At 36.8% G+C, this 57,671-nt stretch carries 51 protein-coding genes and 3 pseudogenes (1 of these 54 only partly in view); 48 read left to right on the forward strand and 6 right to left on the reverse strand.

Annotation, left to right across the window (positions count from 1 at the left end):
* From IPU53_RS06105 to IPU53_RS06145, 9 genes and pseudogenes are all read left to right on the forward strand, one after another.
* Positions 1 to 998: the 3' portion of an ATP-binding protein gene (locus tag IPU53_RS06105; RefSeq protein ID WP_242698098.1), read on the forward strand. 694 nt of this gene lie to the left of the window's left edge; only the last 998 of its 1,692 coding nucleotides appear in the window; the start codon falls outside the window, past its left edge; its stop codon occupies positions 996 to 998.
* 11 nt (positions 999 to 1,009) lie between these two features.
* Positions 1,010 to 2,872: a TnsD family Tn7-like transposition protein gene (locus tag IPU53_RS06110; protein WP_207448925.1), complete on the forward strand. Its 1,863-nt coding sequence runs from the start codon at positions 1,010 to 1,012 to the stop codon at positions 2,870 to 2,872.
* Positions 2,853 to 4,385, forward strand: a complete 1,533-nt coding sequence (locus tag IPU53_RS06115) for a Tn7-like element transposition protein TnsE (RefSeq protein ID WP_207448927.1) — start codon at positions 2,853 to 2,855, stop codon at positions 4,383 to 4,385. Before IPU53_RS06110 ends, IPU53_RS06115 begins: the two co-directional genes overlap by 20 nt.
* A gap of 144 nt (positions 4,386 to 4,529) precedes the next feature.
* A pseudogene (locus IPU53_RS06120) lies at positions 4,530 to 5,181 on the forward strand (class I SAM-dependent methyltransferase).
* Between the two features lie 290 nt (positions 5,182 to 5,471).
* Positions 5,472 to 7,250 carry an ATP-dependent nuclease gene (locus tag IPU53_RS06125; RefSeq protein WP_207448929.1) on the forward strand — a complete coding sequence of 593 codons (1,779 nt, stop codon included), beginning with the start codon at positions 5,472 to 5,474 and terminating at the stop codon, positions 7,248 to 7,250.
* A complete protein-coding gene (locus IPU53_RS06130) occupies positions 7,234 to 8,853 on the forward strand; it encodes a UvrD-helicase domain-containing protein (protein WP_207448931.1) in 1,620 nt (539 codons plus the stop codon). Before IPU53_RS06125 ends, IPU53_RS06130 begins: the two co-directional genes overlap by 17 nt.
* Before the next feature lie 999 nt (positions 8,854 to 9,852).
* A complete protein-coding gene (locus IPU53_RS06135) occupies positions 9,853 to 10,305 on the forward strand; it encodes a DinB family protein (protein ID WP_207448933.1) in 453 nt (150 codons plus the stop codon).
* A 217-nt stretch (positions 10,306 to 10,522) separates the two neighbouring features.
* Positions 10,523 to 10,912, forward strand: coding sequence for a GNAT family N-acetyltransferase (locus tag IPU53_RS06140; RefSeq protein ID WP_396019910.1), 390 nt, complete (start codon positions 10,523 to 10,525; stop codon positions 10,910 to 10,912).
* 170 nt (positions 10,913 to 11,082) lie between these two features.
* A pseudogene (locus IPU53_RS06145) lies at positions 11,083 to 11,208 on the forward strand (RCC1-like domain-containing protein); the annotation flags it as partial.
* 140 nt (positions 11,209 to 11,348) lie between these two features.
* Here the strand turns inward: IPU53_RS06145 and IPU53_RS25570 are convergent.
* Both IPU53_RS25570 and vanR read right to left on the reverse strand, forming a co-directional pair.
* A complete protein-coding gene (locus IPU53_RS25570; RefSeq protein ID WP_396019911.1) occupies positions 11,349 to 12,452 on the reverse strand; it encodes a sensor histidine kinase in 1,104 nt (367 codons plus the stop codon).
* Positions 12,445 to 13,152, reverse strand: coding sequence for a VanR-ABDEGLN family response regulator transcription factor (vanR, locus tag IPU53_RS06155; protein ID WP_207448937.1), 708 nt, complete (start codon positions 13,150 to 13,152; stop codon positions 12,445 to 12,447). Before vanR ends, IPU53_RS25570 begins: the two co-directional genes overlap by 8 nt.
* A 465-nt stretch (positions 13,153 to 13,617) precedes the next feature.
* Between vanR and IPU53_RS06160 the strand changes: the two genes are divergently transcribed.
* The 33 genes from IPU53_RS06160 to IPU53_RS24820 all read left to right on the forward strand — a co-directional run bounded on the left by IPU53_RS06160 (position 13,618) and on the right by IPU53_RS24820 (position 51,290).
* Positions 13,618 to 14,520: a D-alanyl-D-alanine carboxypeptidase family protein gene (locus tag IPU53_RS06160; RefSeq protein WP_207448939.1), complete on the forward strand. Its 903-nt coding sequence runs from the start codon at positions 13,618 to 13,620 to the stop codon at positions 14,518 to 14,520.
* Between the two features lie 45 nt (positions 14,521 to 14,565).
* Complete coding sequence (locus IPU53_RS06165; protein WP_207448941.1) at positions 14,566 to 15,231, forward strand: N-acetylmuramoyl-L-alanine amidase family protein; 666 nt, start codon at positions 14,566 to 14,568, stop codon at positions 15,229 to 15,231.
* 446 nt (positions 15,232 to 15,677) lie between these two features.
* Complete coding sequence (locus IPU53_RS06170; RefSeq protein ID WP_207448943.1) at positions 15,678 to 16,193, forward strand: DinB family protein; 516 nt, start codon at positions 15,678 to 15,680, stop codon at positions 16,191 to 16,193.
* A gap of 309 nt (positions 16,194 to 16,502) precedes the next feature.
* Complete coding sequence (locus IPU53_RS25575; protein WP_207449158.1) at positions 16,503 to 16,562, forward strand: erythromycin resistance leader peptide; 60 nt, start codon at positions 16,503 to 16,505, stop codon at positions 16,560 to 16,562.
* A gap of 57 nt (positions 16,563 to 16,619) precedes the next feature.
* Positions 16,620 to 17,351, forward strand: coding sequence for a 23S rRNA (adenine(2058)-N(6))-methyltransferase Erm(A) (gene erm(A), locus IPU53_RS06180; RefSeq protein WP_207448945.1), 732 nt, complete (start codon positions 16,620 to 16,622; stop codon positions 17,349 to 17,351).
* A 232-nt stretch (positions 17,352 to 17,583) separates the two neighbouring features.
* Entirely contained in the window at positions 17,584 to 17,859 is a 276-nt protein-coding gene (locus IPU53_RS06185) for a hypothetical protein (protein ID WP_207448947.1), read from the forward strand.
* A gap of 127 nt (positions 17,860 to 17,986) precedes the next feature.
* Entirely contained in the window at positions 17,987 to 18,253 is a 267-nt protein-coding gene (locus IPU53_RS06190) for a hypothetical protein (RefSeq protein ID WP_207448949.1), read from the forward strand.
* Between the two features lie 217 nt (positions 18,254 to 18,470).
* Complete coding sequence (locus tag IPU53_RS06195) at positions 18,471 to 18,920, forward strand: DUF1569 domain-containing protein (protein WP_207448951.1); 450 nt, start codon at positions 18,471 to 18,473, stop codon at positions 18,918 to 18,920.
* 415 nt (positions 18,921 to 19,335) lie between these two features.
* The gene (locus IPU53_RS06200) at positions 19,336 to 19,800 is read left to right on the forward strand and encodes a DinB family protein (RefSeq protein WP_207448953.1); all 465 of its coding nucleotides are present in this window, start codon (positions 19,336 to 19,338) and stop codon (positions 19,798 to 19,800) included.
* A 239-nt stretch (positions 19,801 to 20,039) separates the two neighbouring features.
* Entirely contained in the window at positions 20,040 to 21,002 is a 963-nt protein-coding gene (locus IPU53_RS06205) for a helix-turn-helix transcriptional regulator (protein ID WP_207448955.1), read from the forward strand.
* 187 nt (positions 21,003 to 21,189) lie between these two features.
* Positions 21,190 to 21,678 (forward strand): NUDIX domain-containing protein, encoded by a 489-nt coding sequence (locus IPU53_RS06210; RefSeq protein WP_207448957.1) that lies wholly within the window; start codon positions 21,190 to 21,192, stop codon positions 21,676 to 21,678.
* A gap of 354 nt (positions 21,679 to 22,032) precedes the next feature.
* A complete protein-coding gene (locus IPU53_RS06215) occupies positions 22,033 to 22,359 on the forward strand; it encodes a PadR family transcriptional regulator (protein WP_207448959.1) in 327 nt (108 codons plus the stop codon).
* A 2-nt stretch (positions 22,360 to 22,361) separates the two neighbouring features.
* Entirely contained in the window at positions 22,362 to 23,033 is a 672-nt protein-coding gene (locus IPU53_RS06220) for a DUF1129 family protein (protein WP_207448960.1), read from the forward strand.
* Positions 23,034 to 23,307: 274 nt separating this feature from the next.
* Positions 23,308 to 23,982 (forward strand): GNAT family N-acetyltransferase, encoded by a 675-nt coding sequence (locus tag IPU53_RS06225; protein ID WP_207448962.1) that lies wholly within the window; start codon positions 23,308 to 23,310, stop codon positions 23,980 to 23,982.
* A gap of 597 nt (positions 23,983 to 24,579) precedes the next feature.
* The gene (locus IPU53_RS06230; RefSeq protein ID WP_207448964.1) at positions 24,580 to 25,578 is read left to right on the forward strand and encodes a response regulator; all 999 of its coding nucleotides are present in this window, start codon (positions 24,580 to 24,582) and stop codon (positions 25,576 to 25,578) included.
* Between the two features lie 28 nt (positions 25,579 to 25,606).
* On the forward strand, positions 25,607 to 28,645 hold the full coding sequence (locus tag IPU53_RS25430; RefSeq protein WP_207448966.1) for an ATP-binding response regulator: 3,039 nt from the start codon (positions 25,607 to 25,609) through the stop codon (positions 28,643 to 28,645).
* Positions 28,646 to 29,088: 443 nt separating this feature from the next.
* Positions 29,089 to 37,812, forward strand: a complete 8,724-nt coding sequence (locus IPU53_RS06240) for a Cna B-type domain-containing protein (protein ID WP_207448968.1) — start codon at positions 29,089 to 29,091, stop codon at positions 37,810 to 37,812.
* Positions 37,813 to 38,249: 437 nt separating this feature from the next.
* On the forward strand, positions 38,250 to 39,197 hold the full coding sequence (locus tag IPU53_RS06245; RefSeq protein ID WP_207448971.1) for a ring-cleaving dioxygenase: 948 nt from the start codon (positions 38,250 to 38,252) through the stop codon (positions 39,195 to 39,197).
* Positions 39,198 to 39,583: 386 nt separating this feature from the next.
* Positions 39,584 to 40,555, forward strand: a complete 972-nt coding sequence (locus IPU53_RS06250; RefSeq protein WP_207448973.1) for a tRNA dihydrouridine synthase — start codon at positions 39,584 to 39,586, stop codon at positions 40,553 to 40,555.
* A gap of 258 nt (positions 40,556 to 40,813) precedes the next feature.
* On the forward strand, positions 40,814 to 41,437 hold the full coding sequence (locus IPU53_RS06255; protein WP_207448975.1) for a TetR/AcrR family transcriptional regulator: 624 nt from the start codon (positions 40,814 to 40,816) through the stop codon (positions 41,435 to 41,437).
* Positions 41,438 to 41,544: 107 nt separating this feature from the next.
* Entirely contained in the window at positions 41,545 to 42,147 is a 603-nt protein-coding gene (locus IPU53_RS06260; protein WP_207448977.1) for a class I SAM-dependent methyltransferase, read from the forward strand.
* A gap of 155 nt (positions 42,148 to 42,302) precedes the next feature.
* Positions 42,303 to 43,052 (forward strand): alpha/beta fold hydrolase, encoded by a 750-nt coding sequence (locus IPU53_RS06265; protein WP_207448979.1) that lies wholly within the window; start codon positions 42,303 to 42,305, stop codon positions 43,050 to 43,052.
* Positions 43,053 to 43,060: 8 nt separating this feature from the next.
* On the forward strand, positions 43,061 to 43,645 hold the full coding sequence (locus tag IPU53_RS06270; protein ID WP_207449160.1) for a TetR/AcrR family transcriptional regulator: 585 nt from the start codon (positions 43,061 to 43,063) through the stop codon (positions 43,643 to 43,645).
* Between the two features lie 515 nt (positions 43,646 to 44,160).
* The gene (locus IPU53_RS06275; RefSeq protein ID WP_242698110.1) at positions 44,161 to 44,439 is read left to right on the forward strand and encodes a PadR family transcriptional regulator; all 279 of its coding nucleotides are present in this window, start codon (positions 44,161 to 44,163) and stop codon (positions 44,437 to 44,439) included.
* Between the two features lie 15 nt (positions 44,440 to 44,454).
* Positions 44,455 to 45,177, forward strand: coding sequence for a pentapeptide repeat-containing protein (locus IPU53_RS06280; RefSeq protein WP_207448981.1), 723 nt, complete (start codon positions 44,455 to 44,457; stop codon positions 45,175 to 45,177).
* 662 nt (positions 45,178 to 45,839) lie between these two features.
* Positions 45,840 to 46,085: a hypothetical protein gene (locus tag IPU53_RS24815; protein ID WP_242698099.1), complete on the forward strand. Its 246-nt coding sequence runs from the start codon at positions 45,840 to 45,842 to the stop codon at positions 46,083 to 46,085.
* A gap of 232 nt (positions 46,086 to 46,317) precedes the next feature.
* The gene (locus IPU53_RS06290; protein ID WP_207448983.1) at positions 46,318 to 47,217 is read left to right on the forward strand and encodes an ABC transporter ATP-binding protein; all 900 of its coding nucleotides are present in this window, start codon (positions 46,318 to 46,320) and stop codon (positions 47,215 to 47,217) included.
* A 16-nt stretch (positions 47,218 to 47,233) separates the two neighbouring features.
* A complete protein-coding gene (locus IPU53_RS06295) occupies positions 47,234 to 47,980 on the forward strand; it encodes an ABC transporter permease (RefSeq protein WP_207448985.1) in 747 nt (248 codons plus the stop codon).
* Between the two features lie 31 nt (positions 47,981 to 48,011).
* Positions 48,012 to 48,461: a LytTR family DNA-binding domain-containing protein gene (locus IPU53_RS06300; protein ID WP_207448987.1), complete on the forward strand. Its 450-nt coding sequence runs from the start codon at positions 48,012 to 48,014 to the stop codon at positions 48,459 to 48,461.
* Between the two features lies 1 nt (position 48,462).
* Entirely contained in the window at positions 48,463 to 48,873 is a 411-nt protein-coding gene (locus IPU53_RS06305) for a DUF3021 family protein (protein ID WP_207448989.1), read from the forward strand.
* 133 nt (positions 48,874 to 49,006) lie between these two features.
* Positions 49,007 to 49,438 carry a hypothetical protein gene (locus IPU53_RS06310; RefSeq protein WP_207448991.1) on the forward strand — a complete coding sequence of 144 codons (432 nt, stop codon included), beginning with the start codon at positions 49,007 to 49,009 and terminating at the stop codon, positions 49,436 to 49,438.
* A gap of 21 nt (positions 49,439 to 49,459) precedes the next feature.
* Complete coding sequence (locus IPU53_RS06315) at positions 49,460 to 50,014, forward strand: phage holin (protein ID WP_207448993.1); 555 nt, start codon at positions 49,460 to 49,462, stop codon at positions 50,012 to 50,014.
* Between the two features lie 199 nt (positions 50,015 to 50,213).
* Entirely contained in the window at positions 50,214 to 51,290 is a 1,077-nt protein-coding gene (locus tag IPU53_RS24820; RefSeq protein ID WP_242698100.1) for an N-acetylmuramoyl-L-alanine amidase, read from the forward strand.
* Positions 51,291 to 51,725: 435 nt separating this feature from the next.
* Here the strand turns inward: IPU53_RS24820 and IPU53_RS24825 are convergent, their stop codons facing one another.
* Positions 51,726 to 51,935, reverse strand: coding sequence for a hypothetical protein (locus IPU53_RS24825; protein ID WP_242698111.1), 210 nt, complete (start codon positions 51,933 to 51,935; stop codon positions 51,726 to 51,728).
* A gap of 142 nt (positions 51,936 to 52,077) precedes the next feature.
* Between IPU53_RS24825 and IPU53_RS06335 the strand changes: the two genes are divergently transcribed.
* Entirely contained in the window at positions 52,078 to 52,407 is a 330-nt protein-coding gene (locus IPU53_RS06335; RefSeq protein ID WP_207448995.1) for a winged helix-turn-helix transcriptional regulator, read from the forward strand.
* Between the two features lie 478 nt (positions 52,408 to 52,885).
* Here the strand turns inward: IPU53_RS06335 and IPU53_RS25585 are convergent, their stop codons facing one another.
* Positions 52,886 to 52,978 (reverse strand): hypothetical protein, encoded by a 93-nt coding sequence (locus IPU53_RS25585; RefSeq protein ID WP_396019912.1) that lies wholly within the window; start codon positions 52,976 to 52,978, stop codon positions 52,886 to 52,888.
* Between the two features lie 127 nt (positions 52,979 to 53,105).
* Between IPU53_RS25585 and IPU53_RS06345 the strand changes: the two genes are divergently transcribed.
* Positions 53,106 to 53,468 (forward strand): VOC family protein, encoded by a 363-nt coding sequence (locus IPU53_RS06345; protein WP_207448997.1) that lies wholly within the window; start codon positions 53,106 to 53,108, stop codon positions 53,466 to 53,468.
* The gene (locus tag IPU53_RS06350; RefSeq protein WP_207448999.1) at positions 53,468 to 54,031 is read left to right on the forward strand and encodes a winged helix-turn-helix transcriptional regulator; all 564 of its coding nucleotides are present in this window, start codon (positions 53,468 to 53,470) and stop codon (positions 54,029 to 54,031) included. Before IPU53_RS06345 ends, IPU53_RS06350 begins: the two co-directional genes overlap by 1 nt.
* Positions 54,032 to 54,226: 195 nt before the next feature.
* Here IPU53_RS06350 and IPU53_RS06355 read toward each other — a convergent pair whose 3' ends face one another.
* Positions 54,227 to 54,961 carry a MerR family transcriptional regulator gene (locus IPU53_RS06355; protein WP_207449001.1) on the reverse strand — a complete coding sequence of 245 codons (735 nt, stop codon included), beginning with the start codon at positions 54,959 to 54,961 and terminating at the stop codon, positions 54,227 to 54,229.
* 86 nt (positions 54,962 to 55,047) lie between these two features.
* On the opposite strand from IPU53_RS06355, the gene IPU53_RS06360 reads away from it, so the two are divergent.
* Together IPU53_RS06360 and IPU53_RS06365 are read left to right on the forward strand one after the other, a co-directional pair.
* On the forward strand, positions 55,048 to 55,743 hold the full coding sequence (locus IPU53_RS06360; protein WP_207449003.1) for a CPBP family intramembrane glutamic endopeptidase: 696 nt from the start codon (positions 55,048 to 55,050) through the stop codon (positions 55,741 to 55,743).
* A gap of 208 nt (positions 55,744 to 55,951) precedes the next feature.
* Positions 55,952 to 56,329 (forward strand): DUF5946 family protein, encoded by a 378-nt coding sequence (locus IPU53_RS06365; protein WP_207449005.1) that lies wholly within the window; start codon positions 55,952 to 55,954, stop codon positions 56,327 to 56,329.
* Here IPU53_RS06365 and IPU53_RS06370 read toward each other — a convergent pair.
* Positions 56,265 to 56,723, reverse strand: coding sequence for a hypothetical protein (locus tag IPU53_RS06370; RefSeq protein WP_207449007.1), 459 nt, complete (start codon positions 56,721 to 56,723; stop codon positions 56,265 to 56,267). The genes IPU53_RS06365 and IPU53_RS06370 overlap by 65 nt on opposite strands.
* 344 nt (positions 56,724 to 57,067) lie before the next feature.
* Between IPU53_RS06370 and IPU53_RS24835 the strand changes: the two are divergent.
* Positions 57,068 to 57,665 (forward strand): annotated as a pseudogene (locus IPU53_RS24835) (hypothetical protein); the annotation flags it as partial.
* Positions 57,666 to 57,671: the final 6 nt, after the last annotated feature.

Below are 57,671 nucleotides of genomic sequence, written 5' to 3' on the forward strand. Positions count from 1 at the left end.
TGTTATTGCACATGACATCATTAGCAAGTATGTATGGCATTGGCGTTCTGGTAATTGATGAAATTCAACACCTACTACACTCTAAAAATGATCAGGAAGAAATGCTGAATTTCTTTGTTACCTTGTCTAACACGGTGGGTATACCAACTGTTCTTATCGGAACTTCCAAAGCGCAAAAATTATTCAAAGGGAATTTCAGGCAGGCAAGACGAGCTGCAAGTGATGGAGCTATTATTTGGGATCGTATGGCGGAAGATAGTGAAGAGTGGGAGTTTTTCCTAGAAACCCTTTGGGAATTACAGTGTTTAAAAACCTATTCTAAACTTACTGAGGAATTAAAAAAATCATTTTATTACGAATGCCAAGGGATTACTGCTGTTGCTGTAAACTTATTTATTCTAGCACAAGAACGAGCATTATTTGATGAGGGCAACCCGAATGAAATCATTACGCCACAAGTACTAAAAAAGACTGCGAAAGAAGATATGCAAACGATTCAACCAATGATGACAGCTATTCGGACGAACAATATTGCCGATATGATGAAATATGAAGATATCATGATCAATCTGGATGAAGTCATGCTGAACCATAAGCGAAATACAGAAATCGCAGGACGTATTCAGGAGGCGTTTAAGGAACGCCAAAATAGAATCGAGTATAAACGTCAAGACATGATTGAAAACTTAAGTGTTGAAGTGGCAGCCCTTGGTATTTTTGATAGTTTGAAAGAAAATGATATTAAAAAGCTCGCACAAAAAATAGTTGAGGAAAATCCACTTGATACTGAATTTAATCAACTTAAATCAGATGTAATTCAGCAGGCGATTGCCTTAAATCAACAAAAGAAAGATCAAAAAGCAAAGGCAAAAGTAAAAAATGTAGAGATTCTACCATTGCTAAAGCTAAGAAAGCAAGCGTTAGACAAAAAGCAACACCCCTATGAATTATTAAAAGCAAATGAATACATTAAAAATCCTCTGGAGGAGTTCTATTAGGAGGGAAGCAAATGCTGCCATTCTTTACAGATCCATATCCTGATGAATTAATTTATTCAACGATTGCACGTTATCACTTTTACAGTGGAAATATAGATTACAAAGATACGTTGGAAGAAGTATTTCAAAGTCGTTCTGTGATACCGAGTTTAGAGATTGGTAGCCATTTTGATGCTTTAGCTCAACAAATAGGAAATTATTCGGTAGAGAGTCTGTTATCGAAACATACTATTTATCCGTATTATGCTCCATTCCTTTCTAAACAGCGACAGCAAGAGATTCTACGGGACGTTCAAGGTGATGGAAAAGGTCTTTATACGAGGCTGGGCATGATTGCAGGAGGCATTTGCAAGAAAGACGGATTATACTACTGCCCGCAATGCGCCAAGGGTGATATTGATAGATACGGAGAACCATATATTCATAGGGAACATCAGCTACAGGGTATAGACTTGTGTGCGCATCATTATTTACAACTAAAGAAATATCCAGATGGCTTTACCGAGCAAAGTCGTATCAAGTTTATTCGGTTTGAGGTACAAAAAATGGATTTATCTGTTATACAGGAGGTGGAGTCCCCTGAACGATTTGATATCCAAGTAAATTTAGCGACAATGGCATATCAACTGTTAAATGTTGATATAGCAGCGTTCTCTCGTGAGGAAATCTTTAAAAGGTATCGAATGCTTCTTAGAGAGAAAAATTTAATTACTACATCAAACCAAGTAAGGCAAAAAGAGTTATTCGATGCATTTCAAGCGAATTTCCCAAAAGGATTTCTAGAAAAGTACGAATCGAATTTTAACGGGGAAGATGAACACAATTGGCTCAAGGTATTAACTCGTAATGAAAAGCGTCATGTCCATCCTTTGCGCCACCTATTCTTTCTGTACTTCTTAGGAAAAGACGTAGAAGAACTTTTTCGTGTTAGTGAGGATTTAGGTCCTTTCGGAAAAGGTCCTTGGCCATGCTTAAATAAGGCTGCCGATCATTATAAGCAATTGGTAATCAGTAATGTAAAGGTTACAAGAGACTTTAAATCAACAGCTCCTATCGGTACATTCGAATGTTCCTGTGGCTATATTTATGCAAGAAAGGGTCCTGATAAATCGAGCGAAGATAAATATCACATTGGTCGTGTAAAAGTATTTGGAGACACTTGGATGGCTAAATTACGAGTCCTTGCAAATAAGAATTTAAGTATAAGAGTAACGGCTAAAATGCTTGGAGTTGATTCCAAGACCGTGAAAAAATATTTATCCTTGGATGAGCAAAAAGGGAAATTAGAAAGTCAAGACAATTCTACAATGGTACAGCATCATCGGCAACAATTACTTGCGGGAATACGGCAATATTCTAATGATTCAAGAACACAAATTAGACAACGTTTTCAAAAGGAATATATCTACTTGTATCGCTACGACAAGGAATGGTTATTTAATCACTTACCTATCAATCAGACGAAGGTAAAACCGAAAGCAACTGTGGATTGGGAAGCTCGTGATCGTGAATACTGTTCAAAAATTGAAAAGCTCTATAAAGAACTCATTATGCTAGATAAGTCTGTTCGAATCACCATTTCAGTTATTGGAAAACGTCTTGGAATACTATCAAATTTGGAGAAACATCTGGATAAACTAACACGAACTAAAAAGTTATTAAATGAAATGACAGAAACTATCCAGCAATTCCAAATCAGACGTTGCTGTAAAATTATTGATCAAATGCTACAGGAGGAAGAACCTGTAATCTTATGGAAAGTACAGCGCAAGGGTGCTGTGAAATCACATCATTTTCATGAAATAAAACCGCATTTAGAAGCGTATATAGACATGAAACGGGAAGTGGATAATTATGGGCGCACAACAAGTTAAAATTAAATGGCCATTTAAGAAAGGGGAAAAGGCAAGACTAATTTGGATTGGTGATCCTTTTCGTCATGATAACAAAATAATGTTGTATGCATACTTTCGTGCAAGGGGAGTTACAGAGAAGATACTAATGGACTGGGGTACGTTGCCGTGTCTGGCAATTCAACATTATTATAATGATGGTATAATTACCTCAAGTCAGCCTCCTAATGGCGTGCAGGAAGTAGATATTACTATTTATCCCAATAGTGCCAAGTATTACGAGAAGCCTTGGAGGATACTAGGGAGCGAAGACCCTGCAACATCACGCAGTTTCATATTTACCTTTGATGGCAAGAATGTCATTCTGCCAGTCATCGAAGTGCTGAGAAGTATATTGGCGCCTAATGGTTTTCTTTTATATCGCTTGTTTGAATCGAATTCATTTCCTCAATTTTTCACAGAAAAATACGAACCAAATAAAATACATCTTAGTTTTTCATCACTGTATGAATTGAAATACACCAGAACAGTATTTATTTATCAATTGGTATGGCTATTAACGAACCGTGATTTAAGGCAAGTCTATGAAAGTATTGCCTTTACATGGCTGCAGGAACAAACAGTGAAGTTTGATTGGAAATTTACGCAGCCAATTACTGTCACTGCGAGAGTTAAGGAAGATAATAATACATGGACTATACTACAAATTGTAAATATGAAGAATAAGCATATTCCCTGTGAAAATATTTCAATTTCACATCCGGAAATACAGGATAAAGAGAAGTCGAAAGAAGCGAAGAAGTTTACATATCGTTCTTTAAATAAAAGAGATGGTGGAGAAGGATTTACATTAGATGAACAAGTCGATGGGGCTACGGAAGATTTTGATCTTGTACAGATGAATCAATTAAGACATGAATATATTTCGGTGCCTAAGGTCAAACGGATCAAACGTAGTTCTTCCAAGCAACGTTTGGAAGAAGACGAAAATACAAAGAGATACTATGGTGAAAATGATTCCATCCGTTCTGCAGCAGATAGTGGTGGTCAGCAATTGGCAAGAGGATTAGAACAACAAATGCTGCATGAAATTAAAGCTCGGGGGGAACTACAAGATTTTATTAATGTATTGAAGGTGCTGGAGCAATATCCAGAAGTAAAAGCAATTCGGGCATTTACTGATGTATTGCCGGAGGGACTATGGGAACGCAGATTTACAAAGCTTAGCGATGGTATTACTAAAAGACGTTATGTGATTGCTGAGGTATTTATGATGAATGGTAATCGTTTCAACATTATTGAGGTTGAACGTGAAAATCGCCCATTATCAACACTTATTATATATTCAAATTCCGAACAGGTCTGGGAATCAATTTATAACTATTTACTTGTGGGTCTTGTTAATACCAGTGGAACATGGATTAGTAGTTTGCTAAAGTCTATGACACATCAGAGCATTTACATTTTCAGATTGAAACATAGTCGTAAAGGAGTTTCCCACAGAGCAAAATTACTATTTAAAAAACTGTCATAATAAGAAACCTCAAGCATTATCAGTTGACATAATTTAAATAGTAAACCCAAAAAATAATTTTCATTCTTATCCTAGTAGGTAAATATTTAATTGGGTTGATATAATTAAGACTATATTGGAGGTTATGATAAAGGAGGTAAGAGTTTGAATGATACGAAATGGCAATTTGATCAGGTTGCTGAAGAATATGACTTCGTGAACGCACTTTTAAGTGACTATTCATTCTTTGTGTCTAATATGTCTTCAATCAAAAGAAAAGCATTAGATATTGGATGTGGTTCGGGATTATTAGTGGATCAATTGTCAAGTTATTATGATGAAGTAGTGGGGATTGATATTTCTAATCAAATGCTTGATCTTGCCAAATCGAGGCGTCAACGGTCAAATACAATCTATTTGAATATGAATGCAGAACATCTAAATTTTAACGAGAAGTTTGATTTTATTGTAAGCCGAACAACATTCCATCATTTGAATGATATACCAAGTGTGATAAAGCAAATGAAAGGGTTGTTAAATGGGGGAGGAAAAATAGTTATCCTTGATGATGTATCTAAAGTTGAGACCCCTCCTACCTACGTTTATATATTAGGAGCATTACAAGAGTTTATTCCTCATTTTTTTAAATTTGGAATAAAAAATGCTGTTAGAATCTTTAAGCATAACACTTCTAAACCTTGGCTTGAACATTTAGCTTTAGATAAGTACTTATCAGAATTTATACGAAAAACTGTTGCCGGGATGTAATTTTTATAGAATGGGGTGGGCCATGGGAATCATATGGACAAAGCCTTAGGCAACTGGATTAATCTATCCAAGGATGAGGACTATTAGATTCGGTTATGTTGAGATTAGTTATCCTTATAATATAGGCAAGTTCTATGTGATTTTATCCTTTTTACTCAGAATAGCTTTATTCAAGAACAAATGTTTGGTATAATTTGATAGCAACCATTTAAGAGGGAGTATTTTAAATAGTTAACTATCAAAAAGAGTTTAGTCTTTGGCTGGTCAATTAAAATAGGAACTCTGATTTTACAGGGCAAAACTATTATTAATAAATTGGTATGAAGGAGATTTCCTAAAATGAAGATTGAATGGATAAAGATAAAAGGATTTAGAAATTTTGATAATGAAAAAATTAATTTTGCGGATCAAACTTTAATCATAGGAGCAAATGATATTGGGAAAACGAATTTAATATTCGCGTTACGGCTTCTATTTGATCGAAGTTTAAGTGATAGAGATTTAGATTTATTTAACAGTGATTACAACGTGTATACAAAGTCCGAATCGATTGAAATTACAGTTAAAATCACGCGTGTAAAAGAAGATTGTTTATTAACTGTATTTAAAGGTGATTTGAACGAAGGAACAGTATATATCCAATATAAAAATTCAAAAAATGGAGAGTATAGTATTTTCTCAGGTCCTTCTGAGGAACTATTGGAACCAAAAAATTCGCGTTTTTACATTAAACGATTAAATATGGAATACGTAAATACAAATCGTAATTTAGAATCTTTTATAAAACGAGAAAAAAACCAAATTCTTGAGGACGCTAAATTACAATTGACAGAGGAACAAGCTCAGAATGACCAAAAGTCCATACTTAAAATAAAGAGAAGTTTAGATGTTGTAAATAAAAGAGTTGATCATTTGAATTATATTCAGCAGTCTCTGGGTAAAGTAAACGAAGAGTTAAGCTCGCTTGCTATACATAATGAAGGGCAAACGTTGACTTTTAAAAATGCTAATTCAGATGCCAATAAAATGTTAGATAATCTTGAACTGACTTACAATACAGATGAAGGTGCTTTAACTTTAGGGGGGGATGGTAGAAATAATCAAATATTTTTAGCTACATGGATTTCTAAACAAAAAAATATTAATCCCTTAGAAAAAGTAACTTTCTATGCTATAGAAGAACCAGAGGCACATTTACATCCACAGCAACAACGCAAGCTTTCAAGCTATTTGTTAGATAAATTTGAAGAGCAAGTTTTTATTACTACACATTCTCCATATATTGCAACAGAGTTTAAACCAGACAGGATTGTTAAACTACATTCCAAAAATAAATCAACCAAAGCAGCAAAAGGTGGATGTAGCGAAGAATTAAAAGTGAATTTTGATGACTTTGGTTATAGGTTAGATGCAATTACATCCGATGTATTTTTCGTAAATGCAGTATTTCTAGTAGAAGGTCCTTCAGAAAAGCTATTCTATACTGCCCTGGCGAAACAATTAGATATCGATTTAGATAGATTGAATGTCTCGATTATATCTGTCAATGGTGTAGGGTTTAAACCGTATATAAAGATCTGTTTAGCTTTAGATATTCCTTTTGTATTAAGAACGGATAATGATATTTTCAATAAAACAAGAAAAATTCAAGAGAAGGACTTTGAGTTTTCTTTTCAAGCGGGTATATCTCGTGTGATGGGAATATACACAGAACTTTTACAAACGGGTAATAATCAATATTTAATAAAGTATTGGGAAGAACACGAGCTAGAAAATGAATGGTTAAAGACCGAAGAGCGTCCACAGAAAGCTTTTAATCTCGCAAATTATATCATTCAAGAGGTAGAAAAAAACAATATATATTTGTCGGAAATTGATCTTGAGAATGACTTAGTTAATAGCAGTTTATTTAGCTCGTTAAAAAAATTCTATAATACTAGAGCAATAAAAAGTACAGTAGATAAGATGCAAAAAGCAAAGGCTGAAAACATGCTGAAATTCTTAAAAACTCATTTCGATGATTTGGAATGTTTAAGAGATGATAAAATTTCTGATCCACTTAAACAAATAAAAACATTAGCTGAAAAGGTTGTTAGCGAGAATGAAGAAAGTAACTAAGCCTACAAATGAACAATTAAAGATTATTGAAGAACCAGGAAATTTAGTTGTGACTGCTAAACCAGGTAGTGGTAAAACATATACAATAGTAGAAAAAATTATAGATATATCTAAAAATTTGTTGAGCTATCAAGGTATTATAGCTATTTCATTTACTAGAAAAGCTAGTAAAGAGTTGGAATTCCGATATAAGAGGAAAAACATAGAAAATAGTAATCACTTTTTTGGGACCATAGATAAGTTTTATATTTCTGAAATTATCATACCTTTTGCAAAGTTATTATGCGGTAAGGGTGAGCCATTGGAAGTAAAGGATTCTATCGATGAGCACCCTAAATATAAGGGGTTAAAAAACCTAAGTGAAAATAAAGCTGGTGAAGGATTATTTGAATTACTTAAGGAGTCATTACGAGAAGGTTTAATATTCTTAGAAATTTGTGGTGAAACAGCATTATATATACTAAACGAAGTTCCACAATGCTTACTTTATCTTAAGGCAAGATATACTCATATTTTTATTGATGAGTATCAAGACTGTGGTGAAATTCAACATGAAATATTCTTAAAGTTAGTTAATCAAGGAATTAAAGGTATAGCGGTAGGAGATTTAGATCAGGCCATCTATGCATTTAGTAAAAGATATTCAAGGTATTTATTATCATTAATAGGGGAAGATGATTTTACTCATTTAGAAATTACCCGCAATCATAGGTGTCATAAATCGATCTCGGATTATTCTTTAGAACTAATGGGAATCAAGAGAGAAAATATTGAAAAAGAGAAGAGAGTATTTAAGGTTAACATCTTAGGAACAGATGAAGATATTATTCATGCTATAGAAGAAAATTTTGAGGAATTAAAAGAAAAATATAATCTAAGTAAAAATAGTGATTTTGCAATTCTATGTAGAAGTAACGGCACAGCTAGAAGAGCCGCTGAGTTTTTAACAATAGATAATAAGTTATTTGTTGATACAGTTTTAGATAACATTAGTGGTAACTGGGCAATTCTGTACAACGATCTTTTATCTTCCTTCTATTTATATCAAATGAATGAGATTACTGTTCTTGATTTTGTAAACAGATATATAAATGAAGAATTAAACTATAAGGAATTTCGAAAAGGATTAGAACTGGTTGACAAAATATTTAGGTTAAATGAAAGTGAACTTAAATCTAACATTAAAGATTTTTACAGTATCGCCCAGCTGGTATATCCAGAGCAAAAAGATGAGCGAATTTTCAAGATGCTAAAAGAGGTTCTGAATAATGAAGAGGCGTTATACAGTTTCAAACCGGCATCAGAGAATGAAATTAACATTATGACTTTGCACAAATCAAAAGGGTTAGAATTTAAGTGTGTGTTTTTATTAGATTTATATAAATGGATTTTACCACCAGAAGGGGATTGGGTATCTGAGGAAGATTATGTTCAAGCATTAAATTTACATTATGTCGGGATTACAAGAGCTATTGAATCCTGTTTTATCATGGTGGGAAGCCAAAGGTATAGAGTGAGACAACAAGATTTTATTATGGCTCAAGAATCGCCATTTCTATATTTGAATGGTACACCTAATTTAAGAGTAGATTTAAATTGGTAATATATATAAATAACCTAATTTTGATAGCGATGTTTTGTGATGGAAAAAGTTAAAAGTAATCAATCTTTTTTTCAAAATGGGTGGATTTGTTTTACTATAAAATCAGCTTTTGTGCAAGTATCATCAAAACCATGGAGCATCTAAAATCAGATGATCCCATGGTTTTTAATATGATTAGATGTTAATCAATCGGGTTCGATTGTGGAAGTGGATAGAAAATGATCAAACTTTATTATAAAAAATGTATAATAATTTACAAGAGAAGAACCCATTTTGATCAATCCTTTTTTAAAACGTATTCCTTTTATTTACCCTAAAATTAGGTTTTGTGGGATACTTTTGATCAAACTTTATTCCAAAGCTACATGTGTTGTAGCTTTAAAATAAAGTTTTAACCGTTTATAAAAAAGTAAGACCGTTTTACCCCTTTGGATTTTATTGTCTAAAGGGGTGTTTTTGAAAAGGAATATCTAAAGTAAATGGCTTAAAGAAGGTAGAGAAGCCGGAAGTGGAGTATGGCTGAATATTCTGGGTGCTTCATCCTGTGGCTTTGAAATAAAAGAAGAAGTAAAAGAAATGAAAACAAAATTTGTTAACGAAATCTTGGAAACCTTATTTCAAGGATTAGCGTTCCATAAAGACAACTGATGGAATGTGGATAAATTACCAGGTAATAATAATTAAAGATTGATAAATGTTACTTTTGCTTGTTCTAGAGTGGGACGCGATTCTAGAAATCAGCAACATTGACAATATAGTTTGAATATTATATTATCATTATATAAAATGATAATATAAAGGGAGGAATTCATTGGAAGGATAAGCTGATTTACTTCTTTATCCTGTGCGTAAAGCAATTGTTGCTAAACAAACAACTGACGATAGCTCAACTTGGAGAAATACTTGAAGATGTTCCTCAAGCTACGGCCATTTAATAGAGTAGCATCAGGTTTAAACGAAGGAAAGTGAGATGGAAGATCTAATAAAGGAGGAATTATTATGGGACAGGTAAATCAAATGATGACTGAATGGTTACAACACCGTAATGTGTTGGAGGAATTGTTAGAATCCATCGATGACGAACATATTGATTTCAGACCATGGGAAGATGCTATGACACTTGGTGAACTGGCGTTACATATTGCTGGGTGGAACGATGTGTTCGTTTCAATGGTCACAACAGAGGATTTTGTTCCACCGGACATTCCTGAATGTAAGACGATGGGAGATGTACGCAAAGCTGTAAAGGACTTCACGAAAAAGACAAAGGCTACATATGAATCATTGACTGATGCAGATTTGGAAGCAGAAAACAATTCATCACACCCGAAACTTCAAGGGGCAAAGAAAAGATATCTTATTGCAATGTATGATCACGAAATTCATCATAAGGGTCAACTTTTTGTTTACGTACGTATGATAGGAGCCAAGGAAGTCCCGTTTTTTCGCTAATTATTGTTCTATGAAGAGAAAAAGCCCCTTTCCAAAGCTCAAGAACATTTGCTTGTCAAAGGCTTATAATTATATTTAAACGGGAAAACATGCCTGTAAAAAATAAAGTTGAGCGGCAAAGGGGAGGGAAATGGATGGGCAATATGATACTTCGGAATGTGATTGAGGACGATCTTCCTGTTTTTTTAAACACCAGCAGGATAGTGAAGCAAACGAGATGGCTGCATTTACTAGTAAGAATTCAAATGATTGGAATAGCTTCGCTGAACACTGGAACAAAATACTTACGAATAAGGATATTATTAATCAAACGATCATTGTTGAGAACACCGTGGTCGGCTATGTCGCATATTTCGAGCAGTTCGGAGAACCAGAAATTAGCTATTGGATTGGAAAAGAACATTGGGGAAAGGGAATCGCAACAAACGCATTACGGGAATTTTTAAAACAGATTAGAGTTCGCCCACTTTATGCCCGTGCCGCAAAAGACAATGTTGGATCATTAAAGGTTTTAAAGAGATGCGGATTTACGATTACAGGTGAAGACAGCGGGTATGCAAATGCACGTGGTAAAGAAGTTGAGGAGTTTGTTCTTACTCTTAACTAAAGAAATTAAATCGCAATACACGATTGCTGAAGGTCACAGCTATAAAAGGTTATTTTTATGGTAAAACAATATACGACAATCGCTAGACTGTGAGCATGTCAAACTATTAAATAAAACAGCGTTTAAGAAAGGAATGAGAAAAATTGAAAAGGTCCTTTCTCAAAGATACCATAGCGGCGGGGCCTCGTCATAGCCTTGGCCTTAAATCTGATGGAACGGTGATGGCTGTGGGTGATAATAAATATGGCCAATGTGATGTGAGCGATTGGCGCGGCATCCAACTGCCTAGTAATTAGTTTTCAATGAATTGAAAAGCTTAGATTCCGTCGTTACAAATAAGAACACTTTCTAGCTTGTCAGGTATATCAAACCAAGCTAGAAAATGTTCTTCTTACATATCCTATAAAAGGAAACAAAGGATTTTCTCTTTAATTTCCTACAAAAGGGTTGGAAGATAAATATTAAATACAACTTTATCATCTGAGCTCGAAACAGAAATGGTTCCCTGATGGAGTTCCACAATTTCCTTTGCAATAGCTAGTCCTAGGCCAGCACCGCCTGTATTGGTGCCCCGTGAGGAATCTAAGCGATAAAATTGCTCAAAAATGCGGTTTACTTTTTCTTCAGGGATGGTATATCCTTCATTTTCGAACCGAATGCTAATGCCCTTGCTTTCCTCTTTAATTTCAATGGTGATCGTACTATCAGGAAAACTATAGCTGACTGCATTGCGGATAATATTATCAAATACACGCTCCATTTTGCCCACATCACATTTTATATCAAGCTTGTCAGGAGAGATGAGCTGAAATGCTAGTTTTTTTTCATTAAGCAGTGGTTGAAACTCAAAGGTTAATTGCTCAAACATTCTAATGACATTCACATGACTTAGCTCAAGGGTTAGTTTGCTTAAGTTAAAACGAGTGATTTCGAAAAATTCATTAATTAAATCTTCTAAACGAATGGCTTTATCTAATGAAATGGATGTGTATTTTTGGCGTAGCTCATTTGAAATCTCCTGTTCATCACGAAGTAAGGTTAAATAGCCAATAACTGAGGTAAGCGGTGTTTTTAGATCATGGGCAAGATAAACGATTAAGTCATTTTTTCTTTGTTCAGCTTCCTTCGCTAATCTATGATTTTGAATAGAGCTTTGTTTAATTTGATTCATTTGATCTTCCACCTGTTTAAGTTCCCGCGGTAATCTAATGAGATCCTCATTTGAGGAAGCCAATTCATTACTTGCTTCTATAATGGTATCAAAATAATAAATAATCCTTTTCCAACTGATTAAAACAATGATGATAAACCCGATAATCCAACAAAAAGCAAGAAACAAAATAGGATTTTTATTAATCGGACTAAGCAGAACATTGTATACAAAATTGTCAGCATACCAGGTGAACAGTGATAGAACGAATTTTACAAATAAAAAAGTTAACACTAAGCCGCCTGTGAACAAAACCACCATTAAAGAGAATTTATCAATGATGGCTCTTTTTAAGTCTTTTCCTGAATAACTTGGATTTTGATTATTCAATGGTGTAGCCAACTCCCCACACTGTCTTAATAAATTTCGGGTTTCTAGCCTTCTCTTTCATCTTTTCTCGTAAACGACCAATATGGGCCATCACCGTGTTATTGTTATCTAAGTAATTTTCTCCCCAAACGGCTTCGAATAGCTCTTCAGATGAAACGACCTTTCCTTTATTCTCACACAGGTACCATAAGATAGAAAATTCAAGAGGTGTGAGGGGCAGTTCTTTGCCGTATAGGTGACATTTATGATTGACTTTGTTAATGTACAATCCGGCAAAATCATATATTTCTGGATTGGCTGACTCTATGTTTTTGTTTGCTTCTGTATGGTTATATCGCTTGTACCTTCTTAATTGCGCTTTTACCCGAGCGACCATTTCCAACGGGTTAAAAGGTTTCGTAATGTAATCATCTGCACCAAGCGTTAGACCGGTAATTTTATCGATATCCTCTATTTTTGCGGTAAGCATAATAACAGGGTAATGATAGTTTTCTCTAATACGCTGGCAGAGAGTAAAACCATCTATTTCTGGTAACATAATATCTAGTAAAGCTAAATCAAAAGCAGTAGTTTGGATACATTTTAATGCATCTTTTCCGTTAGAGTATCTATGAACATTAAAGCCCTCATTAGTAAGGTATACTTCAATTAAATTTGCAATTTCCGTTTCATCCTCTACAACCAAAACTTTTGTTGGCATTCTCTCACCCTTCTTTTTTAAGCTCAAACCACTTTCTATTTATAATATTTTATCGAGGTTTGACAGGAACCTATAGTATTTATTTCTTCATTTTAGCAATTTTATCAGCTATTACTAGTATTGCCAATCTCGTATATAAACTTAACTAAGCTATGTTCATGAAATTATACTAGCACCGCCAGTTAATTGTAGTCAACAGTACGTTACCAAGTGCTTCGTAGGAATTCCGTAAGATTTTATTAATAAAATCGTATAAGTTCCTTAAAGAAAAACAAATAACCGAAACACTTTGTTTTAGTACGATTGAAGTGCAAACAAAGAGTTTTTTTATTTTCCCTTTTCATTAATTTCGACACAGAGGTGACAACGAGAAAATCCAACAGACAAATAGCAATATAAGAAGGTAGAAATAAATTAGACATTATATATAATTATGTGAATTAGTTAGTGAAAGGAAGAGCCGATATGAGAAGGTTTTTAGCGATATTATTGATCATTACTGTTGTAGTGTTCATGTTATTTAGAGTGGCAGATAAAGTGAACTTAGATGTGAAAAAGGACTTTCCCTTTTTTAATACAGAAGAATACGCCAGTCAATATATTTATGTGTTTGATAGAGAAACAGGAGCTATAATGTATGAAAAGAATGCACAATCTAAGACATTTCCAGCATCGCTCACAAAGATCATGACAACGATTGTAGCACTTGAGCATATTGACGACTTAACGGCAATTGCTCCAATAGATACAGAAACGCAAAGTGAAATGTTTTCAAACAACGCTATGATGGCGGGTTTTAATGCTGGGGAATCAGTAACGTATCGAGATCTTTTATATGGAACAATGTTACCCTCTGGTGCCGAAGCGGCTAACTCCCTTGCTGTTCATGTGGCAGGAAGTGTTGAAAATTTTGTTCAAATGATGAATGACAAGGCTATTGAACTAGGATTGAATAGCACACATTATACTAGTCCAGAAGGTCTCCATAATAAAGATCAGTATACGACAGCTTCTGACATGGGCAAGCTTTTAGATTATGCATTAGATAATGAAGATTTTAAAGCGGTTTTTACAAAAGAGACATTTCAGACAACGTCAACTACACACCATCCTGATGGAATTTTCTTAGAATCCACTGTTCTCGCGTCCCTGAATAAAGAAAAGCAAAATGGCTTTAAAATTATTGGTGGAAAGTCAGGTACAACGGATGAAGCTGGACAATGTTGGGCAACACTTGGGTTGGTAGATGACCGTGAATATATAAGTATTGTCATGGGAGCTCCTTTAGAAGACATTAGTCATCCAGATAATAAGCAAATAGTGGATACGCTGAAGTTGTATAAAAAAATTAAGGCTGGTGAGCTGTAAAAATATATACGTGTTACTTTTATAGAATAGAAAGAAGGGATAACCATGAAAAAAAAGATAGTATTTATTATATTGTCCTTATTACTAATCCTAATATTAGTGGTTAACATAAGCAAACACAGCAATAATAATGATAACGATAAAAGTTATACTGATTTAAAGGTTGTTATTGACCCGGGGCATGGTGGTGAAGATAACGGAGCAACAGGTGTCAGCGGTCAGTTTGAAAAAGATTTCACTTTGAGTTTGTCGAAAAAAGTGGAAAAACTATTGAAGCAGGAATCTGGAATTGAAGTTTTTATGACAAGAACGGATGATAGCTATATTTCACAGGAAAGTAGATACAGACCTAAATATGCCAATAAACTAAATGCGGATCTATTTATATCTATTCACGGAAATACTTTTTCAGATCCCGATGTTTCGGGTACGGAAACATTTTATTATCATAAGAATTCACGCCTTCTGGCTGAGGTTATACAGAAGCATGTGGTAGAAGCAACTGGATTTAAGGATAGAGGAGTACAGAAGCAAAATTTATTTGTTGTAAAAGATACGAAAATGCCGGCCGCTCTTATAGAAGTAGGGTATCTGACAAATCCTCAAAATGAGTCCAAAATGTGGACAGACGATTTTCAATCAGGCATTGCCACTTCAATTGTTGAAGGGATTAAAGAGTATGAAGAAAGTTCCAAAAAGCAAATCTTTTAAGGGGATGTACAGAATACTTAAAATAAATTTTAAACGTTTGTATAAAAGCTAATGTCATAAGGGTTAGAGAATAATGCGATTTGCTCAAACTTTTTGAAAATATGTTCCTTCCGTTTTGTATTGATTTTTTTCAATTGTTAATCAAATGATTGTTTCGATAAGTACATATCCTTTACCACTGCTAATATATTCTGAGCAAACCTTAATGCCAAATTCTACCCTGTCCCAATAAAAAAATTAACGGCCAATAATCGAACTAGCGCTTTTATGGAGTTATTTAAATCCTATAAAACAGTTTTTCATAAAATAGCTGATGATATATAACTAAACAGTGCCAGATTGTTGAATAAGGCAGAAATAAATGAACTTCCCTGACAGAGTTTGTCAGGGAAGAGATTGTATAATGGGATAAAGCCATAAAAAGATAAAATAAGGAGGAGCCTTAAATGAAGCACCATGCCTTACAGCTGTATGACTATCATATCTGGGCGAATAATAGATTTTTCGAAAGGTTAAAGGATCTGCCAAATAGCGTTTACACCCGGGAAGTCCAAAGCGTCTTCCCCTCAATTGCAGAGACATTTGTTCATATGTATACGACGGATACAATATACCTTGGTGTAATGCGGGAGAATAGTATGGATGAGATTCAATCTTCCATAATACTGGAGCATGAAAAGGCAAAGGATAAGGGTCTCGAAGAAATGGAAGCCTTGTATGCAGAACAAGTTAAACTGTATAGAGCCCTTTTCAGTAGTCAAGAAGATATGGACAAACCTATAACTACGGAACATCCGACATACGGACGATTGGAAACCAATCTTTCAGAAATTGTGCAGCATCTCGTCAATCATGGTACATACCACCGCGGGAACCTTACCGCTATGATTCGGCAGCAGGGGTATCCTAGTGTACCGACGGATTATATTATGTATCTTTATGAGATTCAAGCGAAGAACTAATTTATTACGATAAAGGGAACTATTTTTAAAATAAAACTTAAGATTATAAGCCATTTTATTGTTATATTTTTTAGGTAGTGAAGTATTTTACAATGGAGGATCTAGTCATGGGCATGAGGAATTATCTGATTGAAGGTGTTTCCCGCACCGATAAAACCTTGATGCACGGATCGCGAGAATAATTTGCAAAGATGATATAATTAGCTATATAAAAACAAGTCATGGAGGGTTAAACATGTGTGCTTGCATAGCGGTTGTAGATTTTACTTTATCTCTTTCATAATGAAAATATTGGAAAGGAGATAAACTATGGGGATATTTTCTATATGTGTTGTTAAAAGAGTTCATTATCAACCAGATCAAAAATAATTGGTTATAATGAACTCTTAAGATCAGTTCGTTATAACCAGCAAGGAGAAGGTTATAATGAACGGAAAAAATCCAAAAGACACACAAAATTTTATTACTTCCAAAAATTATGTAAAAGAAATATTAGATTGTACAAATATTTGTAAACGAGACAATGTGATAGAAATCGGATCTGGAAAAGGACATTTTACGAAAGAACTAGTTAAAATGAGTCGATCCGTGACTGCTATAGAAATTGACGATGATTTATATAGAATCGCTCAAACTGCGTTGAATCCTTTTGTGAACATAAAGGTGGTTCATACGAACATTTTAAAGTACGCCTTTCCGAAAAATACAGACTATACAATATTTGGAAATATCCCATTTAATATAAGTACGGATATTGTTAAAAAAATTAATTTTGAAAGTCAGGCAAAATATAGCTACCTTATCGTTGAGAAAGGTTTTGCGATAAGACTACAAAATTTGCAACGGGCTTTGGGGTTGTTATTGATGGTGGAAATGGATGTAAATATCCTAAAAAAAGTACCACGAGCGTATTTTCATCCTAAGCCGGGTGTGGATTCTGTATTAATTCTTCTTGAACGACACGATCCATTGATTTTGAAGAAAGACTATAAAAAGTACCAAACTTTTGTATATAGGTGGGTAAATAAAGAATATCACACTCTTTTTACTAAAAATCAATTCAGAAAAGCCTTGAAGCATGCAAATGTCACGAATCTTAATAAACTTTCAAAGGAACAATTTATCTCAATTTTCAATAGCTACAAGTTGTTTCACTAAGTGAAACATCACAATACGTCCTCTAAGCTTTAAAGGACGAGAAATTCAACAATAAAAAAACTTGAAACTCCATTAATAAGTTTGATAAAAAACAACCTCTTTTGGTATTCTTTACTAAAGAGGTTGTTTTTTGTCTTTTCAGAAAAGGAAAAAATGTGTGAACAAGCTCTAACACAGATGTTATATTTCAGGGGAGGAATTTGATAGGCATATTTGGATGGAGGGACAAGCCATGGGCATGAAGAATTATCTGATTGAAGGCGTTTCCTGCACGGGCAAAACGTCGGTTTGCAATGAATTGCAGCGGCGCGGCTACCATGCCATTCATGGTGATCGTGAATTAGCTTATCAAGGCGATCCGGAAACTGGTACGCCTACTAATGGTTTGACGCACGAGCATCACATTTGGCATGTAGATAAAGTAAAAGCTTTGGTCGCTAACCAGGATGAGGTGGTTACATTTTTCTGTGGTGGTTCAAGGAACTTTTCGAAATTTATCCCGCATTAACGGGCAGTAATACCCCCACCTCAAGGCTTAGAGAATACGGAGAAGCATAGGTGGGGGATACACTGCCCGTAAAAGCCCGATTGGTTCAACTAACAATCAGTGGGGGATGAAAGAAAACCCCCACTGATTGAAGGTTCACTTTATAGAGCAATTTGACGGAGTGTTTGTTCTCGAGGTCGATCTTGACACATTGAACCGACGACTTGACGAACGACCGGAAAATGAGTGGGGTCGAAAGAAATCGGAACGGGAACTTATTGTACGATTACACCAAATAAAAGAAGACATTCCGCAAAACGGAATTATAATCGATGCCACTGCACCGATCAAACATGTCGTTGACGAGATCGTTCGCCAAAGCGGAGAAGATAAAGCTAACAACAGTAAGAATTGATCAAGATCTATTCTAAAGCTATACAGGTATTTCGTGATAATAGAGTTATATACGCATGTATGGCAGGGGGAAGGAAATTCCCTTTTTCTATTTCCTCTAGTTACTAATTGAAAAGTCAGTGTGCCTTATCTTTAAATGGCTCATTTACTGGAATAAGATTATCGGAAAAATACTAATATCTAAAGAAGCAGTAGATTGGTGCGAGGGAGATACGCAAATGAAAAATATTTTTAATCAGTTGCATACAGAGGAAATTTTAAACCGGATTGACAAGTTAAGCCCAAATTCAAAACCCCAATGGGGAAAAATGGATGTTGCCCAAATGTTAGCCCATTGCTCATCGTTCCAAGATATTGCAATGGGAATTTCTTTTCCGAAGAGAGGATGGTTAGGAATAGTAATAGGACAGTTTGTCAAACCCATTTTTTATAGTGACAAGCCGTTAGCCCATAATATGTCCACCATTCCGACCATTTTGATTACAGATGAAAAGGATTTTGAAACAGAAAGAGGAAAACTGAAACAGAAAATTATAACGTTCCAAAAGAATGGGCCAGAGAAATGTACCACTCATCCTCATGCTTTTTTCGGCAAACTTACTTCCGAGCAATGGGGGAAGGGGATTTACAAGCATCTTGATCATCATTTAAACCAGTTTGGAGTTTAGTTCTTTTTTAGAAATATAAATAAAAGTTGTCCAATGAGGAGTAATAAAACATCTCGTTTTTATTTCATGATTATATATATAATGCACTTTTAACCTTGCTCACATATTCGTTTTCCTTTAATGGAAAGCAATTGAAACTGCGCTATAATCCAATATTTATAAGGATTAAAGGTTGCTTTTTAGTTATGCTAACTTCCGAAGTCAGAGGGATAGTTTTTCAAGTATGGGATTGCTGAAATAAGGAACGGTGAGATCAAGTAATTAGTAAACTTGAATAGTTTTTAAAGAAAATGAACTTCACTGACAGGGTTTGTCAGGGGAACTGTTATACAATCTAAGTATACCTAGCCTAAAATATCCCTTGTAAACATCGGGAAAGGCGTCTACTTACTTATATAGCAGAGGAGAGATTAAAATGGCGATTTCAAAGGAAGAGTTTATGGAAATTTTGGAGGGCAATCGAAGGTTGACGACCCGAATCATCGAAGCCTTTCCGGAAGATCGATTATTTCAGTACAAGCCTGTCGAACCACTTCGGTCTTTTTCAGAAATGGTTATTGAGGTACTGAATATCGAAAAGGCGTACATGAGAGGGATTGCACTGGATGAATGGGAGTATTCCAACCCTTACGAGAAAGTTGCGACAAAAGAGGAGTTGCTCACGGCCTGCAAGGATGTGCGTAAACAAACTCAGGAATTGTGGCCATCTGTAACAGAAGAAACTCTTTCAATAAAGATAGAAGATCCATTATTTGGGGGACGACAAAGCCATATTGAACGCCTTCAATACGCGCTGGAAAATGAAATACATCATCGTGGCCAGGGGTATATATACTTGCGGATGCTAGGAATTGAACCACCTGCATTTTATGACAGATAATTCCCGAGATGAATGGAATAAAGATGACAGCTCTTTTATTAGAGCTGTTTTTTTCCAAGGATTAAATTGGGATAGATACATATTATTCAATTATGTTTCAATAGAGTATATATTATTGATATCAATAAAGTAGACTGATAAAATCAAATTGTTGACAGTGTCTCACAAAACTTTTCTCGAAAATAATTTTTATGTAATAGAGCAAGGCAACAAATAATCATTTCCAAAGGTGGATTGATATGCCTAAAATTGACAATATATTAGCAATTTTGTGGATGCTTAGTTCAGGTGAAAAAATTACTGCAAAACAAATTTCAGAGAAGCTAGAGATGAATATAAGGACTGTGTATCGTTATATAGATACACTTTCGACTAGTGGTGTACCTATCATTTCAGACTCAGGGCATAATGGTGGATATACTTTATTGAACAATTTTATTGAAGCTCCTCTTTTTTTTGATTCTGAGGAGCAAACCTCATTATTTCACGCTGCTGTTTTTGCAGAAGAAGCTGGATATTATGGAGGTGAAGCACTAAATAGGGCAATTTCAAAGTTAAGTAATTATTCAAATCATGAACAGGAAACAAAGGTAAACCAGCATATAACCAGTCTTGAAGTAATAAATCGATTGAGTTCTCTTTCTATGGAACCATTCTTAAAAGAGTTGGAGCAAGCCGTAACCGACGGATACTCTGTACAAATTCTATACCATAAAAGTTTCGAGGAGCCCTCAAAGTATAGAATGCTTGACCCGTATAAAATTATTTATTGGAATAATAAATGGTATGTGATCGGATTTTGTCATCTTAGGGACGATGTTCGCAGTTTTAGAATAGATCGAATTGAAAGTCTAATACTAACCGAAAATAAGTTTAACCTGCCAGAAAAATTTTCAGCACGTGACTTTTTTATGAAAAATCTTCTGCCGAATATAGAGGACAAGGAAGAGGGGATTTCATTGGTTATTACAGGCAATGCAAGGGTGTTGAGTGATATTTGTCAACATTGGTTTTTAGGGCATTATATACAACAACGGACCTCAAATCAAGCAGTGTTCCTCATCGGAAAAAAGATGATGCATACATATGTGCCTTATTTACTTTTATCTTATGGTAAATCTATTCAGGTTATTGAGCCAATAAGTCTTAAGGAAAGACTAATTGAAATTTTGTCGGAGTTAATAAAGTTTCATCAAGTATAATAACTTTCCTGAAGATAGCTGACGGGGAATTTTCTAATAGTTTTATAAACGAATATGGATATAAATGTAACAGGGTAGAGAAGAAGGGTTAAGTGTTTTTTTGGAATTTTCAACATCCGCTTTTTCAGGATTTTGTTAAAATAGTATGTATCGTGTAAAAACTGTGTATTTCTTGGAGGTTGTTAGAATGTATATAGCATGGGAGGATTCGTATTTAGGTGGTCTTAGGAAAAAGATCGGTCATCAAATGATAATAGCTCCTGCTGCAAGAGCTATTATTCAAAATGAAGAGGGAAAAATACTGTTTGTGAAAAGAAGAGATAATGGTAAATGGGTGATGCCAGCAGGTGGACTTGAACTGCACGAATCAATATATGATTGTTTAAAGCGGGAAGTAAAAGAAGAGGCAGGGATTGAATTAATCTCGGCTAAACCTATTGCAATGTATACAGGACCTGACTATGAATATACCAATGGATACGGCGATGATAATAAGATGTTTGCTATTGTATTTTTAGTTGAAGAATGGTCAGGAAAGATTCTCAAAGAAACTGATGAAACATTGGATGCTCAGTTTTTCTCTTTGGATGATTTACCAGAGATCCCCAGTCTGTACCGTGAAACGATTGAAGACTTAAGAAATTTTAATCTTAACGGGCAAATAATATTAAAATAGTAATTACTGTAAAAGGGTCTAATGCTGGTCCAGGTGACAGGTTTTCAAACTGTAATTTGTAAACGGTGTAAATATAACTTATATAACTGAATACACTTAAAGTACGAGTGCGTTTCTTCAATAAGGATTCGCGCTTTTTGTGGTCAAAGAAACTATAAAATTCTTGGCTTGTGGATAAGTTGCATAATGTTAGTTATTTTGTATTTGACATGATACTAAAAAAGAGTATACACTTAATGTAACTACTTTGTAATACAAAGTAGCATTTTATTCATTTGCTATCTTGTATAATCAAGTAGCTGATTTTTATCTTACTATCATGCATAACAAGTTAGGTGGAGAGGGGGGGCGTATATGTCGGCAAGAAGTCAGCTATTAAAGGGAATTCTTGATGGATGTGTATTGGCAGTCATCGAAAAGGGGCCTGTTTATGGATATGAACTATCGAAAAAACTACAGGAGACTGGTCTCAATGATGTAAGCGAAGGGACGATTTATCCCGTTTTATTAAGACTGCAGAAAAATGGATTCATTCGTGGCGAAATGAGACCATCAGATTTTGGACCGAATCGCAAATATTACTTTTTGACAGATGATGGGAAGGGGGCATTACAAACAATTATTGAGGAATGGCAACAGATATCAGCCCCTGTCAATGAATTATTAAAAGGGAGGAACTAAAATTGGATGCAAAATTATTAATAGAAGAAAACAATAAAAAAAGAAAGTTATTAACGAAAGAAAATGAAGCATACTACGATGATTTGCTCGTTTATATTCGTTTACACTTCTCATTATCTGAACAGCAATCTGAAGAAGTGTTGATGGAAATGCTTGACCATTTGATTGAAGGACAAAAAGAGGGAAAAACAGCTAAAGATATATTTGGAGATGATCCTCTTTCCTATACAGATGAAATCATTGAACTATTACCAAAAGAAAAAAAGAGGAATATTATTCCATTTGTTAGTGGGATCGTAGTAAATATAATTAGTTGGGTACTTATTATTCGTGGCATTATCTTAGTTGTATTATCGCAATTTACACAAGTAAATACTGATATTAACTTGCTCGGGGCAACAGTCGTCGCATTGGCTATAGGGATCTTTATTATTATTAATATTTGGTTTATGTTGAAGCTAACAAAAAGCTCTCTGTTTAATGAAAAACGTAGTCTTAAAAAGAACATGCTTAAGGTCGTACTATTTGCTGCTGCAAGTATGGCGGTTGTCCTAGTGATAGCAAAATTCACTCCTGATATTGGGCCATCTTTTACCTTCAATTGGTGGGTCTCAATAATTTTGGGAGCAATCCTGTGGTTATTACATTTTATCGTGAAAAAAGGGAAATCATGATATTACGAGATTCATAAAAGTTTTGATACTAATTAAAGATTAGAGGGAAATATGATTAAAGCGAAGAAAGTAGATATAAAATATGTATACTAATGTTATATGGATTGCGGTATCTCGGGAGCTTGTAAAGCCGTCAAAAGAGACGAATGGTCGTAAAATCATAACTTTAATGTCTGCGGGATCCCTATCAACACTAATAATGACCATTTCATTCTTTCAAAACATTCCGCTTTAACAATAGAGGGATACCTGGTGTGAAGGGAGAGATTTTTTATTGTTATCTGATATAGAATTGATGGAACATCATGTAAACGTGTTGTTTAAAACTGATGATAAAAAACGAATGACAGCTGTGAATGAGCCTCCATACGATACTGCACCATATATTTTCGTTGGCGGCACCCGATTGGGTAATGTAGTAAGGTACTCAAACAGGCTGGACGAAGGCATAATAAAGAAGCTGGAACAAGTTATTGATCCAGACACTGGTGTCGGCCTAGGAGGAGTAATTAGCATTTTAAGCAGGGGCCAACAAATAAGTAATTTTTGGACTGGACCTGCATTCTTATTTCCGGATGTGAGCGGGAGAATAACAAATGCCATACAAATTACCGAATCCAATAAAGGTTGTCTGAAGCTAAATTTTCCCCATATCATCGATGAGCTTGAATATAGACAGCCTTGCTTTGCTATTATTGAAAAGGAAACAGCTGTTTCAATTTGTTGTAGTGCAAGGCAGACTAATGAAGCAGCTGAGGCAAGTCTAGCTACACTTGAAAAGTTTCGTGGAAGAGCATATGCGATAGATGTTGCGAATGCTTGGGCTGCTGAAATACAAAGTCAGGGGCGGATTGCACTATACAGTACCTCATGGAATAATTTTGCATCCCAGTCAGTAGCGAGAAAATTACAGTTAACACAGTATGGAACAGACTTTCACATGAGATAAGGCATGTTTATCAAGGAGGCATTGGTAAACTTTATTTAAACAACAGATGAACTACACTACAACTATATGACAAAATAGAACAGCCAATTGTCCAATATTCATATGGGTTCAAGGCTGTTTTTAGTCATGTGAATTTTCTGTGCGTATTCCAACTCATTTGAGGGAGCTTGCTGCAAGGATGTACGCAAACAAACATAAGAATTATGGTCATCTATAATAGAAGAAACTCAATTCAATAGGGGGGATATCCATTTCCTTAAAACGCCTCCCTATTTTTCAACTTATCTATTTATTGAACTGGAAAGAGTTCAGGTTGATGAGTCTTATTTAGGTTATACTATGAATGTAATATATCTAGTTATGTGTAACTAATTTTTTCAGTATTTCTACCGTACAGTAATTAAATTCCGTATCAGAAGTCCGAAATGTATCAGAGTTGAGAGATATCTGAGCCGGATGGTCACAAAAGAGATGCCTGTATAGAATTTGTATAGAATTTGTGTAGAATTGAGTGGATAGCTAATATTTATTGTCATGTATACTTTAATTAAAAGCATGTTAGGAAAAATAGGCGGGAGATAATCAGGGGGAGATTAGATGCTACATATTTCTATCATTGACGATGAATATTTGGCATTACAATATTTGGATTTACTGTTGGCTAAAATAGATGGGGTGCATGTTACAGGCAAATATTTGAATGCTACTGACTTAATCGATCATGTTCAAGCTCAAAATGTAGATGCCGTATTTATAGATATCCATATGCCTGTTGTAAAAGGCGCTGATTTGGCCGAACAGTTATTAAACATAAATCCCTCCTTACATATTGTTTTTGTTACGGCATATGATGAATATGCAGTCAAAGCTTTTGAATTAAATGCAGTAGATTATATCTTAAAGCCTGTAAAACAGGAGCGTTTAGCAGTAGCCGTACAGCGGATAATGGCAAGAAAGACTATAGAAAGGGAGATTACATCCCCTAAATCAATATCTGTTATTAAGGATTTAGGAATGCTGCAAATATATCAGGATAATAAACGGGTAGATGTGAAATGGCGGACCTCTAAAGCAAAAGAACTATTTGCGTATTTTATCCATAATCATGAACATACAATCCAGAAAAGAGCATTAATCAACTTGCTGTGGGATAACCTTCCATGGGAAAAAGCGAATGCTCAGTTATATACGGCAGTATATCAAATTAGAAAAGTTATTCAACAGACAGGTGTATCGATAAAAATAGCCAGCCAGGGAGAATTTTATAATATTGATATTGATGATAGTATACAGATTCAATCTCATGAATTTAAGCTTTCAGCACAGCGCTTATTAAAAGATGGCGATGTACATAAGGAGCAATATTTTATGTTACTAGAAGTGTATCAAGGCGACTATTTAGCAGGTCTGGACTATCCATGGGCCCTTAAAGAGAGAAAAATATTAAAAGCCCTATGGCTTGAGCTCATTAGCAGATTGTCAGAGTATTTACATCTCTATGAGAAAGCATCGTCCTATTATGTCTCGAAATTGAAAGATCTAACAGCTTTTGATACAGAAGCAGCTAGTATCATAAAAGAAAAATGTGGGGGTTAAACATGTCCTCGGAAGAAGAGTTGATATAGTGAAACGAAATTATATCCGGACGGGGATTTTTGTGATTCTCTTTATTATCAGTTTGTCTGTTTTTCGGTTGATTTGGGTAGGCGTATTTCAAGACAATATAACCCCTAATATTGAAGATGGAGAGCTTGATTTAAGTACATGGGAAATGGAAGACAGTAGAACGTTGCAGCTGGATGGGGAGTGGGATTTTTACCCCTCGCAGTTTATTATGCGTGAGGAGGAAATGCCTAGAGAAGCACCGGAAACGATACAAGTACCCCATGGTTGGAAGGATAAACTGGGCTCTCCTTTTGGTTATGGAACATACCGATTACAGATGAAAGTACGTTCTGATGATGAACGGAATTATAAATTATATATACCAAATATTCGCACATCATCAGAAATCTATGTGAATGGACGAGAAGTTGCGAAAACTGGCCAGCCTGCAGAAGCAGATGCAGATTATGCTGCAGATATTATGTCTAAGACGGTGACCTTTACTGCAGATGAAGAAGGAAATATAGATATTGTCATTGAGGCTGCAAATTTCAAAGACAGTAGAGACGGTGGAATTTACCTCTCGCTGCGGTTCGGTACAGAAGAAACGATTACGAGAGAAGTGCAGCTTACGAACTACTCTCAGGTTGCAATTGCAGCTATCCTGTTGATGCATACTGTATATACATTGATTATTTATTTTATCGGAGGACGGGATAAAAAGGTTCTTTCCTTTTCCTTGCTAACCTTCAGTTTATTTTCAGGTTTCCTATTCTATACAGGCGAGAAATTGTTACAGCAATTTTTTAATATGAGTTATGAATTAGAATATTGGCTGATACATACGGTGTATCTAATCATTTTTTATGCATTGGTTCAATGTACTGATCATCAAAAGCTGCCTTATTGGAATAAAATCTTTCCTTTTTTTAAATGGGGGCTGGCTGCATTAGCTATTGTGACTATATTTATGCCCATGTCGCAAATATTGGCGATTCGCCCCGTGTATAATATATTTGCTTTTGTTACGGTGATTGTTACCATAGCTTCGATTGTCTTAACGTATAAGAATAGCTCAAAAGAAAGATATCTTTTGCTGTGCGGTTTTATTGCTATCGCCAACCATGGGATATGGAATTTTGTATGGACAGGACGAAGTATTTATCTGACTTTTTACCCGTTTGATATGCTAATTGCTTTAACTTGTTATACCATTGTCTGGTTCCAGAGATATTTTCAAAAGCATAAGAAAACAGAGGAATTAGCGGAAAGATTGAAAAGAGTAAATGAAGAAAAGGATCAATTTTTGGCGAATACCTCCCATGAATTCCGTAATCCTTTAAATAGCATGTTATTGCTTTCTGAAGCAATACGTGACAGGGAAGAAGCAACCTTATCACAGCGGAGTTTGAATGAATTAAACACTGTCTTGAATGTAGGGGGGCAAATGAACCTCCTGTTGACAGACTTGTTGGAAGCAAGAAACTTACAGATTAATAAACCAAGATTAAATAAACAGAATATTGTACTAGAGCCAATTGTCACCGGGATTATAGATATATTGCGTTTTTCATCCGATGTGAAGAAGCTCTCAATCGTCAATCTGATTTCCAAGGATTTTCCTTCTGTATATGCAGACGAAAACCGTGTTAAGCAAATTTTGTTTAATCTAATAGGGAATGCCATTAAGTATACCAATCATGGAGAGATTACCCTCTCCGCTTCTGTAAAAGAAAATAATGCAGAAATCCAGGTGACAGATACAGGAATTGGAATTAGCGAGGACATGCAAAAGAGGATATTTCAGCCTTATGAGCAGGGGCATCCAGCAAATAAATTGTCTGAAGGCGGTTTTGGGTTAGGATTAAGTATTACCAAACAGTTAGTAGAGCTCCATGGTGGTACCATACGAGTTTCTTCTAGAAAAGGGGAAAAAACAACATTTGCGTTCACATTAGCATTGGCATCGAAAAAAGTGTTTTCTCCTGAAGAGAATATAGAAAGGATGGTCAAGAAAGAAAAAAGGGAACAAGCCGAGATGCCTTCTTGGAAAAACGGACAAGCACCGTCAGTCTTAATAGTAGATGATAATCCTGCTAGCTTACTAGCTTTAAAGGCTGTCCTTCCAGAGGATGCGTATAATACAGTGTTGGTTTCCTGTGCTGAAAAGGCCGTAGAAGAACTAAAGAAGCGAAAATGGGATATTGTTATTTCTGATATTATGATGCCGGAAATATCAGGATATGAACTGACCAGAATCATTCGGGAACATTTTTCTTTGACAGAACTACCTGTGCTACTGCTTACTGGTGGAAGTACGGATATACAAGCGGCTTTTTTAGCCGGGGCAAATGACTATATTGCAAAACCCGTTGAGGCAATTGAACTGAAAGCACGTATGGATTCACTAATCACGATGAAACGTGTCGCCGATCAGCAATTACAATTGGAAACTTCCTGGCTGCAGGCTCAGATACAGCCGCATTTCTTATTTAATACATTGAACTCCATCATGGCGTTAAGCGAGTGGAATGTAGAAGAAATGAGAAAGCTTTTGAATGAGTTCAGTAATTTGTTGAGAAGTAAATTTCAATTTCAGCACATGAAAGATCTACTCCCTTTGGAGGAAGAATTAAAAATTGTCCGTTCCTACTTGTATATTGAACAGGTTCGTTTTGGAGCAGCTTTGCAGGTGAATTGGGATTTGAAGGATATCAAAGGGGTGCATGTGCCATTTTTATCCATCCAGCCATTGGTGGAAAATGCGGTACTGCATGGTATCAGGAACAGACAGGAACAAGGAACGGTTTCGATCAGGTGCAAAATAGACTTTTTACATTCCAAAGCAATGATTACAGTGGAGGATGATGGAGCGGGAATAGACGAAGCAGAAATTCCAAACATTTTGAATGGAGAATCTGAAAGCAAATCAGGTGTTGGTATTTTTAATGTGAATAAAAGACTGCATCAGCATTTTGGGAGAGGATTGAAGATTGTCAGTTCACCGGATCAGGGGACGAAAGTATTTTTTGAAGCAGATTTGAATGAAATGGAATAAAAGCTGTACCAAATGAAACTTCATTTTGTGGAGAGGAAATGCCTCTTTATAAAATGGAGTATTTTATTGCTTTCAAAATACAAATATTGGCGTGCTTATAGATTATTTGGATGTATAGAATTTGTATATTTATGTGTAGTTCACTGCTACATACCTAGTAAGTTACTATAAGTATGACTACAACATTTCACGCCTAATTATGCGGTGAGCTTGTAGTCCCAAAGGACTTTAAAATATCTTCTAAGCTGAATAAGTATGGTATGCAGAACGTTTAACCTTATTGATAGGAAATCTATTCAACATTTGGGCAACGTTCTTTTCTGCTGTATTCTGCCGAATAGGAAATATTTTAAAGCTATAGATGGGGTTGATATAGGAGGTGGCTAACCGGTTTTTAATTTTCCGGCAGTTATTTACATAAACCAAAAGGAGGAAAGAACTAATTGAAAAGACGAGCAAAAAGAGTAAGCATATTTATGATTTTTCTTCTTGTGATGCAATCTATTGTAGCAGGATTTGTTCCTTTACAAGCAACGTACGCGGAAGAAAACACAAATCATACGTTTTTTGACTTTGAAGGCATTACAGAGAGCTCTTTTTCCCAGGAAGATAGTGATGGGTTTCTAAATATAGATTGGTCACTGGCAGAGTATGATTTAGAAAAAGTGGATCAACCTATAGATTTCCAATCCCCTGTTGCATTAATTAAGCAGAAGGGAACATTATCTTTGGAAGAGGGTGCAGTAGACATTGCTTCCTTTGAAACAACAGAAAATATGATTCGTGTCACGTTTCATGCAGCGGCACTGGAACATCCGGAAGCTAAAGGTACATTGAAGCTGCAAGTGCCTTTGCAAGAAGAAGTTGTTGAGGGAGATGCGGGTGAAGAAGAGTCTCTTGAAGCAGATAATCCAGCTGACGAAGGAGACAAAGAAGCTACAAAGGAAAAAGTAGCTGAAGAAAAGGGAACCGAAGAAGTTGCGGGGGAAGAAGCAGCTGAAGAAGAGGGGAACGAGGAAGCTGTAGAGGAAGAGGCAGCTGAAGAAAAGGGAACTAAAGAAGTTGTAGAGAAAGAAGCAGCTGAAGAAAAAGGAACCGAGGAAGAAGGGACCAAAGAAGCTGAAGAAGACGAAGGAACGGAAAAGAAAGACAACGCAACTTCTGCGGCATCTGATGTTGGCTCACAGGCTGAGTTAGGGAATATCTTTACTTTTGAAAGTTTGACAATTGATGGTCAAACGATTGAAGATGGCGACATTATTTCAATTACTGAAGGTACTATAGCAAATCTTAGATTTAACTGGCATACGCAAGGGCTCAATGCTAAAGCTGGTGACACAGCTGAGATTGGTCTTTCTGATGCTTTTAAGACGGTTACTACACCAGTTCAAGATCTTATGGTTGAAGGAACAAAGGTAGGAACCTACCATGTTGAGGAAGGCGTGTTAAAATTTGTATTTACTGAAGGCATTGAGACTTCAGACGTTCAAAACGGATTTGTCAATCTTGGCCTAGAGTTCAATATCGATAAATTTAGAGAAAATATTGAACAAGAGATTCCATTTAATGATGGTCATGAAAATAACATAACCGTCATTGCACGGCCAAATATAGAACATAGCGGCATTGAAAAAGAAGGACATCCTGATACGGAGCATGATGCAAGAGAAATCACATGGACAATTGATGTGATCAATACCAATGATGACGAAATATCTGAAGCAACATTAGCGGATAACATTCCTGATGGATTAGGTGAAGCTAGAGATTTTGTAATCCATAAGCTAAACATTGGATTTGATGGAGATATAAGTGAAGGTGATGATGTAACATCAACTCTAAATCCATCAGAATTTCCAATTGATTTAGGCAAAATTGCACCTTTTAATGGCTATCGTATTCAATATACGACAACGATTGAAAATTACGCAGCAGGATCATTTACCAATGATGCGACTTTTAAATATGGTGAAGAAAGTCTACCAGCTAAGGCTACCGTTGGAGGATTGACAAGAAGTAATCCGATTGAAAAGGACGGTTGGCAAGTTGGAGACAGTGATGTTATTCATTGGCAAATCGATGTGAATAAAAATGGAAGTTTAATTAGTGAAGCTATAGTGGAAGACAGCCTGCCTGATGGTTTGACCATAGACCCAGCTAGCATCGAAGTGGTTAGAATTACACAAAATGGGGGCAATTGGGTAGAAGGAGATGTTTACGGCGGTTCGTTTACGGAATTCCCGATAAACCTAGGCGCATTAGGGCAAGATGACGCCTATCGTATTAAATTTAAAACAGATGTTGATTGGTCAGAAGTCAACAATAGCGAATATAAAAAAGAAAATGGATTCCAAAATGAAGCAACCCTAAAAGATGGTGAAGATGAATTAAATAGTGATGATGCAACGGTTAACATTGTTAGAGATCCCGTCCTTCGTAAAGAAGGGGTATCCAATGTAGATTATGAAAACAAAACGGTTAGCTGGACGATTCATGTCAATGAAGCAGGACATCCAATTGGAAATGTAGTGCTAACAGATTTAATTCCAGAAGGGTTAGCAATTTCTGAAGGTGATATTAAAATCACGGATGAAGAAGGAAATGCTTATACCCCTGTCGACATCAGTCTCGATCCTGATGCTGAAGGTGGAACAGCAGTTGTTATTAACTTAGGGGATGTAGGTACACACAAGCTTAAAGTAGAATATACAACTGAAATTACCGATTTCACTAAAAATAATTTTAATAATGGTGTTGGCATGACAGGTGATGGTGTTGGAGAGGCTGGAGAAAATAGTAACGCAGAAATCAAGCCAGCAGCTAACACCTATGGTAAGAGTTTTCGGGGAATAGACTATAATGCAAAAACGATTAATTGGCAATTAAATGTTAATCCAAGAAGAGAAGCTATCGATTCATTAGTAATAGAAGATACATTCCCGAATAAAGGGATGATTTTATTGCCGGATTCGGTAAAAGTAAATCATGCTGGAGATGAGCTTGTAGAAGGTACAGATTATACACTTGCACCTAGAATGGAAGATGGTGAAACAGGCTACCACAAAGGATTTACTATTACTCTTTTAGATAATGCATTGCCATTAGATGGCGGCCAGTTGGTTGTTAATTATACAACCTCTTATGATCCTCAGCATGAAGTTGGTGGTCATACACTGGATTCACATGTGCGTGATGGAGAGCAAGATAAGGTATACCGTAATCGTGCTCATTTTGAGGGAGAAACAGTAAATGGGAATCCAATTGATGAAACTCGAAATGCTGATACTACAGTAAGAGAAGATTCCTGGAACAGCGGTAAAAAGGAAGGTCAATTAATACATGTTGATGGTGAAGGTAATCAAGGAAATGGCTGGGCAAGCGGCAGTGAAAGAAAGATCGCCTGGCAGCTGTACACGAACTATCAAGAACAAAATCTTGGAACAGGTGTTACGATAACAGATACATTAGCTTATGCTGGAAATATTGATGAAGGTAGTCTCAAAGTATCGGTTTATAACGTAAAGCCTGATGGTACAACTGTGATTACTGGCCCGGTATTGAATCCAGATAATTATTCAGTAGACGTTGATGGTGATGAATTTACTATTACCTTTAACAATGAGGTAACAGAAAGATACGTGATTGAATTCACCACATCTGTCCCAGACATCTCAAAACAAAGTTATACTAACAATGCAATAGTTAAAGTTGGAGATGTGGAATATCCTTATAGTGCTACCCTTAACTATGGCCAGCACAAGGACTTCTTAAAGAAGGGAGCAATTGGGCTAGACGGTAATCGCGTTTTCACAGGAGATGAAGTTGAGTGGAAAGCTACAATCAATGAAAGTCTATCCATTATTCAAAATGCTGTGATTACAGATACCATTAGTGCGGGACATATTTATAAGGAAGGTAGTCTTGAAGTCTTTAGATCACAAGATCAAGAAAATGCCTTAAAAGAGGGAACCGATTATAAACTTGAGGTTGTAGCAGTAACGGATGAGAATGATGAACCTACTGGTGAAACAAAGCTAGTAATCGATATTGATGAAACTTTAAAAGACACCTTAGTCCTACAGTATACTACAGTTGTTACCGAAACAGATGGTGATATTGGTAACAGAATCTCATTAGATGGAACTGCTATTGATCAACAAGTTGTAGAGTCTAGTAAATTAAATGCTAGGCAATTCTCTGACGCAGGCGGCGAATGGGCACCGAACAGAGGGGCTTTAAAAGTTGCAAAAGTCGATGAGGAAGAAGAGAAAGTTATTGCAAATAACGAAACATCCTTTACACTATGGTACGATTTAAATGGCGAAAGAGTTCAATATACACAAGAAGAGGCATTTACTACAGTAGATGGTGTTCTTGAAATTGGAAACTTACCACTTAGAACGTATTATCTGGTAGAGGAAGAAGCACCAACAGGATATGTTCTTTCAGAAGAAGAAATAGAAATTGTTGTTGATAAAGCATATGGTAACAACGAAGAAAATATTGTATCGATTACTTTTGAAAATACGAAAGAAAAAATCGATATAACAGGAACAAAAGTATGGGAAGGCGGACCAAAACCAACCATTGAATTGCAGCTGCACAGAGATGGCGAACCGTATGGTGACCCAGTAGAGCTGAAAGATGGTGAAACAGAATATACATGGTCTGACTTAGACAAAACAGATATCGATGGCAATGAGTATGTATACACTGTCGATGAAGTGGAAGTACCTGATAATTATGAGAAGACAATATCGGAAGACGGTCTAACGATTACCAATACTTTTGCAGCGGGAGAAACAAGTATTAATGTAGCAAAGGTTTGGAAGGATGCAGAAAACCAGGACGGTATCCGCCCAGAGGCGATCACTGTTATCTTGTTAGAAAACGGGGAAGAAACAGAGCAGTCGTTAGTACTAAATGAAAGTAATAACTGGGAAGGCACGTTTACAGAATTACCGGTAATCGATCAGACCGGTAAAGATATTGCCTATACAGTTAAAGAAGTAGCTGTTGATGGATATGAAACTGAAACGGCTGGCAGCTCTGAAAATGGTTATGTGATTACCAATACGCATGCCCCGGAATTAATTGATTTAGAAGGAACAAAAACATGGGATGATGCCGATAATCAAGATGGTAAACGTCCAGAGTCGATTACTATTCGTTTATTAGCGAATGGTGAGGAAGCAGCTTCCGTTGATGTAACTGAAGAAACGGAATGGAGCTTCGCCTTTACGGATCTTCCGAAATTCGAGAATGGAGAAGAAATTAATTACACCATTCAGGAAGATAACGTAGAAGACTACTCTGCTGAAATCAATGGCTTAGATATTACTAACAGCTACACACCAGAACAAACCAGTATCAATGTAGTCAAGGCATGGGAAGATGCTAATGATCAAGATGGTGCCCGTCCAGACGCGATTACAGTGAAATTACTGGCTGATGGTAAAGAAACAGGTCAGGAATTAATACTAAATGAAGCGAATAACTGGCAAGGAGACTTTGCAGAATTAGCTGTCTATTCGGATGGAGAAGAAATTCAATACAGCATTGAAGAAATAGCTGTAGAAGGATATGAAACCGAAATAGCAGGAACTCCTGCAGATGGCTATGTCATCACCAATACGCATGAACCTGCGCTAATTGATTTAGAAGGAACGAAAACATGGGCTGACGCTGATAATCAAGACGGTAAACGCCCAGAGTCGATTACTGTTCGTTTATTAGCAAATGGTAATGAAATAGATAATGTTGAAGTTTCTGAGGAATCTGATTGGAGCTACTCATTTACTAATCTGCCAAAATTCGAGAATAGGGAAGAAATACATTACACCATTCAAGAAGATAATGTAGAAGACTATTCTGCTGAAATCAATGGCTTAGATATTACTAACAGCTACACACCAGAACAAACCAGTATCAATGTAGTCAAAGCATGGGAAGATGCTAATGATCAAGATGGTGCCCGTCCAGATGCGATTACAGTGAAATTACTGGCTGATGGTGAAGAAACAGGTCGGGAATTAACTTTAAATGAAGCAAATAACTGGCAGGGAGATTTTATTGAATTAGCTGTCTATGCAAATGGAGAAGAAATTCAATACAGCATTGAAGAAGTAGCTGTAGAAGGGTACGAAACCGAAACAGCAGGAACTTCTGCAGATGGCTATGTCATTACCAATACGCATGAACCTGCGCTAATTGATTTAGAAGGAACAAAAACCTGGGATGACGGCGATAATCAAGACGGCAAACGCCCAGAATCCATTACTGTTCGTTTATTAGCAAATGGTAATGAAGTGGAAGTTGTTGAAGTTTCTGAGGAATCTGATTGGAGCTACTCATTTACTAATCTACCAAAATTCGAGAATGGGGAAGAAATACATTACACCATTCAAGAAGATAACGTAGAGGGCTACTCTACTAAGATTAAGGGCCTAGATATTACTAACAGCTATACACCAGAACAAATTAGTATTAATGTTTCTAAAGCATGGGAAGATGCTAATGACCAAGATGGGGTTCGTCCAGACGCAATTACAGTGAAATTACTTGCAGATGGAGAAGAAATTGATTCTGTAGAATTAAATGAATCCAACAATTGGCAAGCAGACTTTACTGAGCTAGATAAATTTAAAAACGGTGAATTAATCGATTATACGGTGGAAGAAGTAGCCGTTGATGGTTATGAAACAGAAACAGCAGGAAATCCTGCGGACGGCTACGTGATTACCAACAGCTATGAGCCAGAGCTAATTGATTTAGAAGGAACGAAAACATGGGAAGATGCCGATAATCAAGATGGCAAACGTCCAGAGTCGATCACTGTTCGTCTATTAGCAAATGGTGAGGAAGTAGCTTCCGTTGATGTAAATGAAGAAACGGAATGGAGCTTCGCCTTTACGGATCTTCCGAAATTCGAGAATGGGGAAGAAGTACATTACACCATTCAAGAAGATAATGTAGAAGATTATTCTACTGAAATTCATGGTCTGGATATTACCAACAGCTATACACCAAAACAAACGAGTATCAATATAGTCAAGGTATGGAAAGATGCGAATAACCAGGACGGTACACGCCCAGACGCGATTACAGTAAAATTACTTGCTGATGGTAAAGAAACAGATCAGGAATTAACTTTAACCGAAGCGAATAATTGGCAGGGAGATTTTATTGAATTAGATGTCTATGCAAATGGAGAAGAAATTCAATACAGCGTTGAAGAAGTAGCTGTAGAAGGGTACGAAACTGAAACCGCAGGAAACTCTGTGGATGGTTACGTGATTACCAATACGCATGAACCAGAGCTAATTGATTTAGAAGGAACAAAAACATGGGATGACGCTGATAATCAAGATGGCAAACGTCCGGAGTCCATTACTGTTCGCTTAATAGCAAATGGTAACGAAGTAAATGCTGTTGAAGCTTCAGAGGAATCTGCTTGGAGCTACTCATTTACTAATCTACCAAAATTCGAGAATGGGGAAGAAATACATTACACCATTCAAGAAGATAACGTAGAAGACTATTCTGCTAAGATTAATGGCCTGGATATTATCAACAGCTATACACCAGAACAAACAAGTATCAATGTAGTCAAAGCATGGGAGGATGCGAACAACCAGGATGGTGCACGCCCAGACGCGATTACAGTAAAATTACTTGCAGATGGTGAAGAAACAGGTCAGGAATTAACTTTAAATGAAGCAAATAACTGGCAGGGAGATTTTACTGAATTAGATGTCTATGCTGGTGGAGAAGAAATTCAATACAGCATTGAAGAAGTAGCTGTAGAAGGGTACGAAACTGAAACAGCAGGAAACTCTGCGGATGGTTATGTCATTACCAATACGCATGAACCAAAGCTAATTAATTTAGAAGGAACGAAAACATGGGAAGATGCCGATAATCAAGACGGCAAACGCCCAGAGTCCATTACGGTTCGCTTATTAGCAAATGGTAATGAAATAGATAATGTTGAAGTTTCTGAGGAATCTGATTGGAACTACTCATTTACTGATCTACCAAAATTCGAGAATGGAGAAGAAATTAACTACACCATTCAAGAAGATAATGTAGAAGGGTACTCTGCCGAAATTGATGGTCTGGATATTACCAACAGCTATACGCCTGATCAAACCTGTATCAATGTTGTAAAAACCTGGAATGATGCAAATAATCAAGGTGGTAACCGCCCAGATTCCATTACAGTGAAGCTATTGGCAAATGGTGAAGAAACAGGTAAGAAAGTTATCCTGAGCGAGAATACTAACTGGCAGGCAGATTTCACCGACTTGGATGTATACGCAGATGGTAACCTAATTGAATATACTCTTGAAGAAGAGGACGTTCCAAATTATGAAAGTAATGTAAGAACCGATGAAAAGAATCCATATAACTTCATAGTGACAAACAATTATGATCCAGCCAAAGTAAGTGTCGGTGACTATGTATGGTTTGACAAAAACAAAGATGGTCTGCAAGACGAAACCGATGTTCCGCTAAAAGGAGTCGTCTTAACGATTGAAGATAAAGAAGGCAACCCAGTAACGGATGTCTACGGAAATCCAGTAGGTCCAACGACAACGGATAAAAATGGATACTATATCTTTGAAAATCTGCCAATCGACAATACGTATACAGTACGAATTGATCGTGAAGCATCCAAAGAAGCATTGAAAGGATATGTACCAACCTTGGAAGAAGTAGGCGATGATAATTCCATAGATTCATCAACATGGGAAGCAACCTCTCGTCACTTAACAAAAGACGGCGATCATGATCCAACATTAGACTTTGGTTTTGTAAAAGCAGAATCAGGAGAAGATCCAGGTAAAGATCCAGGTAAAGATCCAGGTAAAGACCCAGGAGAAGATCCGGGTAAAGACCCAGGAGAAGATCCAGGAAAAGATCCGGGAGAAGATCCGGGTAAAGACCCAGGAAAAGATCCAGGAAAAGATCCAGGTAAAGGGTCGCAAGAAGTACCAGGTAAAACTGATCCAAGTGATTCTGAAGGAACAGATGAAAATAATGGTGGAACATTGCCAGACACTGCAACATCTATGTTTAACATACTGCTTATTGGCTTAGGCATACTGGCAGCTGGTGGAATCTTATTGATTGTCAGTCGCTTCCGTAAACCTTCGTCTAACTAGATAGAACAGATTTATTTAAAAGAGAGGTCATTACCAATAATAGGTAATGGCCTCTCTTTTGTATCTTAAAATATAGATTGGCTGGAAAGCCCTAACTAAAGAACCGTCGATTTTTTTGACAAGGCAGATGTCGGGTCTCTCCAAACTCGCTGCGTAAGCACTTTTCCTATACAATTGGGATATATACAATGCAAACAGGACGGGAAAACAAAATTACCCTATTTCAAAAGAGAAAGATACAATATAGGAGTTTTTGAATGTCAACGTACTTCCAAACGTCCATCCTCAATAAGCCCTTGATAGATGAAGGAAATACTATATATGCTCATGTCTAAGTAGCAAAAACATATTGGAAATAATATATAGAAGAGTAGGTTCTATGTATAATTTTTTAGTTGTCAATTGATTGGCAAGTTGAAGAAGAGGAGGAAATATCAATGTATAAAATTCCAGGACATCATCATATTTCAATGATTACAAAAAACGCAAATCAAAATAATCACTTTTACCGACATGTGCTTGGGTTGCGTCGTGTGAAAGTGACGGTGAACCAAGATGATCCTTCGATGTATCATTTATTTTATGGAGATAAAACAGGAAGCCCAGGTACTGAGCTAACATTTTTTGAAATTCCTTTAGCAGGGAGCACATATCCTGGGACAAATGCAATTACTAGAATCGGATTGCTTGTCCCATCAGAAGATAGTCTTCATTATTGGAAAGCTAGGTTTGAGGAGCTCGGTGTAGCTCATAGTGGAATCACAATGTATGCCGATCGTCCTGCCTTGAAATTTGAGGATCCTGACAGGCTTCGTTTGGTGTTGCTCGTTTCAAACGGAGAAAAAGTAAAGCACTGGGAAACTTGGGAAAAGTCTGACGTTCCAGAAGAGCATCAGATTCAAGGAATGGGTTCTGTGGAAATGACGGTGCGTAGGCTTGAAAAAATGGCAAGCACCCTTAAGGACATGTTTGGTTATATAGAGGTTAGCCGAAGTGAAAGAGAAGCGATTTTCCAGTCAGTTGAAGGAGAAATCTTTGGAGAAATCGTCGTGAAGTATATGGATGGCCCTTCAGAAAAACCTGGTCGTGGCAGTATTCATCATTTAGCTATTCGTGTGAAAAATGATGCAGAGCTTGAGTTTTGGGATGAACAAGTGAAAAAAAGAGGTTTCCATTCTTCAGGGATTGTTGACCGTTTCTACTTCAAGAGTTTGTATTTCCGTGAGTCAAATGGTATTCTGTTTGAAATTGCAACAGATGGACCAGGATTTACCGTTGACGGAAATGTGGACCATTTAGGAGAGAAACTAGACTTACCGCCATTTTTGGAGGAGAAGCGAGTAGAAATTGAAGCCAAGCTCACTCCTATTGAAGAGACGGAATGAAAGATAACAGTAACAAGAACAAAGGATATTCAATATGGTATGGTAGTATTCTCCATCACCTCCCCAATCGGTTTTACCATCCAAATTAAGACTGGATCCAATACAATCCCAGTCTTTTTCTTTGTGCTTGGTGTAGGAACTATTAGCCAAGTGAAAGGGTGTCGGGGTGATGCTAAGATAACTTTTAGCAGAAAAATCACATCGGAAGTATCTCGATTATACTAGCAGGCTGAAATCAATAGGATTCAGTCTTTTTGTATTGATCAATACTCTTGTGATACTATTGTCAATGAAATAATAAAGCGAAGCAGAGGACAGATCTGCTTTTTAATTTACGGATAAGGCTTTTGCCTGTTATCCATAGATGAGAGGATTAGAGTGGGAAGATGAAAGAAAATTTTTGGCGTGATTTACCAAGACCATTTTTTGTGCTGGCACCGATGGAAGATGTGACGGATGTTGTTTTTCGCCATGTAGTAAGCGAAGCAGCTCGTCCTGATGTGTTTTTTACAGAGTTTACAAACTCGGAAAGCTATTGCCATCCAGAGGGGCATCGTAGCGTGCGTGGCCGCTTGACTTTTACAGAGGATGAACAACCAATTGTAGCCCATATTTGGGGAGATAAGCCTGAGTATATTCGGCAAATGAGTAAGGGTGTAGCAAAACAAGGGTTTAAGGGTGTGGACATTAATATGGGATGTCCTGTGCCTAATGTAGCACAGAATGGGAAGGGCTCTGGTCTTATTCGTCGACCGGATGTTGCGGCAGAGCTAATACAGGCAGCTAAAGCTGGAGAAGTGCCCGTAAGTGTAAAGACAAGACTCGGCTATACAGATGTAGAGGAATGGCAAGGATGGCTGACACACATATTGAAACAAGATATTGCGAATCTTTCCATTCACTTACGTACTAGAGCAGAAATGAGCAAAGTTGATGCCCATTGGGAACTGATCCCGGAGATAAAGAAACTTCGTGATCATGTTGCACCAGATACATTGCTAACGATTAATGGAGATATTCCTGACCGTCAAACAGGTTTGAGTCTTGCCCGTCAATACGGTATTGATGGTGTAATGATTGGACGGGGTATTTTTACCAATCCATTTGCGTTTGAAAAAGAAGCGAGAGAGCATAACAGTCAGGAATTGCTTGTTCTCTTAAGGTCCCATCTAAATCTTTATGATAAATACTCCAAAATAGAGCCGCGTTCATTCAAGGCATTGCATCGCTTTTTTAAGATATATGTACGTGGTTTTCGAGGAGCAAGCGAATTAAGAAACCAATTGATGGGCACGGAATCAACTGATGAGGTACGTGTTATGCTCGATAGCTTTGAGGAAAAGAATGATGATAGATAAATGCAAGATAAAAAATAGTAACTCAGGAGTGGAGCCAATTGGTCTTCACTCTTTTTTCTTTAGGAAGGCTAGATTTTTAACGGCAGGGGTAGAAGTCCCTTTCCTCGAAACCTGAGGTATAGGTGGGGGATGAATGCTTGTTTGCCGTCATATCGGCTGGCGTCTAAATGAGATATTCTTTCAAAGGTTATTGACCTTTTAGGTAAATGTAAATATAATGAATTTAACCTGTTAGGTAAATAATGAAAAGGTGATACTATGCATTCAAAAATTATGAACCTGGAATCCAAAAGAAAAGAGGCTATTTTAAATGCGGCATTAAAAGAATTTGCCACAAAAGGGTTTGATAATGCTTCAACAAATGTGATTGCAAAAGAGGCAGGAATTTCAAAGGGTTTAATGTTTCATTATGTAAATAGCAAAAAAGACCTTTTTCTATTCCTTTATGATTACTGTACGAAGTTGATTAACGAAGAATATCTCGATTTAATGAATTTTGATGAACAGGATATTTTTGAAAAACTGCGCCAATCTTATCTGCTCCAGCTTGAATTGATACAAAAGCATCCTTGGATTTTCGAATTTATTAATCTTTCTTCTGCTACGAAGTCTGATGAAGTGAATAGGGAGCTGGATAAAAGGACTAGTGAGAAACTATCTTCATGCCATGAGACATTGTTTGATACTGTGGATAAGTCTAAATTCAGAGAAGGATTAGACATTGAAAAATCGAAGCAGCTTATTTTATGGTCAAATGTTGGTTTTACAAGCCAGATATTAGATGGGATGAGGAATACGAAATCTTCTGAATTAAATTATGATCATATTCTCGCAGAACTGGATGGCTACCTTGATGAACTAAGGAAAGTTTTTTATAAATAACTTTAGCAATCTTGGACTTGTAGTTGTACAGCATGATATTGGAAATTATAGGACAGATTTTGCTAAGTAAAGATACGGTTTAAATAAATCGAAAAACGAGGGTTAATATGAACCGACAATCATTAATCAAAAAGTTTGATAAGCAGGCAGAAAAATATGATAAACGACGAAGACATGATCAATTGTATGCGTTTCGCCAACGAATTTTTCAAGAAGCAGAGGGAAATGTTTTAGAGGTAGCTATTGGTTCTGGACTTAATTTTCCTTGCTATAGTAAAGATATTGAATTGACAGGGGTGGATTTTAGTCATGAAATGTTGAAAACAGCAGAGCGAGCGGCAAAGGATTATCCTTTTCAAACCACACTTGTCCAAAAAGATGTTGAAATGGTTGAATTTGATGAGAACAGCTTTGACACCATTATATCTTCTACTAGTTTTTGTGCTTATCAAGAACCAGTCGCTGTCTTAAATAAATTTCAAAAATGGTGTAAGCCAGAAGGGAAAATTCTCTTGTTGGAGCATGGGATTAGTACTAATAAATTTTTGGCAGGAATGCAGAAAATGGTGGATCCGCTGGCCTTAAGGGTTGCAGGGTGTCATCAGAACAGAAATATATCTGCTATTGTAGCAAAGTCTAATGTAGAGCCTATTAGAGAGGAGCGTTACTTGGCAGGTTCGTTATATTTGATATGGGCAAAACCAGGTTAATAAAGTGTATAAATAAAAAAGAGAAATGGTTTTATAATGAATAAAGGGAGTATGAATGCGGCCTATTGTTCCACTCAATCGGTTTTTTTATTGACTGAATGTTCATTCGATGATAAAATGATCCTCAATATTAAAAGAATATGGAGGAGATTCCAATGGATTTGTATTATGAAATACATGGTAAAGGGAAACCTATCGTTCTTCTTCACAGTGGTGGCGCGGACTTACGGGACTGGACATTTGTAGCACCTCTTTTAGCCAAAGATCATATGGTAGTTAGTTATGATGGGTATGGTGCAGGGAAATCGCCAGATCCAGTAGGAGATGTTAATTGTGTAGAAGATTTGAAGGAGCTCCTTGATCATCTGAATATTCACAAGGCCGTATTGATCGGACATTCTATGGGTGGCCAGGTTGCTATAGACTTTTCATTAGAATATCCTCAATATGTATCGGAATTGGTTTTAATTGCACCGGCATTGACAGGGTTTAACTATTCTCCGGAGTTTGGAGACTACATGAATAAAGTAAATGCTGCTGCGCCCGACATTAATAAAATGATTGAGATTTCACAAAGTGCCCCTTCATATCGTGTTGTTCAGACTAGCCCCCATAAAGAGCTTGCCGAAGAAATGCTTCGACACCATATTAAACGGTCATTTAATTGGCCAGCTTTTGAATTGATTTGGACGAATCCGCCTGCAAGTGAAAGGTTGGGTGATCTGAATTTGAAAACTTTGTATATAATTGGTACAGAGGAATTACCTGATAACCTTCGTGTTGCTGACTGCTTTCGAAAACAGACAGATGCTCATATTGTTGAACTTTCTGATGCGGATCATATGCTTACACTAACGCATCCTGAAGTTTTGTGTCGTCATATAAATGAATTTTTGGAGGAATGATGATTGTCATGCCAAGAACACCACAAGAGAATGAGCGTATTCGACAGTTAGCTAAAGAGAGCATTCTAAAATCCGCGATGGAGTTATTCATTAAACAAGGATATCATGCAACTTCCATTAGCAATATTGCCGAACATGCTAGCATTTCTAAAGGGTTGCTTTACAATTATTTTAAGGGGAAGGAAGCGCTTCTGGCGACAATGGTTGACATGAGAGTGAGAGAAATGGTTGAAGTCATGGATCAAGCAAGCACTATTGAGAATCCAGCGGAACAACTCAAGCAAATCATTGAGGGAGCTATAGATAATGTCTATAAGAAGCCGGAAGTATTCCGTTTCTACCTCCACCTACAAACACAACCTGAAGCTGATCAAGAGCTGATCAAATATAGCCGTTTTCTTATTGAAGAGAACGCCAGACAGTTTGAATTTCAATGTGAGATATTTGAAAAACTGAAAGCAAAAGAAGCACGGAAACGATCCTTATATTTTTCTTCTACGTTGCAAGGGATTATGTTGATGATATCAACTTATCCACAACAGTTCCCCATAGAAGAAATAAAAAAGCAGATCATCCATGAGTTTTGTAACTGAACTAGCCTCCCCGTATATATATATTAGGTCAGAGATCGAACTCGATGAATCCAGTAATAATGTTAAATAGGTAACTTAACAGAATAATGAATATGCGATAGTAAGCATTGGTAGTATGTGGGTGCAATTCCCGGAATGATAGTACTGATACCTGTAAAAATCTGTGCCTAGCATGGTGGGATCTTTTGTACCGTGTGACTACGGCCTCCGCTTCTAGAGGAATACAGGATATAAGGATAATGTTTTAAATCTGAAGATTTATCAGGGGCTTTTCGATAAATTTTCAGATTATTTATGTGAAAATAATAATTTAAAATATAGGCGAAAAATAAAGTTTTCCTTTGTGATACTTGATTAACTGCTCTCAAATATTTAATTCACAATTATGATACTAGAAATTTTTTTGTGAGTTACCTTGACAGTCATAGTAATATGGTTAATAATGTACATAAGGAGGTGAGGGTATATTGCAAGCTAAATTATCCTCTGACCTGCTTCGCGGACATGCCGATACAATGATCCTAAAACTCCTGCTTGATGGAGATAAATATGGTTATGAAATTAGCAAATTAATCCTAGCGAATTCAGGTGAACAGTATGAATTAAAGGAGGCAACCATGTACTCCAGTCTGAAACGTCTTGAAAAAGATGGTAACATTCACTCCTACTGGGGAGATGCGACACAAGGCGGCCGTAGGAAATATTATACGATTACATCAAGTGGTGAACAAACGTATAAACAAAATAAGTCAAATTGGGAACAGGCTAAAAAGATTCTTGAACGCCTGTTATAAGAAGGAGAGTAACATATGATTGAACAATTAAAAGCACATGTTCATAGTATTTTTGCCCCATATCACAATGTGAAATCTGCACAGGAATTAGAAGAAGAACTGACACAAAACTTAAAAGAGAAATTTCAGGACTACAAACAAAATGGATATAGTGACGAAGAAGCATATAATCACACAGTTGCTTCGATCGGTGAAGTTTCTGAACTGTTAGACACAATTAATCTGCAGCATGATGAATTGGAAGAGGCTGTTCGTATGGACTATTCTAGACAAACATTGCATGATATGGATTTTCGTTCAGTATCGGTGCATGACGGTAAATTCAATGGTAGTGACCTAAATGGAGCGGATTTCAGCCACTCTGACCTAACAAATAGTACGTTCAAAAACAGTAACTTGAAAAACTGTATTTTTGAAGATGTGAATTTGACGGGAGCTTTGTTTAAAAATGCTAACTTTACTGCTGTCACCTTTAAAAATGCAATTTATGATCGGACTCAATTTAAAAATTGTTATTTATCTGGGCTTGTTTTTGACGGAGAGATGTTTCGTCAAACCATCTTTTCCGGATCTGCATTGAAAAAGACCTCTTTTCGCCATACAATTTTGAATAATGTTCAATTCCAAAACTGTATTTTGAAAAAGGCAGATTTTGACGGCGCGCAAATGGATAAATTAACCTATAATTTTTTAAAGGTAGCTAAGGTAGATCTTAATAATGTGACTATAATTGAATGAAGGAAGAAATTAAAATGAGCATAGGAACAGCGATTGTTGTATCTGTTTCAATTATTAGTGTAACAGTATTTATTACGGCCGTCGTATTAAAGGGTATGAGTATGGGGGATAACTAAAAGATAATTATTATTAAATGCAACAAATGAAAATACATTGGTCCTTCTGCTTTCTGTACCATAATTATGCTAGCAATTGATGTTGTTTCATCTTGCTACACAAATAGCAGGGGCGTGGAGGAACTGATCAATGACTACAACCAAAAATTATTTGAAAAAGACTGAGACAAAAGTGTTTTCACCAAAGAAAAAAGCGAACTAGTATGGTGTATATACTCGCTTCGGAAATATACTTCGCTAAGTTAATACATTGTTCGGCTTTGGAGCTTAACATTCTAGTTATGTCCCAGCTTTTTTTGTTGCAAAATAAGCTTGAAATTTAAAGTTGATACTATTTAGAGACGAGGGCTGAATATTATATAAACAGAACGAAGAGTTACGGTCTTTGAGCAATTCTACGTGAGATTCTTGAAGGATTCGTTTTAGCAATTGGGAAGAAGTCCTTAGCCAGGGTGTGTGATAAACTGAAGCAAGTATAGAAGTACTGGATATATGAGGTGTTATCGTAATTGACTTCCATCTGCTCAGCGATGAAGGGGGAGGAAAGTGGGGGAAAATTTTTATTTAAGATGTAATCACTGGTTCGTTGCTTTGGGGATAGCTTGGACCGTGATCTTTGCAGGAATGAGCTTTTACTGGGCAATGGGTGGTTTGATTGGTGTTAGGTCTCTCGGTGGGGCAATATATGAGATGTCCATCAATCCTGAACCTTCCTTTATCGCAGTTGTATGGTTTACTGGAGTAATAAAATTACTTGGTGGTGTGTGTTACTTTTTGGCCGTTAAAAGATAAATTATTTAGAAGAGCTCAAAAAGGCAGAGAGAATTAAAATTCCCTCTGTCTTTTTGAGGTCAATGTGAAAATACAACTTCTCGAGCGACAAGTAAGAGAAAAAATATTTTAGTCTTCATATTTTTCATGTAGAGTTTTCGGCTTTTCATACATACAGCCTTGCATGTTATGCGATTACTGAACGCAGACACCTGCTTCTTTGCCATAATATATGTGAAAGGAGATGGTGGAAATGCTGACAATCCGTAATGTAACAAAGCACTATGGTAAGACAGAGGCCTTAAAAGATGTTTCCATTACCATTCCTAAAGGAATCTGTTATGGTCTGGTTGGTCCTAATGGAGCAGGGAAATCCACATTAATTAAAATGGTTACATCCATAATTCGTGACTACAAAGGAAACATTACGTTTGACAAAAAACAACTCTCAGACAAAACAAAGCAGAGGTTTGGTTATGTCCCTCAAGATATCATTTTGGAGGAAAACATTTCAGCGGCCAGCAATCTACAACTGTTTGGTGGACTATATGGCTTAAAAGGAAGCCAATTGAATACGCGGGTAACTGAGGTGCTTACATTGATTGGCCTTCAGGAAAGGAGTAAGGATAAAGTAATTACCTTTTCAGGAGGGATGAAACGCAGACTGAATATTGGGTGTGCACTGATGCATAATCCGGATCTGATTATTATGGATGAGCCGACTGTCGGTATAGACCCTCAATCACGAAAATATATTTTTCAAATGATCGAAAACCTAAAAAAAGACGGAAAGACAGTTATCTATGCCAGTCATTATATGGAGGAGGTTGAGAGCCTCTGTGACTATGTTGCTTTTCTTGATCAAGGAAAAATGGTGGAGATTGGTACGATAAATGAATTGCTTCAACAATATGCCGTTTCTTCCATTTGTGTAAAAGCACGTAACCTTACTCGGGAAAAACTGGAACTATACGGTACTGTTTCAATAGAAAAGGATGCTTTCTTCCTTTATACAGAAGAACCGCTCAAAGCAATGGAACTTGTTAGCTCATACTGCCGAAAGAATAATATCGAAGTAGAACGGTTGGAGTTAGTCCGACCACGATTAGAGGATGTATTTTTCAGGTTAACCGGAAGTAGCTTGAGAGACTAAATGGGGAGGTGTTACAATGAATGCAATTATGAAAGTAGAATTAAAGAAACATGTACAGGACAAGGGGCTAGTTTTTTGGATGCTGATTCTGCCTATCCTGTTTACTATTTTATTTATTTCGATATTTACAGCAGGTGCTGACACTGCAACAAAGCATGAAGTGATCCAGTCGATTGTTCCTGGATACATTGTGATGTTTGTATTTTTTATTGTGATTTCGATGGTGCAGGTGTTTATCAAAGACAGGGATAAAGGGATGACAGCTAGACTAGCTAGCACACCACTCAAAAGCTATTATTATTTGCTTGGAAAGTGGCTTCCATTTATGTATATTGTGCTTATTCAGATTGTGGTGTTATTTTTATTTGGAAAATTAGTTTATGATGTTTCACTGGGACAGCCAATTATTCTGTTGATTTTATCATTGTTCATTACGTTTACCGTTACAGCAATTGGATTGGCAATGGCACTTACCGTAAATACGGAAAATATGGGGATCGCTATTACTCAAATAATCGCTCTCGGTGGGGCAATGCTAAGTGGGTTATGGATTCCATTCGAAATGATGCCGAGCTTTATGCAAACAATTGGCCGCTTCTTGCCTCAGTATTGGGCTCATCAGTCTTTTCAGGATGCCATGGCAGGAACCACTCAAGTTTCCGAGTTGCTTCAAACATTGGGAATATTATTTGGAATTGGATTAACTGCCTTTATTATCGCCATCATTCGCTACTCATATTTTCTGAAACGAGCTATAAACTAGCGGAGGATGAAGCGCACTTAGGGGGATGAGAATGAAAATAAACATCGATCTCGATGAAAATCATAAAGAAACGCAGATAACCATCCTAGCAAAGGAATGGACACAGGAACTGGAGGAAATTGTAAGTGTTGTAAAAAAAACGAAACAGCAACGCTTATTTGGTTTTGATGAAGATCAAACTATACTCCTAGAGCCGAAGGAGATTGATTTTATTCATGCCGAAAAAAGAAAAATATATGCTGTGGCCAAAAACTTGCGTTTTGAAGTGAGAATGAAGCTATATGAAGTGGAAGATTTCTTAATCCCCCATGGTTTTATGCGCTTTTCAAAGTCTGTTATTGGAAATATTCACAGTATTGAAAAATTTGAAGCCTCTTTTAATGGAAATCTATGTGTATATTTTCAATCCGGTAACAAGGAATATATTACGCGAAAATATGTCAATGCCATTAAAGAAAAACTGATGCAGGGAGGGCAGTAAAATGATACTTGAAATTTTAAAGCGTTCTATGCTGGGCATCGCTATCGGGGGTATATTGACATTTATTGCCCTCACCATAATGAAATTCAATGCTTTTGAGGCAACTGTCTCGGAAATATGGATGAATATGGGAGCAAGCTTCTTAATAGGTATCTATTTTGGCATATCCTCTCTTATTTTTGGAGATAGCGATAGCAATATCATTAAAAAGTCTATTATTCACTTTATTCTCTCCTATAGTGCTTGGCTCATCATCGCTGGTACCGTCGGTTGGATACCATTTAACGGAACGGTTATTTTATGGAGTAGTTTGCTTTTCATCCTACTGTATTTGCTAAATTGTCTCGGCTGGTACCTTTACTTCAAAAAGATTGAAACGGCATTAAATAAACATTTGCAAAAAAATAAATGATGTAGGATTGGGAGAACATTCAGCCTGGTGCTAATATACTATTAGCACCAGGCTGTTCCACGGCTTCACTTTAACCGAGGATGAACCTGCACAGGGTGTTGCGTGGAACAGTCTAGTATCGCATGATACAGATTTGACAGCGGAAGGCGTTAAAGTACCAGAAGGTATAAACTATATTTTGCTGTCTATTGTTTACCAAGAAGGCGAATTGCCAGAGGAACTACAGATTGAAAAAGGTAACAAAGCAACCGCATATAGACCAGCACCCGAAGAAACAGACGAAGAAATAACCACATTAAAAACAGAATTAGAATTTCAAGCTGGACTGATCGAATCTAAACTTTCTCGGGATGATTTTAACACTTTAAAAGGTACTGTCGATTCTCATACAATCAAAATTACTCAAACGGAAAAGGACATACAGTCTAAGGCAAGTCAAGATAGTGTAAACACTATAACCAAGGAAGTAAAGCACCATGAGTCTTTAATCTCACAAAATGCCAAGGCAATCGAGTCTAAAATGAGCACAACTGATGCCAATGCTAAATTTGCCACGCAATCATAGTTATCACAGACAAGTAGTAGCTTGACAAGTGAGATTGCTAAGGTTCAGACGGGTTTGGATGAACTTGAAGTCGGAGTAAGTAATTTGCTTCCAGACTCTCGTGGGACTGTAACGTCAACTGAAACACAGCATGGTTTTGGAAAAAAATTATCCTTACAACTAGAACCGGAAACGACTTACACATTAATCGTTATGGGGTATAGCGAATATAACGGTAAAGATAAATTAAAATATTTACGTTATTATATCCAACACCCACCAGCTTATGACCGAAGCTGGTCTGTGCCAATTCAAGAGAATACGCCAACAATACGGCATGTTACATTCACTACGCCGAAAGCTAGTGAAATTAATTTTTCTGATAAATTTACCTTTCGATCCTATCACTACCCGCAAAGTGCAGCGGGAGGAAAATCCACCTTTATTTGGGCGGTGTTAACAAAAGGGAATAAACCTGTTGGTTTAACAATTGTAAATGCTCTTAACCTTATCCCCGATCCAACAACCAAGGGGTTAAGTGACAGCAAACAGGCGTTAAGATACATCAAGCCACGAAACGATAAAGAGTATTTGTAAGAGTCCTAACGGGCTCTTTTTTCATTTTAAAAAGGAGGAATTTTAAATGTTTAAATTAGGGCAAAAAAGGACGAAAGCAGAAAGAGCAATTGGAACGAGCAGGGCTTAGATAGCTTTGCTCATTTTTATTTTTTAAAGGTAAATAGCCTGTACGAATACAAATTAATCAGCATTTTATAAATAAAGGAGACGATAAATAATGGTCAAAGTAGCATTAGACGCTGGTCACGGAGGATTTGGAGTCACACCAGGTAAGCGTACCCCAGCTGGTGAATATGAATGGAATTTTAATGATAAGGTGGTCGTGGCGGCCATTAAATATTTAAAGCAATATAAAGGCGTAGAGGTACTGAGGTTAGACGATCCAACAGGCAAGACAGATGTATCCCTAACCGCAAGGACCAACAAGGCTAATAATTGGGGGGCAGACATCCTTATTTCCTGTCACCATAATGCTAATACCGGAAATTGGGGCAGTTGGACTGGAACAGAAGTCTATACCTATGATAAAAACCTCCCCAATGCTGAAAAGCTTGCTTCGATTGTCCTTAAACACATTTTAAAAGCTTATGGACTAGCGAATAGAGGACACAGAAGAGCAGATTTTCACATGCTTCGTGAATCCAAGATGGACGCCATTCTGATTGAAGGCGGCTTTATGGATAGCACGATAGACATTAAAAAACTTCGCAATAACAAGGTATTAGATGCAGCAGGAAAGGCTGTGGCTGAGGGTGTCACTGAATATTTTGGACTCAAGAAAGCCACTACGAAGCCTGTTGAGACGGAAGTCGACGGAGTATCAACGGAAAAGCCTAATTCGAAAACCATCGATCAGCTAGCTAATGAAGTCATTGCTGGTAAACACGGTAGTGGAGCACAGCGCAAGAAGTCATTAGGCAGTCAGTATGATGCTGTACAAAAACGCGTCAATGAAAAGATGGGAGCAAAGCCTAAGCCTGCGGCAAAGTCGATCGATACATTGGTAAAAGAAACTTTAGCCGGTAAACATGGCAATGGCGAAGCACGGAAGAAATCGCTTGGAAAAAATTATCAGGCTGTGCAAGACGCAATTAACGGTAATACATCGACTCCAAAAAAGCCAAGCAAGTCTAAAGGCGATCAGAAGACTAATTCCATTGTCGATTATCTCAAGTCGATCAAGGTTGATTCTTCCTTTGCTAATCGAAAAAAGTTGGCGGCTAAGCATGGGATTAAAAATTATTCTGGTACGGCCGGACAAAATGCTCAGTTGCTGAAGAAAATGCGGGGATAAAAAATGCGACTCACTTATGTGGTGGGTTGCTTTTTCTGTTTGCATAAAAATCCTCTTTATCACCAGACAGTCAGTCCAAACAAATATGGCATTTTTCAATACTATATGTATTAAGGTCGGCCGGCTTTAATATATATTGAGGAGATGCTATGAGCATATGTCTTATTATGAAGATGATTTTTTTGGTGGAGAAAGAGACAGGCGGAGACGGGAAAGATTGATTTGTAGGTGTCGAGAAGTGAGGCATAGGGATGATCGTGACTGCGATCATGACCGTGATCATGACCGTGACCGCGAGAGATTCATTTGCCGATGTAGAGAAGAACGCTGTCGACGTGATGATTGGTAGGTAGCACCTCCCCTTGGGCCAAGCCCCTTTTCAAAAGAGAGGGGGCCTTTTCAAGATGAAAAATAGCCCTCACGTTTGTGGGGGCTTTACTTGAACAGTTTTTTAATCAACTTAAATATATCAAACATAGTACGATTGTACACCTTATTGTAAGCATATTTTTTCGGATCTCGCACCCAACCATAACCCCGCGGCATTTTAATCCCGGCCCGATGGACCACTTGTCTTTTAATGCTAGTACATGCGCTTACTCGCTTTTTCAGACTGGGTTTCCGCATCCCAATTTTAACCTTCATTTTCAACACATCCTTGCGATCTTCCCAAACATCATTCAACTTCAACGCATTATCCAAAGACAATTTTTTTATTTCTATCTCCCCATTTTTTAACCTTGTAATTGTGCTACGAATTGGCTAAAACAAAGCGGAGGTGACATGAATGCCGAATTTAGGAGAGAAAACATTTAATTGTGAAAAAGAATTAACGCTCGCAGTGATTGGCGGGAAGTGGAAAATGTTAATTTTGTGGCATTTAGGCAGGGAAGGAACGAAACGATTCGGGGAATTAAAATCTCTTATGCCGGGAATTACTCAAAGAATGCTTGTCAATCAATTACGGGAACTGGAAGATCATTTAATCGTCCATCGAGAAGTTTATCCCGTCGTGCCGCCCAAAGTAGAGTATTCACTTACCGAGCACGGAGAAGAACTTTTACCAATTATAGATGCGATGTATGAATGGGGTAAAGATTATATTGAGAATGTGTAGAAAAGGAAACAGAGGATCAATCAACAGTGAAGTAGAAAAATATTTAGAGCATGAGACAAAAGTGTTTTCACCAAAGAAAAAAACGAACTAGTATGGTGTATACACTCGCTCCGGAAATATACTCCGCTTTCCGCGGGCGAGTGGCAAGCCTTCTCAGGCTTCGCCTTCCGGGGGCTTGCCGAACTCTCACTTCCCGCAGGAGTCTGCGTATATTTCCTTCGCTAAGGTAATACATTGTTCGTCTTTGGAGCTTAACATTTTAGTTATGTCCCAGCCTCTTAAAGTTTTTTAGATAGTGAGCGGAACTAACAAGTTATCCATAAAAAAAGACAATTCCCCAAAAAGTAAGACTGAAAATAAAGGTTCTCTGACTTGCTCCATATTCATAATTGTCAAGTGAAGCCGCCCATGTTTTAAGCCTGATAGATCTTCCACTTCCCGCCGTCCTTCCTCAATCCTCAAGTAAATGGATGGCAGCCTACGCTCCTACTTCAAAAGCTTTGCCGAATGGGTTCAAACGAATTTGACGCGCCTTGCGATCAAATAAGGGTACACCCAACTCATCTTCCAATCGCCGAATCGTTTTGCTTAAAGCAGGCTGGGCGACGACAGAATCTTTTTTTTGAAAGAATATCCATTGACACCCAAAAGTGTACTAGGTATACTTTCGGTATTAAAATAGTTAAAGGGGTGTTTAGGTGTACAAACCTGGATTCACGCTATGGTACAATGTTAGTAATGTTGAGCGTACATTGAAGTTTTACACGGAGCAGTTAGGTTTTGAAATAGATTCCTATGACAAAGAAAATGGGATGGGAAGTGTCCATACGAATACGAAAGATTGTTTTATTGGATTTTCAGAAGCTGAGCAAGTTGTCCCTTCCACAGCAGCAGCGGTTATTGAAGTAGAAGACATTGAGATTGCAGTCAAAGAACTAAAGGCAAAAGGAATCACGTTTAATGGGGGAATATCCACTATTCCGGAGTATGCTAAGCTGATTACGTTCAAAGACCCAGACGGACACGACTTGGAGTTATCTCAAACATTGATGGTGTCGTAATGAATCAAGTTGTTCAGATCGTACACATCACGAAAGAACTTTCTGGAAGGTGGACTATCCCTATCCTATTATCACTTGAGAAATCGGGTGGACGATTTACACCGTTAAAAAACGAATTGCAAATTGCGCCGTCTAGGCTGAGTGATAATTTGAAAGCGATGGCAGAATCAGGGCTTGTCCAACACTTATCTCCATTTGAGCGAAATCATCCATTACTACCGGAATATCAACTCACCGAAAAAGGGCATTTCATGAAAGAAGCTGCTCTTGTGCTTTCAAGCTCTGAACAACAGTTGAATCACGGCTTTCTTGCTGCTAAAGCATGGAATTGGCCAGTGTTAATCGCTCTTTACCATCACTATCATGAATTTAATTCTATCTGTCAGCTATTGCAAACGGCTACTCCGCGTATAATTTCTACACGGCTCAGTCAACTGTATGAAGGGGACTTAGTGCAGAAAATATTAGTGACAGATCCAAAACCGAAATATACATATGCATTGAGTACGAACACTGAGCCGATTATTCGAGTGGCAAATCATAATTTGTCATCACTAATGTAGCAGTCGTGTTCTCTATTAGAAAATATGGCTTTCACTCCTTGGAAGTAAATCCCTTATTGGGACTAATTAAGAATAGAGTCATACCATTTCCCCTTGGACATTTTTATCTAAGGGGGTTTGTCATCTATAATTTAAACCTGGCTAATGAATTGAAGAAAAGGGGATTTCAACAATATGATTTTTATAGAAGGTCATCTATTTTTTTAAGTTGTTATATGCAGCCATACACCGTTCTACAAACTCTAGCACATCTTCCGAAATCGGATATAGCCCTGTTTCTTCAGCAGGCAGTTTTCTGACTTCCCAGAACTCATCTATTAACTTTGTATCTCCTTGAAAAGTATCATTTGATAATTCTATTAACGCAGAAGCAATCTGCATACCTTCTTCTGATTCAGCTTTAATATTATGTTTTATACACCATTCAATTCGTCGCAGCAAGGAAATATATTGCTGTGTTGTCTCATCACTGTTACTAAGATTTGGAATCGTATTTTCTAAGAACATCTTTTCATCATCTTGAAAATAGTCTACCCATTTTTTAGTGTTGTCTTGTGAATTTTGAACAAGTGTGGAGACTCGTTCCCAAGATAGAGATTCTTCTAGATCAAGCATATTAATTAATGAGGTCGTATTAGCAATATTTGTTTGAAGCTCTGCGAGTTGTTCCTGTAGATAATTATAGTGTGAAATTAGGATTTGTTTATAAGATAGTCTATCTAAGATATCGCGAATATTTTCCAATGGAAGTGAAAGAGATTTTAAAATGATAATTTTCTCTAATCTAAACAAGTCATTTTCTGAATAGAGTCGTCTTCCATTAGCATCTTTATAACTTGGGGTGAGAAGGTTAATTTGATCATAATAGCGAAGTGTACGAACGGATATATTTCGCTGTTTAGATACCTCCCCAGTAGTCCATTGTTTCATTTCATTCCCTCCTCTAAAAAAACTTGCAGGTGACGTTACGTAACCAACTATAGTGGAATTATATCATAGAGAAAGAGGGATAAAGCATGGAGAAGAATTGGAAAGAGAGAGACTGTTGGGGTTTGAAAGAATTTATTTGGTTAATGTTACTTGAATTTGTAATTGTAATTGGATGTATTAAGTTTGTTGTACAGCCCATTTATTCTAATTGGTTTGACGATGAGCTGTATGCTGGAACATTAATGGGGTTAACCATAGCAATGATTCTAATTCTCGGTGTTTATTTTATTGCATTACGTCCCAAAAAGCTTTCTTGGAGTAAAGTTGGGTTAAAAAGATTTGCCGTGAAGGATTGGAAAATCATTATTTTGCTTTCTGCTACTCTAATGGCGGGGGCCATCATCTTCGTAGTGCTTACTAGTTTTATCGGAAACTCATGGGAGAACAGTAAAACAGATGCCATGCAGAAAAACGTAACTTTCTTTACTGTTTTCATTGGCTTTATCTCTGCGGCAGTTATTTCACCAATATATGAAGAGATTTTTTATCGAGGCTTTCTGTATCGTTGGTTACGTACACGTTTAGGGTTTATTGGAGGTATTTTGCTTAGTTCACTCATCTTTACGGTGATTCATATCCCCACATATAATGTCATGCCAGTAAACTTCTTTAGCGGTATTATTTTTGCCTTAGCCTATGAACGAACTAATTCGATCTGGCCAGCAATTATTATTCATGGGGGAACGAATGGAATCATGGTCTTGTTGACAGTCTTAGGATGAAGAAAGGTGTATGAATAGTTAAACAAAGTGTCGGGGATCAATAACGTTATATTTATCGCTATTAAAATTTAGTTGACTTATTTACACTATATGAGCATTGTATTAGATAGAAATTTTTTGACCCTGACGCTACGTTATAGATTATAATATTGCATACTTAGTTGGAACATGGGAGGAAAGGACATGCCAATCTATTTATCATGAATTCATGGATTTAGAGTTCTCTAATCCTGGGTACGGTCGGGTTCATTTCCTTACCGTTGCTTGCTATATGATTCAACATCATGGTTATAGTGATGAGGCACTTGCATGGGTGGAATCGAAATTAAGTGCTTATTTTATGCATAACCTCAATGGACCAGAGATCCGCAAATTAGCTGCAAAAGATACTGATGCGAGTATACGGAAATGGGAGGTCAAAAGGCCGAAGGATGCGCCGCTGTTACCGAAAGTGTCTTGGTCTATGACGATCGCAGATGTGGACCAACAAATGTACGATTCTGAAAGTTATGGTGAGTTAATTACGGAGTGGGGGCGAAGAACATGGAAAGAGATGTCCCCTTTGCTCCAAGGTAAAGATTCTTGAACCGATTTTCTGCTTTTTTGCTTGATTTTAGGTGCATAGAACCTCCTATGAACTGATTTTCTGCTTTTTTGCTTGATTTTAGGTGCATAGAACCTCCTATGAATCGATTTTCTGCTTTTTTGCTTGATTTTAGGTGCATAGAACCTCCTATGAACTGATTTTCTGCTTTTTTGCTTGATTTTAGGTGCATAGAACCTCCTATGAATCGATTTTCTGCTTTTTGGCTTGATTTTAGGTGCATAGAACCTCCTATGAACCGATTTCCTGCTTTTTGGCTTGATTTTAGGTGCATAGAACCTCCTATGAACTGATTTTCTGCTTTTTTGCTTGATTTTAGGTGCATAGAACCTCCTATGAACTGATTTTCTGCTTTTTTGCTTGATTTTAGGTGCATAGAACCTCCTATGAACCATTTTTCCGATTTTTGACTTAATTTTAGGTGCATAGAACCCTCTACGCACACTTTTTCTACCTTTTAATTTAATTTTAGGTGCATAGAATCTTTTCAGGAATTCTTTTCTCCACAATAAGCCATTCTAAATAGCCTGTACGAATACAAATTAATCAGCATTTTATAAATAAAGGAGACGATAAATAATGGTCAAAGTAACAATAATGGAGAATTAGTAGGATACTCTCGATTGAATTGTAATCAGACTGAAATCTGACGGTGTATTTTTATCTAGATGCCTGCCTGTATATAATATATTCCGATATAATTAGAATATTTAAAATAATATGGAGGGAGGGGATGATTTGAAGAAAAGATTAGGATGCTTACATGCACATTATTCAAATATTGAATATATAGACACCTCACTTTCCTCATATGATATTGAATTAATCCATTTTGTTGATCCTGCGCTAATGTATCAAATTACATCAAATGAAAATTTCACAGGAGAAGAGGCCAAAAATAAAGTTAAAGAGCAGATGAAATGGATTGCTCGTTGCAATGTAGATGTCATTCTAATTACTTGAACAAACTATATTGCGCTTTTACAGGAAGAGGATTCTACATATCAATACCAATTATAGAAGTGGATAAACCGTATTTTGAATATATCTGTCATATCCAGCAGCCGCAAATCATTCTATTTACAAACCCTGCAACTGTTAAAGGGACAATGGAGCGGCTTCGTCAATATGCGGATATGCATCAAAAATTATTAGATATAGAAGTAATGGTGATTAACGATGTTTTTGAATTGCTAATGAGGAACCAAAAAAAGCTTATAATCAAGTAATCTTAGATTTTTTGCAAAATATCCTTGCAAAAGATAAGGTTATTTCAGTTGCTCAATTATCGATGGTAGATGCTGTCAGAGAAGCTGAGGCAGCT

Source organism: Bacillus sp. SD088, assembly GCF_017355205.1.
Lineage (GTDB): Bacteria > Bacillota > Bacilli > Bacillales > Bacillaceae_C > Lederbergia.

What these genes read in the sequence shown, in the direction of transcription:
- IPU53_RS06110 (WP_207448925.1), top strand. Translation starts at nt 1,010, where the DNA reads ATGCTGCCATTCTTTACAGATCCATATCCTGATGAATTAATTTATTCA.
- IPU53_RS06115 (WP_207448927.1), top strand. Translation starts at nt 2,853, where the DNA reads ATGGGCGCACAACAAGTTAAAATTAAATGGCCATTTAAGAAAGGGGAA.
- IPU53_RS06125 (WP_207448929.1), top strand. Translation starts at nt 5,472, where the DNA reads ATGAAGATTGAATGGATAAAGATAAAAGGATTTAGAAATTTTGATAAT.
- IPU53_RS06130 (WP_207448931.1), top strand. Translation starts at nt 7,234, where the DNA reads ATGAAGAAAGTAACTAAGCCTACAAATGAACAATTAAAGATTATTGAA.
- IPU53_RS06135 (WP_207448933.1), top strand. Translation starts at nt 9,853, where the DNA reads ATGGGACAGGTAAATCAAATGATGACTGAATGGTTACAACACCGTAAT.
- IPU53_RS06140 (WP_396019910.1), top strand. Translation starts at nt 10,523, where the DNA reads ATGGCTGCATTTACTAGTAAGAATTCAAATGATTGGAATAGCTTCGCT.
- vanR (WP_207448937.1), bottom strand. Translation starts at nt 13,152, where the DNA reads ATGCCAACAAAAGTTTTGGTTGTAGAGGATGAAACGGAAATTGCAAAT.
- IPU53_RS06160 (WP_207448939.1), top strand. Translation starts at nt 13,618, where the DNA reads ATGAGAAGGTTTTTAGCGATATTATTGATCATTACTGTTGTAGTGTTC.
- IPU53_RS06165 (WP_207448941.1), top strand. Translation starts at nt 14,566, where the DNA reads ATGAAAAAAAAGATAGTATTTATTATATTGTCCTTATTACTAATCCTA.
- IPU53_RS06170 (WP_207448943.1), top strand. Translation starts at nt 15,678, where the DNA reads ATGAAGCACCATGCCTTACAGCTGTATGACTATCATATCTGGGCGAAT.
- IPU53_RS06185 (WP_207448947.1), top strand. Translation starts at nt 17,584, where the DNA reads ATGGGCATGAAGAATTATCTGATTGAAGGCGTTTCCTGCACGGGCAAA.
- IPU53_RS06195 (WP_207448951.1), top strand. Translation starts at nt 18,471, where the DNA reads ATGAAAAATATTTTTAATCAGTTGCATACAGAGGAAATTTTAAACCGG.
- IPU53_RS06200 (WP_207448953.1), top strand. Translation starts at nt 19,336, where the DNA reads ATGGCGATTTCAAAGGAAGAGTTTATGGAAATTTTGGAGGGCAATCGA.
- IPU53_RS06205 (WP_207448955.1), top strand. Translation starts at nt 20,040, where the DNA reads ATGCCTAAAATTGACAATATATTAGCAATTTTGTGGATGCTTAGTTCA.
- IPU53_RS06210 (WP_207448957.1), top strand. Translation starts at nt 21,190, where the DNA reads ATGTATATAGCATGGGAGGATTCGTATTTAGGTGGTCTTAGGAAAAAG.
- IPU53_RS06215 (WP_207448959.1), top strand. Translation starts at nt 22,033, where the DNA reads ATGTCGGCAAGAAGTCAGCTATTAAAGGGAATTCTTGATGGATGTGTA.
- IPU53_RS06230 (WP_207448964.1), top strand. Translation starts at nt 24,580, where the DNA reads ATGCTACATATTTCTATCATTGACGATGAATATTTGGCATTACAATAT.
- IPU53_RS06245 (WP_207448971.1), top strand. Translation starts at nt 38,250, where the DNA reads ATGTATAAAATTCCAGGACATCATCATATTTCAATGATTACAAAAAAC.
- IPU53_RS06250 (WP_207448973.1), top strand. Translation starts at nt 39,584, where the DNA reads ATGAAAGAAAATTTTTGGCGTGATTTACCAAGACCATTTTTTGTGCTG.
- IPU53_RS06255 (WP_207448975.1), top strand. Translation starts at nt 40,814, where the DNA reads ATGCATTCAAAAATTATGAACCTGGAATCCAAAAGAAAAGAGGCTATT.
- IPU53_RS06260 (WP_207448977.1), top strand. Translation starts at nt 41,545, where the DNA reads ATGAACCGACAATCATTAATCAAAAAGTTTGATAAGCAGGCAGAAAAA.
- IPU53_RS06265 (WP_207448979.1), top strand. Translation starts at nt 42,303, where the DNA reads ATGGATTTGTATTATGAAATACATGGTAAAGGGAAACCTATCGTTCTT.
- IPU53_RS06270 (WP_207449160.1), top strand. Translation starts at nt 43,061, where the DNA reads ATGCCAAGAACACCACAAGAGAATGAGCGTATTCGACAGTTAGCTAAA.
- IPU53_RS06275 (WP_242698110.1), top strand. Translation starts at nt 44,161, where the DNA reads ATGATCCTAAAACTCCTGCTTGATGGAGATAAATATGGTTATGAAATT.
- IPU53_RS06280 (WP_207448981.1), top strand. Translation starts at nt 44,455, where the DNA reads ATGATTGAACAATTAAAAGCACATGTTCATAGTATTTTTGCCCCATAT.
- IPU53_RS06290 (WP_207448983.1), top strand. Translation starts at nt 46,318, where the DNA reads ATGCTGACAATCCGTAATGTAACAAAGCACTATGGTAAGACAGAGGCC.
- IPU53_RS06295 (WP_207448985.1), top strand. Translation starts at nt 47,234, where the DNA reads ATGAATGCAATTATGAAAGTAGAATTAAAGAAACATGTACAGGACAAG.
- IPU53_RS06300 (WP_207448987.1), top strand. Translation starts at nt 48,012, where the DNA reads ATGAAAATAAACATCGATCTCGATGAAAATCATAAAGAAACGCAGATA.
- IPU53_RS06305 (WP_207448989.1), top strand. Translation starts at nt 48,463, where the DNA reads ATGATACTTGAAATTTTAAAGCGTTCTATGCTGGGCATCGCTATCGGG.
- IPU53_RS24820 (WP_242698100.1), top strand. Translation starts at nt 50,214, where the DNA reads ATGGTCAAAGTAGCATTAGACGCTGGTCACGGAGGATTTGGAGTCACA.
- IPU53_RS24825 (WP_242698111.1), bottom strand. Translation starts at nt 51,935, where the DNA reads ATGAAGGTTAAAATTGGGATGCGGAAACCCAGTCTGAAAAAGCGAGTA.
- IPU53_RS06335 (WP_207448995.1), top strand. Translation starts at nt 52,078, where the DNA reads ATGCCGAATTTAGGAGAGAAAACATTTAATTGTGAAAAAGAATTAACG.
- IPU53_RS06350 (WP_207448999.1), top strand. Translation starts at nt 53,468, where the DNA reads ATGAATCAAGTTGTTCAGATCGTACACATCACGAAAGAACTTTCTGGA.
- IPU53_RS06355 (WP_207449001.1), bottom strand. Translation starts at nt 54,961, where the DNA reads ATGAAACAATGGACTACTGGGGAGGTATCTAAACAGCGAAATATATCC.
- IPU53_RS06360 (WP_207449003.1), top strand. Translation starts at nt 55,048, where the DNA reads ATGGAGAAGAATTGGAAAGAGAGAGACTGTTGGGGTTTGAAAGAATTT.
- IPU53_RS06365 (WP_207449005.1), top strand. Translation starts at nt 55,952, where the DNA reads ATGGATTTAGAGTTCTCTAATCCTGGGTACGGTCGGGTTCATTTCCTT.
- IPU53_RS06370 (WP_207449007.1), bottom strand. Translation starts at nt 56,723, where the DNA reads ATGCACCTAAAATCAAGCAAAAAAGCAGAAAATCAGTTCATAGGAGGT.